This window comes from Bacillus siamensis KCTC 13613 (genome assembly GCF_000262045.1).
GTDB lineage: Bacteria > Bacillota > Bacilli > Bacillales > Bacillaceae > Bacillus > Bacillus siamensis.
This window is the reverse complement of sequence record NZ_AJVF01000015.1, coordinates 113,717-154,570: the sequence shown is the minus strand read 5'-3', so window position 1 is coordinate 154,570 and position 40,854 is coordinate 113,717. Positions and strand designations below refer to the sequence as shown.

Here is a 40,854-nt window from a genome sequence, read left to right as displayed (position 1 = left end):
AGGGGGTAGAGGTCACGTCAGATGGACGGATCGATCTCAATTTATACGTCTATGATCCGAATATGTAAAAACCCTGCCGTATAACGGCAGGTTTTTCAGTTATATGCTCCGAGCCGGTCAGAAAGGTTTTGCCGGATATAAGGCCATTCCTCCCGGAGGATGGAGTAGTAGGCGGTATTTCTGAGGCCGCCGTCGACAGCCCGAATATGCGCGCGGCGGATTCCTTCAAATTGGGCACCGATCCTCAAAATCGCAGTCCGTGAGCGCTGATTGCGAACGTCGGTTTTCAGCGTCACTCTGACAGCCTGCCACACGTCAAACGCATGGGTCAGCATCAAAAGTTTACACTCCGTATTGACACCGGTCCGCTGTACGGAAGAGGCATACCACGTGCTGCCGACCTCACACACTTCCGGAGCTGCCTCCGCCGGCCGCGTAAACACCTCCACATCCATAAATCTCGTGCTTCCGACGATTCGGTCTGTTTCAAGGCTCCGTACTGCAAAAGGCAATGCGATTCCTTTTTCATAATCGGAAAGCGCACGCTCAATATATCGCTTTGTTTCTTCGATGCCGTCAGGAACATGGGTGTAAGCATAAGCCGTCCTATTTTCTGAAGCTGCTTCGCAAAGTGCCTGAGAGTGATCAATCGCCAGCGGCTCTAACTGAACGAGTGACCCTTTAAGAATTACAGGTGTCAGCATCCCAATCACAACCTTTTTTCATGAATGGGTCAAGTATAGTCGAACGGCTTATCATTCAAAAGGGCCAATTTTAAATTAAAATGGCATGTCAGTGAAATCCTCGGTTCAAACTTATGCATACATTCAGGAAAAAAGCGGAAACCTTTATGTGAAGAGGTGATGGGCATGGCATATGTGTTATCAGTCGGAACCAGCATTCCGAAATATCATGTCTCGCAAGAAACGGCGGCGGATTTTGCGAGAGGGATGTTTGCCAATTCATTTAAGGATATTGACCGGCTGTTAAAAGCTTTTCAAAACGGCGAAATTGAATCAAGACAGTTTGTCCGGCCGATTGAATGGTATAAAACGGCACGGGGTTTTTCAGAAAAAAACCGGCTGTATACGGAAGAAACCGTTAAGCACAGTGTGGATGCGGCGGTTGATTGTTTGACAAACCCCCGATGTTTAACAAACCCGATTCCATATGAAAAAGTGGATGCGATCTTTTTTATTTCCAGCACCGGGCTTTCGACACCGAGCATTGAAGCGAAAGTGATGAATCAGCTTCCGTTTTCTTCAAAAACAAAACGGATTCCGATCTGGGGACTAGGATGCGCAGGCGGAGCGGCCGGCCTGTCCAGGGCGTACGAATACTGCCGCGCCTACCCTGAAGCTTACGTGCTTGTCATCGCGGCCGAGCTTTGCAGCTTAACGTTTCAGCCGGAGGACAAGTCAAAAAGCAACTTAATCGGAACCTCCCTGTTTGCGGACGGAATTGCCGCCGTGCTAATCGGAGGGGAGAAGGCGAGCCGAAAAGACGTCAAACAGCCGCTCGTACCTCGGATATTCGCCACTCAATCGGTGATGATGCCAGATGCGGAAGATGTGATGGGCTGGGAATTCACCGACAGCGGGTTTCAAGTCATTTTTTCAAGAGACATTCCCACCCTTGTTTCGCATTGGCTGAAAGACAATGTTGATGTATTTTTACAAGAACAGGGAATCCTGTCTCGCGATATTAAAACTTTTCTTGCCCATCCCGGCGGGAAAAAGGTCATTGACGCCTATTTAACGAGTCTTTCAATGGACACCGGACAGCTTGCTGCATCTCAGAAGGTGCTGCAAAAACACGGGAATATGTCTTCCGCAACTATTTTTCATGTCATAAAAGAGCAGCTGCTGCACGGGATGCAGAAAGAAAACGAAAAAGGGCTGATCGGCGCTCTCGGGCCGGGATTTTCGTCTGAGCTTTTGCTGTTCAGCTGGGAAAAGGGGGCATCTTAATGTTTTGGCTGTTTATCATGCTGCTTGCCGTCCAGCGGATTGCGGAGATGATCGTAGCCCGGCGCAATGAGCGGAAAGTGAAAAAGCAAGGCGCCGTCGAATACGGAGAAGGGCATTATCCCTTTCTCGTCCTGATGCACGTGCTCTTTTTTGTCTCTCTTACAGCCGAGGTGGCGGCATTTCATAAAGCGCCTTCTCCAAGGTGGGCCGCCATTATATGTATCATTTTCTTTGTGCAGGGGATCAGGTATTGGGCGCTTTTATCATTAGGGCAATATTGGAATACGAAAATTCTTGTCGTGCCGGATGCGGAGCTTGTCAAAAAAGGGCCGTACAGGTGGATCAAACACCCGAACTATGCGGTCGTCATTTTAGAATTTATCTTGCTGCCGCTGTTATACGGAGCGTACTGGACATTGTTTCTTTTTTCAATCTTGAATGCATGCATGCTCACTGTAAGAATTCGCGCCGAAGAGAAGGCTTTAGAAGAAAACACCGCAAAATAGGATTGAAAATCATTCTCACTCGTGATAAGATATAAGTATGAAAATGATTCTCATTCAAGGTGGTGCGGAAAATGACCATGTTATTTTTACTGGCAGCCGTTTGTACATACAGTGTTTTAATTGGTTTTGTTTTGAAAAAAGTTTCGAATAAATCAATGTCCTCTTAAGCATCTGCGGTTTTTCCTGCCGCGGGTGTTTTTTCTTTATCAGCTGCCGATATCGGCGGCTTTTTTGCGTTTCCAGAAGAAAAGTAAGCCATTCTTGTGTAAAATGGGGGAGAGGTTTTTTTCAGAGCTTTCTAAAAACGAAAACGTCATTTGATGCGACAGACACAAAGGGGTAAAGACACATGACAGAAGAAGAACGCCGTAACAGGGAGATGTTCAGCAGAACGGGAGCTTTATACGCACAATTTTTGGATCACCATGATGAAAAACGGGCCGATCAGCTCGCGGCCATTATGAAAAAAGCGGCTGATGAAGAGGTTTATATCGCATTTACCGGGCATTATTCGGCCGGAAAATCCTCTTTATTAAACACATTGCTCGGTGAGGACATACTGCCGACAAGTCCGATTCCTACAAGCGCCAACCTCGTTGTCATCCGGCATGGTGCGGATAAAGTCGTGCTTCATACGACTGACGGGGCTTATGCAGAAATAGAAGGAAGTTACGATAAAGAACAAGTGCAGCAATTTTGTAAAGACGGTGAGCAGATTGAGACGGTGGAAGTCTATGCCGGCTTTGAGGAGTCAGAGCCCCATGCGGCCTACATTGACACACCGGGGATTGATTCAACCGACGAAGCGCATTTTTTATCAGCCGCATCAATTCTTCACCAGGCTGATGCTTTATTTTACGTCGTCCATTATAATCATGTTCATTCAGAAGAAAATATGATGTTCCTCAGCTCCGTCAAGGACCGTATTCCGAATCTGTTTTTGATCGTCAACCAAATTGACAGGCATGATGAAACCGAAACGAAGTTTGAAGAGTACCAGAAACAGGTGGAAGAGATGCTCGAAGGCCTCGGAATACCGAAGGAATCGCTTTTCTTTACATCTGTCACCGAGCCTGATCATCCGTTAAACGACATTGAAAAGCTGAAAAAACATCTGCAGCACCTGAAACGGCAGGCAAAAACAAATCTATGGCCCTTAACGGAGAAAAAAGTTGAACATTTGGTCAAGGAGCATACAGACATGCTCGTAAAAGATGCGAAGAGCGGCAGCGGGGAGCGGTTTGAGAAACAGGAAACACTCGTCCGTTCTGTCGAAGCTGAACTTGAAAATGCCGTTCAACAGGCTGAAACATCAGAGAAAGACATCAGAAAAGACGTGCAGAACATCTTGCAAAACGCAAATCTGACACCGTTTGAGATGAGGGAGCTTGCATCTGCTTATATTGAATCACAGCAACCCTCGTTCAAAACAGGATTATTCTTTTCAAAAGCGAAAACGGCAGCGGAAAAAGAGAGAAGGCAGGCTGAATTTTTTGCTGATATTAAAAAAAGAACGGAAGGGGAAGCGGATTGGCATATTGTCGACACATTTACGAAAGCGGCCAAGCGTTATGAAGCGGAATCTGATGAACTGATCAAGAAAATACAGGCGTACCGCACAACGCTTTCTGATGATATCACCGCACAAGCCCTAAAGCAGGGAGCGGCCTTTTCAGCTGAATACGTATTAACCTATTCGAAAGATCTCGCCGACATGATCCGAAGAGAAGCGAAAAGGCAGACAGCAGAGCTCATTGAGGAACTGACCGCTTTTGTGCAGGCAAAAAACGGACCGCTTATAGAGAGCCTGAAAAAACGGCTTGAGAAAGAAAGCGCAATAAGAGATGAACTTGCGCAATCGGCAGAAGAAGAGCGCAATGCCGAAGAAAAAGCTGCCCGCGTCAGCGCTTTGTGGAAAGAAGAATCAGCCTATGATACGGAAAGCAGCGACTGGTATACGCGAAAAAAACGCCTTGCGAAAGCACCCGTCCAAAAAGAGAAACCAATAGAGACTGTAATGCATGAAGTAAACAAGCCCGAGAAAATTGCGGTGAAGGAACTTTCTATAAAAGAGCAAGTGGATCGGTTCTATGAACTGGCGGGGATTCTTGACTCATCAAGCCTATTAGGAAAACAGGCAGAAGCCTTTCGAAGCAGGATTGATCGGCTTGAAAACCGTCAATTTACATTGGCGTTATTCGGAGGTTTCAGCTCGGGAAAGTCATCGTTCGCCAATGCACTGGTCGGGGAATACGTGCTTCCTTCATCACCGACGCCGACAACGGCCACGATCAACAAAATAACGAAACCGCAAGACGGCAAACCGCATAAATCTGCGGAAATCGTTTTTAAAACGGAAGAGGAACTGGACGCTGAAATGCTTCAGCTGACAGAGCTGAAAGATGCTGACATAAAAGGGCGGTCACTGAACGAGAGGTGGAATTATGCCATTAAAAAGGGAAAAGTGCCTGATGATCTTACGCCGGTGATTCAAACGATGCTTCAGGCGTTTAATACGTACGAAGAACAGATCCGTCAGAGGCTGACACTGACGGTTCCGATTGAAGATTTAAAACCGTACGCAGCTGAAGAAAAAACGGCCTGCTGCGTGAAGGAAGTCACCGTATATTATGATTCGCCTCTCACGCAAAAAGGCATTACCATTGTTGATACGCCGGGAGCAAGCAGTATAAACAAGCGCCATACAGAGCTTGCCTTTCAATATATAAAAGATGCTGACGCGTTCTTTTATATGACGTACTATCAGCATTCTTTTTCAAAAGGAGACAGGTCTTTTCTGAAGAAACTCGGCCTCGTCAAAGAATCATTCGGCATGGATAAAATGTTTTTTGTCATTAACGCCGCCGATCTTGCCAAAACGGAAAGCGAGCTGGAAACCGTCAAAGACTATGTCCGCTCTGAACTTTCAAAAGAAGGAATTAACCGGCCAAAATTATATCATGTTTCAAGTAAAGAAGAGCTTGCGGGGAAGAATAAAGCTTTCTATAACGGGTTCGCTGATGTAAGAACCGGACTTGCGCACTTTATTGAGGAAGATGTAATGAGGGCCAGCTGCGCGCAGCTGCAAACAGAGGCAGACAAATTGTGCGATATGGTGGAACAGCTTCATGAATCTCTTCACCAGTCGGCAGAAGAAAAAGAAAAAAAGAAACAGCGTCTGGAATCTTCATATGAAAAAGCACTCGCTGATGTTTCAAAGCGCCGTACGTCTGAGGTCATCATTCGAAAAGTGATGAAAGATACGGAAGAACAGCTCTATCACATTAAACATCGTCTGTCATTTTATGCGAATGATATGCTGAAAACCGCCTTCCATCCGGGTCTTCAAAATGGCGATTGGAAACGAAATATATCAGCGGCGCTGAAGGAGGCGCTTAAGGAATTCCGTTTTGAATACATTCAAGAGCTTAAGACGCTCGATATCCGGATGACCGGGTTTATTGAGCGCCATATGACTGGGGAGTGGATGGAGAACTGCCGGAAGAAGCTCATGGAAGACGGGGATTTTTCCATTTATGTCAGCGCAGAAAACGAATTTGCCGTTCAGCTGAAAGAGATCGCACCGGTCATTGACATCTCGGCATTCACACATCACGTAAAAGAAGTGAAATCGCCGAAACAGTTTTTTGAACAGAACGGAAAAGCGGCATTTGTGGAGGGGCTCAGGCTCAGCCTGCAAAAAGTGACAGAAAGCTGGCTTGAGCAGGAGAAAGAAAGCCTTTCAGCGCGCTATACTGAGCAGGTGCGCCGGCTTCAGGAAAAAATGGCGGTTCAAAGTCTGTCCCAGATCCGCGAGCAGCGTGACACTTATTTACAAGGGCTTTCAGAAAATACCAGTTATGGAGAAATTGAACGTCTTTACGAGGCCGGAAAAGAATGGAAAAAGAAAGATGAAATCCTGAAAATTTAAAAATCGGGTTGGCGGGTATATAACAGTCGTGGTAGACTAAAATGAAAAAAGCGAGATGAAACCTTTTATGTCAGAAGTCCATAAAGCAATTTCAGCACATTCCGCAAAACAGCATCAGCACGTCAAAACATTTGTGCAGCTTGACTATCAGCGTGAACAGGCGATTGAAGAAGCCATCGTAAAATGCAGACGGAATGAACCGTTTACGACAGATGCCATCAACGGCATCACCGCAAAAATGAACCAGCTGGCTGAAAAGGGAATAGTGCCGCAAAGGCGATTCGTAAGTGAAGAAATGGTGAAAGAATTCGTCAGCAGACAGTAATGGTTGAACCTGCCGTGTGTGGCGGCAGCGCTTGCTGCGCATACTATCCGTATCTTCTCTAAGGGGGGATATGACAATGGGCAGAACAAAACTGGGAAACAGAAATGCTCAGCAGAATAACAATGCCAAAAAGAAAAACGGCTTCGGACAGAAATTTGATTCCTATGCCGGCCGTGAAGCTGAAAAGCTGATGGCAAGCAATAAAAGACACGGCGAGTAACGTGACGGCAGCATCTTCCAAACAGGAGGATGCTGTTTTTTTACGGCCTTCCTATGGTAAAATAGGAACATTGAATAAAAAAGGAGTTTCGATATATGAATAACAAATTACTGCTCGTTGACGGCATGGCGCTTTTATTCCGTTCGTTTTTCGCGACGGCCGTGCATCGCAATTTTATGATAAATGAAAACGGAATTCCGACAAACGGAGTCAACGGATTTTTAAAGCATCTCATTACGGCGGTTGATACTTTTCAGCCCACACATGTCGTCTGCTGCTGGGATATGGGAAGCAAAACGTACCGCAATGACTTGTTTCAGGATTATAAGGCCAACCGGAGCGAGCCGCCTCTTGAGCTCATTCCGCAATTTGATTTAGCGAAAGAAGCAGCGCGTGAGCTCGGGTTTTTAAACATTGGCATAAAAGGCTATGAAGCGGATGACTGTATCGGTACGCTGTCTGCCTTATTTTCCGGTGAAGCGGAAATTACGATTGTAACGGGCGATAAGGATCTGCTTCAATTGCTGAATGAACAAGTTCAGGTGGCCCTGCTGCAAAAGGGAATCGGCAATTATAAAGTATATACAGATGAGATATTCAGAGAAGAAACGGGAGTTCCTCCAAAAGCGCTGATTGACATAAAGGCGCTGATGGGAGATACAAGCGACAACTATCCCGGCGTTAAAGGAATCGGAGAAAAAACGGCGTACAAGCTGATCCGTGAATACGAAAACATAGAACGGTTATTAGAAAGTCTCGCTTTACTGCCGAAGGGCCAGCAAACGAAAATTCAGCAAAGCTTAAAAGAATTGGAGCTGTCAAGGCAGCTTGCTGAAATACATTGCGAAGTGCCGTTAGTCTGTACGCTTGAAGAAGCGATTTTTTCATTGAAGATGGAAGAAGCATCCTTAATGCTCAGACGCCATCAGATAAAAGGAATTGAAAGGATGCTCGAAAAGCTGAACGCCAGAGAGATCAGCTGATCCCTCTAGCGTTTTGTATTGCTTTTTTTTGCGTTGTTTTCAAGGGCTGATTTCGGGTCTTTGTGCGCATTTCCCTCCATATTTCCCTGAGGATTCACGCCTCCGGTCAGCCGGCCTTTATTTTCTTTTCTCATAGCTGTTCACCTCAATTTTAGGATGAACAGTGTGACGCAATTTCATTCCGGTTATTTATTCAGCCGAACCGCTTTTTTTGCGAGCTGATCGGCTGTCTGGTTCTGTCTGCCGGGAATCCACTTAATAAAAAACAATGGAAACCCGGCCTTTAATCGGACGATTTCATCCACAAACGGCTGGAAAGCCTTATTTTTAACCGCTTCAAGTTCCGCGGCCCGCTCCACGATATCTGAATCCGTCCGGAATGACACGGAATCATATCCGCGGGCGGCACACAGCTTCATTCCTTCAATTAAAGCGAGAAATTCAGCTTCCTGATTTGAATGGTCGCCGATCGGAATTGAGAAAGATTCTGATTTCCCGTCATGCTTAATAAAAATACCGATACCGGACGGACCCGGGTTTCCGGCGCTTGCACCGTCTACATAAATTTCAGCGGGCATCATCCGTCACTCTCCGTTCGGTGTCATTCGTTTTGCCGCATATGCATATGGGACAGAAATGAGTGATACCGCAAATTTAATCAGATAAGTTGAAATAAAAATGCTGAACCATACTCCCGCAGAATAAACACCGATAAAGGCCACGGCAGTGAAGATTAATGTATCCAGCAATTGGCTGAGCGCCGTGCTTCCGCTGTTTCTGAGCCAGAGAAGCCGATCTGAAGGAAAGATTCGCCGAATGGCGGAATATACATAAACATCTATCGTTTGGCTGAAAATAAAAGCCAAGAGGCTCCCGAGCGCAACACGCGGCAGAAAACCGAAAATCGTCTCAAGGGCAGGCTGCGCGATATCTGACGCAGCCGGTTTATATAAAAGAGCCCCCTGCATGGCGCATGTCAATGCGAGCAAAGTGGAAAAGCCGAGCCAAACGGCTTTGCGCGCTTCCCGGGGACCGTATTTTTCGTTCAGCACATCCGTTGCGAAGAAAACGGTGCCGTACATGATATTTCCGAGTGTCGCCGTAAGACCGAACAGCTCAACTGTTTTGACGACCTGCAAGTTGGCGCACACCGTGGCGAAACCGATCCATACAAATAGGCCCGTTTTGCCAAATCCTTTATAAAACAAAAGAACAATGATAAAATGAATGATCGCAAATAAAATCCATAATACATCATTAAACAAAACCTGCTGACTTCCTTTCAATTTGAGAATGGTTTGATTATAGCACACGCCCGTCAACTAATGAATGGTAAGGTGATTTCAATGAATCTTAAGCCGTATATCGAAATAGAAGCAAAAGGAACAGGCCCAGTCGCGTTTTTTTCTGAAGATTGGCTGACCGTTCCGAAAGCGCGCATGCTTGCAAGAGAAGTCAGCCGCTTTCCATATATAAAAGACATTTATTTTGAGGATGAAAAAGGCGCAAGCTGGACGCTAAAAGAGCTGGAAAAACTTACGGAAGAGCTTGCGCACGAACCTGACGACATTACGGTGTATTTCGATGGCGGCTTTGACAAAAAAAGCAGCTTAGCCGGACTCGGAATTGCCGTGTATTATTCTCTCGGCGGCAAACGCCACCGGATACGGAAAAACAAAAGCTTAACGCTTCAGACGAACAATGAGGCGGAATATGCCGCGTTGTACGAAGCGCTTAAGGAAGTGCAGGAACTTGGCGCAAGCAGAAATTCAATCACGATAAAAGGGGATTCCCTCGTCGTTTTGCATCAGCTTGACGGCAGCTGGCCGTGCTATGATGATACGCAAAACGACTGGCTCGATAAAATTGAAGCGCTGCTCGAATCCTTAAAGCTGACACCGACATATGAAGCCGTAAACCGAAAGGAAAATCAAGAAGCGGATGACCTTGCCAGAAAAATTCTTTCGGACGGCCGGCAGATTGAAAGCCGCATAATACTAGAAGGTAACGGAGATGACTGATATTGGATAAAAAAAGCATTTATAAAGAATTGACAGAGCTTCAGGATGAATATTGCAAAGACTGCTTTGTTAAAAAGCATTTCCGCAAGGAGTTCGGAAAAACGCACGCCCATTCTTTCTGCATTAATCAATGCACGGTGGGGGAGAAACTGAAAGCCTACGGCAAGGTGCTGACAAATCAATAAAAAATAAAACCGCAGCTTTTGCGGTTTTATTTTTTGAATTCATCGAGCTGATGCTGGCAATCGTCCAAAAGCATTCGCTGCTTTTGCAGGAAATCTTGATCGAGTGCCTGCAGTTCACTGGATTGTGACATCGTTCTCGCATCCTGAATCGCCTGGTAAGCAGATTCAACCAAAGTTGAATTTTGACCCCGAGTAGCCGCGCCTGTTGTTTTCTGGGCCGTTTCCACTGCTAATTCAAGCTGGCGTTTATCCGTCAGTCCGTTTGGAAAAAATTCAGAGTCCATAAAAAACACCTCCGCAAATAGTTTGGAGATTTTTTTTAGAAATATGTATGGAAAATAGAAAAAAATATAGAAAATAAGCCGATATAACTATTGAACCTGATAATTAGGGCTTATTTACTATTATTCAGGGTATCTTGGGAGAGAAGGGAAAAACCAGCCGTGAATGATAAAGATTTAAAAACAATCCTTCAGCAGACATTTAAAGAAATATACGGTGATTTGGGAAGTTTAGCGGAAATGGCGAAAAAAGGAATGCCGTCAATGGAGAAACAAATTGAAGAAATCGAGCAGCGGTGCAAGCAGAATCTTGTAGCAATCGAGATTCAGACGGCAATCAAATAGGAGAGGCATGCGCCTCTCCTCTATTTGTCATCTGATCAACATGTATTGAGTTTAGAGTTTTACAACATTAGAAGCTTGAGGTCCACGATTACCTTCGACAATTTCAAAAGAAACTTCTTGTCCTTCTTCTAATGATTTGTATCCTTCTCCTTCGATAGCAGTGAAGTGAACAAATACATCGTCTCCGCCTTCAACTTCGATGAAGCCGAATCCTTTTTCGTTATTGAACCATTTTACTTTACCGTTTTGCATATTGCTTAATTCCTCCTAGTACTGTAGCACCTTCGTGCTAAAAAAAATTTTGTCATCATCCAACCGTACGTATGTAAACGTTGTTAAATGATGGTTCAACTATACACCAAATGGGAGCGGGCGTCAAGCGGCCGCTCTCTATTTTTTATCTTTATTTTTCCAGCGGCAAAACTTATCCGAACAAAAAGCACACGAATGATTCGTGTGCTTTTTGTTATGACATTGCCATATCTGCCTTCCCGGCCATCAGTTCAGATTCTTTTATAATGTCCTGCAAAATGACTTCAGAAGAGTTGGGGAGGTGAAGGCTTTTAATATTGTCCTTCATCCGGTTCAGCTTTTCCTCATCCGCAAGAAGGGAGGTGACAGACTCTAAAATTTCTTCGTGGCGGTTGACCACGACAGCCGCACCGCGATCTTCAAAGAAAATGGCATTTTCCTTTTCCTGTCCTGGCACGGGTTTGTACAAAATAACCGGTACGCCGATCGCTGTCGCTTCCGTCAGCGTGATGCCGCCCGGTTTTGTAATCATGCAGTCCGTAATCCGGAACAGCTCGTCGATTCTTTCTACATAGCCGAGCACTTTCAGCCGGTCGGTGTTGCCGCTTTCCAAGCTGCTGAGTGATTCTTTCAGCGAGCCGTTTTTGCCGCATACCACTACAACCTGGACCTGATCGTCATGAACGAGGTTTTCGCACAGTTCTTTTACGTTTTTCAGCACACCATGCGCTCCCGCCATAATAAGAAGCACTTTTTTGTCGGGAGAAAGATTGTATTTTTTATAAATCGGTTCTTTAGGCATCGTTTCCTCGAATTGAGGCCTGATGGGAATGCCTGTGATCTTTACGTTGTTCGGATGAGTGCCGATTTCAATCAGTTTTTCCTTCACATAATCCGTGGCGACATAGTATTTATCCACATTTTCATGAACCCAGATTTTGTGAAGGCAGAAATCGGTCATAACGTTGAACGTCGGGATCACTTTTCCGGTTCTCCGTCTGTATTCCGGTACGACAATCATCGGAAATGTATTGATTATAATGTCCGGCTTATGCTCTTCGACGAGCTGGCCCAGACGTTTATTTCCCATTTTAAAATAAATATTGAATTTGCGTTTATTATAGATTTTGTCAACTCCGTAATAAAACAAACGATAAAACTGTTTCCCGATTGAGAAGCTTTTTAAATAAAGGTATTGAGTAACCTCTGAAACAATCGGATTTGACTCTTGATACAAATTGGAAACCGTAACATCTAAGCCGAGACGCAGACATTGTTCGTAGAGCGTTTTGGCCACTTGAACATGTCCGTTTCCGTAATTTGCAGTCAAAATTAATACTTTTTTATTGGTATTCAAGTAAATTCACCTCAATGTAATCAACAACAAGCAAGCTTCATGCATCGTAAGGAGTTATTGTCTATAGATAAACATAACACAAGTACATCATTTTATAATAAGCGCGGCAACATATTTAAACTAAATTTAATTGATATGTTCCAGTATTTTAAAGTTCTGTTATACCCATACTGAATCAAGAGTATTTTATCATATTTTTGTCACCGTATCACTCAAAACAAAAATTAATCCCATTCATACGGGGTTTCCTGATATACATAATAATTCAGCCAATTCATAAACAATAACGTCGCATGAGCCTTCCAGCGGTTTACAGGTTCTTTCCCGCCGGGTGCAAAATAGTGCTTAGGAGCTTCTACGTTTGAAAGCTTTCTTTCTATATCCCTCTCATACTCCTGAAGAAGCGTATCAGTATCGTATTCCGGGTGACCCGTTAAGAAAATCTGCTTTTCGTCTTTAGAAACGATTAAACAGACACCGGCTTCTTCTGAAACGCTCAGCACATCCAAATCTGAAGCCGATTTCAGCTGCTCCGTATTAATATCTGTATGCCGTGAGTGGGGCACATAGTATAGCTCGTCAAAGCCTCTTACCAATCTCTCGTGTTTTTTAAGAACGGTATGCTCAAACACTCCGAAGATTTTTTTCGGCAGCTCCGTTTTTTCAATGCCGTAATGGTGGTATAAACCGGCTTGAGCTCCCCAGCAGATATGGAGCGTTGAAGTGACGTTCGTTTTGCTCCACTCCATAATTTCCTTTAATTCTTCCCAGTAAGAAACATCTTCAAACGGCAGGTGCTCAATCGGAGCGCCGGTAATAATCATTCCGTCAAACCGTTTGTGGCGGATGCTGGAAAATTCCGTATAAAATTCATCCAAATGCTGCCTTGCTGTATTTTTTGGAGTATGTGTGCTCGGAATTAGGAACGTAAAGTGAACTTGTAAAGGCGAATTCCCAAGCAGCCTGAGGAGCTGGGTTTCCGTTTGGATTTTTTTCGGCATCAGATTTAAAATCACGATCTTCTGCGGCCGGATATCCTGAGAAAAAGCCCGGCTTTCATCCATTACAAAGATGTGTTCACTTTCAAGCACCTGCTTAGCGGGCAGGTGATTTGGTATATTAATAGGCAACATGCCACCTCCGTTATTCCCCGTTAATTTTCTTCATTATAGAAATTTTTAAGCCATTTTTCAATCCATCCCGGCGTAATAAACCGCAATTAACGCATAAAGACAGGATGAAAGCGGCAAAAGGGCATAAATTCGGGGCGGCTCTTTATTATGACGGGCAAAGAGCCGTTTGGTTCCTCGAAAAAAATGTTTACCGGTAAATGGAAGGGAAAAGCGGTTTCCGTTTGTTTTGCATTGTAAAACAGTTAAAATAAATGAAGAATGAAAGTAGGAGGGGCGCAGATGACAATCTACGACATAAACGTACGGACCATAACTGGTGAAGACATGACGCTATCGGCTTACAGGGGCAAGGTGCTGATCATTGTGAATACAGCGAGCAAATGCGGGTTCACGTCCCAGCTCAAGCAGCTTCAGGAGCTCTATGATACATACCGGGAGGAAGGGCTTGAAATATTAGGATTTCCCTGCAATCAATTTATGAACCAAGAGCCTGGAAACGAGGCGGAAATTCAGGAATTCTGTGTGAAAAATTACGGCGTCACATTCCCGATGTTTGCGAAAGTGGATGTCAATGGAGCAGACGCTCACCCTCTTTTCACATATTTGACGGAGAAGGCGAAGGGGATGCTTGGCACAAAGGCGGTCAAATGGAATTTCACTAAGTTTATTGTGGACCGAAACGGCGAGGTCACCGGGCGTTTTTCTCCAAACGTCAACCCGAAGGAGCTTGAAGATACAGTACAGAGGCTTTTGGCTCTATAAGAGGTGACACGGTGAACGAAAAGAAAAAGAACAGCTTATCAATGAAAGAACGGGCCATGACTGGCTTCATTCCCGGATCGCAACACTTCCTGTTTGTATTGCAAAAGAAGAAGGCGCACCGAGGCGGCCGCGCTGGTTCATGGTCTAATTGATGATAACCCAAAGAAAGCCTGACGGCGGGCGGAGTGACAGAACAGCTGGCTGCTTTCAACATCGCGCATGACTCCATTCAGGAGATTGCGGATATGATCACGGGGATGTCATTTTTGCACAGGGAACCGCTGAAAAAACGGCCGCTTTCATTGGAAGGAAAAGTTATTCAGGATGCAGACATGCTTGATGCGATCGGCGCTGCGGGTATCGGCTTAATGAATACAAAAACAGGAGCCGGATTGGCAGAGGAGCAGCATCAATTTCTATTGCAGTTTGCCGCCCGCATTCCAAAAGAGGCCGGCATGGCAAAAAGCTAAGCGGGGCAATAGAACGCTTGTGCAGGCTGTGTTAGAATAAGTGTCAGATTGTGCATAGGAGGACCAATATGAAGATTAAATCAATAGAACCGACGCCGAGTCCGAACACGATGAAAGTGATCTTGACTGAAGAGCTTCCGGCCGGCAAAAGCAACAATTATAAGCCGGATCAGGCAGAAGATGCTCCGGCCGTCGTACGTGATATTTTAAAGATTGAGGGAGTAAAAGGCGTTTATCATGTTGCTGATTTTTTGGCTGTGGAGAGAAACGCCCGTTTTGACTGGAAGGAAATTCTGCCGCAAGTCCGATCAGCCTTCGGAATGGAACAAACGGAGCAGTCTGAGAGCCGTTCTGAACAGGAATCATTCGGAGAAGTGAAGGTTTTCGTCCAAATGTTCAGCGGAATCCCGATGCAGGTCAAATTGACAGACGGCGAACGTGAAGAACGGTTCGGCCTTCCGGAACGTTTTCAAGAAGCCATATTAAAGCTGCGTTCAGAAGCCTCAAATGTCGTATTTGAGCGCTCCTGGAAAGAACAAGGCGTCCGCTTCGGAGATTTTACCGAAATCGGACACGATGTCACAGAAGAGCTTCAGGCTGCTTACAGTGATGAGCGGCTCAAACGCCTGACCGAAGCGGCCGCACAGCAAAAAGGTGAGGCCAAGCCGGCAGTGCAGCGGAAAGCTTATAAAGTGACACCGGATATGCTCGATGATGAAGACTGGAAACAGCGCTATGCCCATCTTGAGCAAATGGACCCGGATGAAGACGATTTACCTGTATTGGAAAAAGCGCTTCATGATCCGAAGACCTCGATCAGAAGACAAGCCGTCGTCTATTTAGGAATGATCGAAAAGCCGTCTGTGCTTCCGCTGCTATACAAAGCGCTTGAAGACAAAACGGTGACGGTCAGAAGGACGGCGGGTGACTGCCTGTCAGATATCGGCGATGCGAGCGCCATCCCGGCAATGATAAAATCGCTCAGTGACTCAAGCAAGCTCGTGCGCTGGCGCGCGGCCATGTTTTTATATGAAGTCGGCGATGAAACAGCGCTGGAAGCATTAAAAGCGGCGGAAGACGATCCGGAATTTGAAGTCAGCCTGCAAGTCAAAATGGCGATTGAACGGATTGAGCACGGAGAAGAGGCGAAAGGTTCAGTCTGGAAACAAATGACTGAAAGCAGAAAAAAAGAACAGCAGTAATAAAAAGGTGCGCCATGCACCTTTTTTATTTGAATTCACTTTTTATAAAAATTATTTAGAATATTGTTGAAAAATGATTCAAAACTCTATATAGTAAGTACAATATTAATTGTTGGAGGGTTTTTATCGAGATACAAAAAGAATACGAAAGCGGACAGGGCGGAAACGCTGTAACTGGAGATATATACAGAATGCGCCCTTAAATAAACTGAAAATTTTAAAAATATCGCACAGTCTAAAAACAGTAGGGGGATCACCATGGCAGAATTACGCAGCAACATGATCACACAGGGAATTGACAGAGCGCCGCACCGCAGCCTGCTTCGCGCTGCCGGCGTAAAAGAAGAAGACTTCGGCAAGCCGTTTATCGCGGTCTGCAATTCATACATCGATATCGTTCCCGGACATGTTCATCTGCAGGAATTTGGAAAAATCGTAAAAGAAGCAATCAGGGAAGCGGGCGGAGTGCCTTTTGAATTTAACACCATCGGAGTAGATGACGGAATCGCAATGGGGCATATCGGCATGAGATATTCGCTGCCGAGCCGTGAAATCATTGCCGATTCAGTTGAAACGGTCGTCTCGGCGCACTGGTTTGACGGAATGGTCTGCATTCCGAACTGTGACAAAATTACGCCGGGAATGCTGATGGCGGCTATGCGGATTAATATCCCGACCATTTTCGTCAGCGGAGGGCCGATGGCAGCCGGCCGCACAAGCGACGGCCGCAAGATCTCGCTTTCTTCAGTATTTGAAGGCGTCGGCGCCTATCAAGCCGGGAAAATCGGTGAAGGCGAACTGCAGGAGCTGGAACAGTTCGGCTGTCCGACGTGCGGATCTTGTTCAGGCATGTTTACGGCAAACTCGATGAACTGTCTGTCTGAAGCGCTCGGTCTGGCGCTTCCGGGCAACGGAACAATTCTTGCGGCTTCTCCGGAAAGAAGAGAGTTTGTGAGAAAATCAGCGGCTCAATTGATGGAAACCATCAAAAAGGACATTAAGCCGCGCGATATCGTCACCGAAAAAGCGATTGACAACGCGTTTGCGTTAGACATGGCTCTCGGCGGCTCAACCAACACAGTGCTTCATACGCTTGCGCTTGCCAATGAAGCGGGAGTCGAGTACTCATTAGAACGCATTAACGAAGTGGCAGAACGAGTACCTCACTTATCGAAATTGGCGCCGGCCTCAGACGTCTTCATTGAAGACCTGCACGAAGCGGGCGGAGTCTCTGCGGCCCTTAATGAATTGGCGAAAAAAGAAGGCGCGCTTCATCTTGACGCGCTGACTGTGACAGGCCGGACACTCGGAGAAACAATAGCAGGTCATGAAGTAAAGGATTATGACGTGATTCATCCGCTTGACAATCCATTTACCGAAAAAGGCGGTTTGGCCGTGCTGTTTGGGAATCTGGCTCCGGATGGCGCCATTATCAAAACAGGCGGCGTACAAGACGGGATTACAAGACACGAAGGCCCCGCTGTCGTCTTTGATTCCCAAGATGCCGCGCTTGAAGGGATTATAAACCGCAAAGTAAAAGAAGGAGACGTTGTCATTATCCGTTATGAAGGTCCAAAAGGAGGCCCTGGCATGCCGGAGATGCTCGCTCCGACTTCTCAGATTGTCGGAATGGGGCTCGGCCCCAAAGTGGCGCTTATTACAGACGGACGTTTTTCAGGGGCGTCCCGCGGCCTTTCAATCGGCCACGTATCCCCTGAAGCGGCTGAGGGCGGCCCGCTCGCATTCGTCGAAAACGGAGACCATGTTATCGTTGACATAGAAAAACGGATTTTGGATGTGCAAGTGCCTGAAGAAGAATGGGAAAAACGTAAGGCGAATTGGAAAGGCTTTGAGCCGAAAGTCAAAACAGGATATCTTGCCCGGTATTCCAAACTCGTGACAAGCGCCAATACGGGCGGAATCATGAAAATTTAAATCAGCGGCCTGAACAATTGAATTCCGGCTCCCTCTATAGTATCCTTGACATCATATAAGGATTTTAGAGGGGGCTTTTTTATGTCAATGGCTTATGAAGAATATATGCGCCAGCTGGTCGTGCCGATGCGCCGCGAGCTGACGGGCGCGGGTTTTCAGGAATTAACGACGGCGGAAGAAGTGGAAAGCTTTATGGAACAAGCTGAGGGCACGACATTGGTCGTTGTCAACTCCGTGTGCGGCTGTGCCGCGGGTCTTGCCCGTCCGGCTGCGACTCAGGCTGTTTTACAGCATGAAAAAGCGCCTGATCATACGGTTACCGTATTTGCCGGTCAAGATAAAGATGCGACTGCAAAAATGCGTGAATATTTTACGGGGCAGGAACCTTCCTCGCCATCAATGGCGCTGTTAAAAGGGAAAGAGGTCGTTCACTTTATTCCCCGCCACGAAATCGAAGGGCATGACATGGAGGAAATTATGAAAAATCTGACAGATGCCTTCGATGCACACTGCTGAAATGCCCGAATTCCGGGCATTTTCTTTTTGGAGAAATAAATGATCACAACCAGTTACAGACCTAGCGAATATACGATACACATAGCACAGTCTCTCAGTGACAGGCTGGGTGACACCTATTGCAGCCGCAATAAACAGCCCATTGAAAAAATGCTGGAACGAGCGGCAAACGATCTTTTGGTCATTGGAAAGGAACGGTTCGAACTTTACACGAAGCAAGGGGAAAAGTTCTTTTTTCACCCGAATACAGCGATGTTCCGGGCAAAGCGGTTTTTGAGAGGGGAAGCCGAGCCGATGTTAAAAGCAGCCGGTTTACGCGAAGGGGACTCCTTTTTAGATTGTACGCTCGGCCTGGCATCCGATGCGATTTTGGCAAGCATGGCTGTCGGAAAAAGCGGACAAGTAATCGGCCTGGAGAAAAATGAGCTTGTCTCATTGCTTGTTAAAACAGGCCTTCAAACGTGGGAAACCGGTATTGAACCGCTCCAAGCCGCCATGAAACGCATTCAAGTCAAGCGTGCCGACTGCGCCGATTATTTGCGGGAGCTTCCTGATTCATCGGTAGATGTCATCTATTTTGACCCGATGTTTCACGAACCTGTTGAAACGTCAGACGGCATTGCGCCGCTCCGTGCGCTGGCAGAAGAAGGTTTTAACGAAGAGTGCATCACGCAAGCCGTTCGGGCGGCGAAAAAATCTGTAGTGCTTAAAGACCATTGGAAAAGCCCGCGGTTTGAACGATACGGCTTCAAGGTGCTGAAAAGAAAAACGGCGCTTTTCCACTTCGGTGTCATTCATGTAAGCTCATGATATCATGAGCTTTTCTTTCGTTAATCAGTGATTTCCATGACGACAAAATAAAGCAGCGTGAGAAGTGATACAGTCGCAAATAAAGCGTTAATCATCTCATCCCCTCCTTTTTTCTCTTTCTTATTGTAAGCGGTTTAGCCGCTCGGTCACAGTTACCAATTTCCCATATTGTATGATCATGCGCTTCCGGACATGACGCCGCGCTTTGTTCTATGCTAGAATATAGGGACAAGAGGACAATAAAACAGAGGGGAACTATCTATCATGAAATTGTGGATGAAAAAGACCCTTGTGGTTCTGTTTACCATTGTAACGTTCGGGCTCGTGTCTCCTCCGGCTGCTCTGATGACAGACAAGCCTTCAGGACAGTCGAGCAGTCTTGAGCAGAATGATTACACCGCTTTTTATGATGAACACTCCCTGCCGGGGGAAGAGAAGGCAGGGCGGGAGCCTGAATTACCGTTTCAATCGTATCAGCAGCAGCTTCTCGGTGATGCTGAAAATCAAGCATTTTTAAAATTCGGCAGCAAAATCTCTCCGGTCATTGAAGATGATTACAGAAGTGAAATTCTGCCGAAAATCGAAGATGTGATCACAGGGCATTTAGCCAAGTTCCAAGATGATGAAGCGTATCAGGATGTGGTCATATCCAGCAAGCCGTCGGCCGGAAAAACCGAAAAAATTTTTCATGTGTATAACAGGCTGACGGGTGAAGATCTTTTAAGATTCCACGTCCGCCGGGATCATCCTCCGCAAGACGGCTACTGGTTTAATTTTCATTACCATACCGCTGAAGACGGATTTCAATCACACCATGAGCTCGGCAGCATTTATTGGGACCGGAATACGCCGCCTGACTGGATGAGCGTGTAATAACGTGAAGAAATAAAAAAATCATTTCTGAGAAATTTTGCAGAAATGATTTTTTATTGTGTTACACTACTAAAAGACTACGTTAAAAGGATGAAAAAGATGAAACAATATAAAGATTTGTGCCGTCATGTGTTAGAAAACGGAGAAAAAAAAGGAGACCGTACGGGAACGGGGACGATCAGCACGTTCGGCTACCAAATGCGGTTTAATCTTCAGGAAGGTTTCCCGATGCTTACGACGAAAAAGCTCCATTTTAAATCAATCGCGCACGAGTTGCTTTGGTTTTTAAAAGGAGACACGAATGTCCGCTACCTTCAGGAAAACGGAGTCCGCATCTGGAATGAATGGGCCGATGAAAACGGAGAGCTTGGACCGGTTTACGGCTCTCAATGGCGCTCATGGCGCGGAGCGGACGGCGAGACGATTGATCAAATCTCCCGGCTGGTTCATGACATCAAGACCAATCCGAATTCCCGGCGTTTAATCGTCAGTGCGTGGAATGTCGGCGAAATTGATCATATGGCGCTTCCTCCTTGCCACTGCCTGTTTCAGTTTTATGTCGCTGACGGAAAACTGTCGTGCCAGCTTTACCAGCGGTCGGCGGATGTCTTTCTCGGCGTGCCGTTTAATATCGCGTCTTATGCGCTTTTAACAATGATGATCGCGCATGTGACGGGTCTTGAACCGGGTGAGTTTGTTCACACGTTCGGAGACGTCCACATTTATCAAAACCATGTGGAACAGGTGAATTTGCAGCTGACAAGAGATGTCCGCCCGCTGCCGAAACTGCGGTTTGCGCGCAACGTTGATTCTATTTTTGATTTTACGTTTGAAGACTTTATCATTGAGGATTATGACCCGCATCCGCATATAAAAGGAGCTGTCAGCGTATGATTTCGTTTATTTTTGCGATGGATGAAAACCGGCTGATCGGAAAAGATAACGATCTGCCTTGGCACCTTCCGGACGATCTCGCATATTTCAAAAAAGTGACGACGGGGCATACCATTGTGATGGGGCGGAAAACGTTTGAATCAATCGGACGTCCGCTTCCGAATCGGCGTAACATCGTTGTAACTTCACGGGACGAATCCTTATTTCAAGGCTGTACGGTCGCTTCCTCGGCTGAGGAAGTGCTCAAATTGATCCCGGGGAATGAAGAATGCTTTGTAATCGGCGGCGCTCAGCTGTACAGTGCGCTCTTTCCATATGCGGACAGACTCTACATGACTAAAATTCATCATGTCTTTGAAGGTGACCGTTTTTTTCCGGAGTTTAATGAAGCTGAATGGGAATTGACATCCCGCAGACAGGGAGTAAAAGATGAAAAAAACCCTTACGATTATGAGTACCTTGTATACGAGAAAAAGAATTGAGATCGAGCAGGGGGACAAGAATTGATTCGTTACGGCTGCCTTGTGATGTACGTTGTATTTATGTTCATGAAAAATATTCAGGAATATATCAATCTAAAAGAGCTTGACCCGCGGCTTTCTTTTCAAAAACAGATGAAACGGGTGTACGAACAGCCCAAAGCGTTTATGAGAGGCTGCATTGACTTGTCGGGATCGGTAATCAGCATTCATCATGATCGGCCGATACCGGACGGACCTGTATTGTATGTGCATCCGAGATTAGGTGTGGGTGATCTTGTACTGCTTGCGGGACATCTTGAAGATCCGGCTGGTTTTATCGCCGGCAAGAAAGCTTTCCGGATGCCGTTTCTGGGGAATTGGCTGAGACTGATGGGTGTCATTTGTGACGGAGAAAGCCGGGACGTGCGTCAGGAGGCGGAAGTCAGCCTGCAAAAAGGACAAAGCCTGATTCTTTCTGAAGACGGCAAAATCAATCCGGAGGAACTGGCCCTGCGTTTTGATCTTCCGATTGTTCCGGTCAGCACAACGGGAACAGACCGGCTGCTTCGGGGCAGATTATTGAAACGGCTGAAACCGGCTGACATTGAATTGCATGTCAAACCCGCTTATTATCCGGCCGTTCAAAAACGGCTCCGTGCATAAAAAAAGCACAGTCTCTTTACGAGAGGCTGTGCTTTTTTATTTCAGATAAAGGGAACTTTGACACAATAAAATAAAATACAGAAAAACATTGAGGCGCTGCCGCCTAAAACAAAGCTGTGCCAAATGGCGTGATGAAACGGGATCTTTCTCCAAATATAAAAAACGGTGCCGGCGGAATATAATAAGCCGCCGAGAAGAAGAAGGCCGAATCCCGGGCCTGACAGCGAAGCGTACAGCGGTTTAATGGCGACGATAATCAGCCAGCCCATCATTAAATAGACAAGCGTTGAAAAAATGATAAACCGCTTCACGAAAAAGATTTTAAACACGATGCCTCCGAGGGCAAGCGACCAAACGATAATTAAAAGAGTCAGGCCGAGTGCGCCTTTAAGCGGCCCTAATAAAAATGGCGTATATGTCCCCGCTATCAAGACGTAAATCGCGGAGTGATCCACAATCTCAAGAATGTCTTTCGTTTTTTTATGCTGAATGCTGTGCAGGAGAGTCGAGCTGAGATACAGAAGCAGCATTGAGGCGCCGAAAATCGAGAAGCTGGCGATGTCTGTCGGCGATCCGTATTTTACCGCGAAGATAATGAGAAAAATCAGCGCCGGAATCGACAGCAATACACCGATTCCGTGTGTGATGGCATTTGCGATTTCTTCTTTAATCGTGAACAATCAAATGTCCTCCTTTTAAAGGATTTGTTTTTGCAGTGACTGCAAAAAGCCTAACCCTTCTATTGTGATTTTTGTTCCTGCGCGTCCCCGGCCTTTTGTGACATAGTTCATCTTTTCTAAGTAATCAAGCCTGTTTCTGACCTGCTGAGGCGTCAATGTCATTGTGCCGTTCTCACTTAATTCGGATATGCTCCGTCTGCTGGCGGGTTCGCCTTTGGCATTTAAGCCTTTGATTGATTCCAAAATAAACAAAAATTCTTCTTTCTCCATCAATGTCAGGCGCTTTTCTTTTTTCTTGGCGGTTTTCGCTTTCTGGCTGTTTTTGATATACGGCGGGACATCCTCGGGATAAATCGTACCGCCGGAGGCTGCCGCAGCCATATAATGCGCCGCGTTTTGAAGCTCTCTGATGTTGCCGTTAAAGGTGTGCCGCTCAAACAGCGGATAAACGGACGGATCGAGATGCAATTGCTGCCCAGAGGCTGCCAGCATATGCTGAAGAAGGAGCGGTATGTCGCCTTTTCGTTCAGATAGAGCAGGGAGCTGAAGGCATAACACGTGAAGCCTGTAAAATAAATCTTTGCTGAACGTGTTTTCCGTATCGGCAAGATCAGCCGTGCTGCTTGCAATGATGCGGGCGGAAAGCCCGGCATCAAGCTCCGAAAGAAGGCTGGCCTGTACCGACAGCGGCATGTCTCCGATTTCATATAAGAATAATGTTCCGCGGCGGGCCCTATTTAATGCACCTTCAGCACAGAACAGTTCATGATTGAGCCGCTCTTCGCTTTGGCTGCAGTGAACGGTAATAAATAGTTCGCTGTTTCTGCGGGATTTATGGTGGATCGCTGCGGCCATTTGTTTTTTTCCGGTTCCGACTTCACCCGTGATGAAGACCGGCAGATCCGATAAGGCGAATTTGGCGGCCAATCGTTTCGTTTCTAAAAAGGATTTATGTTCGCCGGCTAGCTGATGAAAGGGATCAGATTGTTCAATTACAGTCATGAATTGGCTCCTTTTGGTTCTAATTGGTTTAAGTATAACATGTTTTCACCTTTGAAAATATCTTTTTCTTATGAATCGGTTTATTTAATTTTATTTACGAAATTCAAATAATTATCTTATTATTTGAATATTCATGTTATAATGGCATATTAAATAGGGATTTAAATAAGAAAGGACTCTGTAAATGAAACCGTTACTTAAAGAAGACTCTCTCATCCAGGTAAAAGACATTTTAAAAGCGCACCAAAACGTAAAGGACGTTGTGATACATACGCCTTTGCAGAGGAATGACAGACTTTCTGAGAGATATGACTGCAATATCTATTTGAAAAGAGAAGACCTTCAGGTGGTCAGATCATTTAAGCTCAGAGGGGCTTATAATAAAATGAGACAGCTCTCAAAAGAGCAGACTGAAAACGGAATTGTCTGCGCCAGTGCGGGAAACCACGCGCAGGGGGTTGCGTTCTCATGCAAACATCTCGGCATTCACGGCAAGATTTTTATGCCGTCAACCACACCGAGACAAAAGGTATCTCAAGTGGAGCTGTTCGGAAAAGAATTTGTTGAAATCATATTGACGGGTGACACTTTCGATGATGCATATAAGAGTTCTGCGGAATGCTGTGAAAAGGAAAACCGCACGTTTATTCATCCGTTTGACGATCCGGACGTCATGGCGGGGCAGGGAACGGCTGCCATTGAAATTTTAAATGACATTGACGTTGAGCCGCATTTCCTCTTTGCGAGTGTAGGGGGAGGAGGACTCCTTTCCGGTCTCGGCACGTACATGAAAAACATTTCGCCGGAAACAAAAATCATAGCGGTGGAGCCGAAGGGCGCAGCTACATATTTTGAATCGAAAAAAGCCGGACAAGTCATTGAACTTGAGAAAATCGATAAATTTGTTGACGGGGCGGCTGTAAAAAAAATCGGCGCGGAAACTTTTCAGACGCTTGAAACCGTAGTTGATGACATTCTTCTTGTCCCGGAAGGAAAAGTGTGCAGCACAATTCTCGAATTATACAATCAATGCGCCATCGTAGCTGAGCCGGCGGGAGCATTGTCCGTGTCGGCACTTGATCTGTACAAGGAAGAGATTAAAGGAAAAAACGTCATCTGTGTGGTCAGCGGAGGGAATAACGACATCGGCAGAATGCAGGAGATGAAGGAACGCTCCATGATTTATGAGGGGCTGCAGCACTATTTTATCGTTAATTTCCCGCAAAGGGCGGGAGCGCTTCGCGAATACCTTGATGAAGTGCTCGGGCCTGATGATGACATCACCCGATTTGAATATACGAAAAAAAATAATAAAAGCAGCGGACCTGCATTGGTCGGTATTGAGCTGAAACATCGGGAAGATTACGGCGCGCTCATTGCCCGGATGGACCAAAAAGGATTTCATTACGTAGAAGTGAATAAAGATCAGGACCTGTTCCACCTGTTAATCTGACTTTTTTTAGAACGGCCGCGCAAAATGACAGACACGCTTTCTCAGATTGTATATAATAAAAAGAAAACAATCGAAAAAGAAGGATTGATATCTTGTTACTCAAAAGCCTAGAGTTCAAACGACAGGACGGGATTCAGGTGAAAGTGACAGAAATACCGGTTGTCACGAAAGGTGAACATTATTTTTTTCAAATTCATCGGCACCTTGAGCTTTATTTGAGAGAAGTTTTTGCTTCACGAAGTGTGAGAACAGTGTATTCATTCCGACAATATGTTAAGCGCCGTATGAAGTGGAAAGATTACGAGGCCGTTTTCAACCAAGAGATATTAAAACATAACGCATGACGGCGCGCATTCCTTAGCGCCCTCCTTTTGATAAGGGAGGGTGCGGGGATTTTTTTATGATGAATGCTGTAAGCGTTTTATCCATGGGGGGAATGGAAATGAAAAAAATGAAAAGCTTCGCTGCCGTCATCTGTTTGCTGCTCTTGTGCGCCTGCGGGGGGAAGACGATAAAAGACCCGCTGAACTATCAGATTGAGCCGTTTTCATATCAGAACCAAGACGGAAAAACAGTGTCACTGAAAAGCCTGAAGGGGCATGTCTGGATTGCGGATTTTATGTTTACAAATTGTAATTCCGTCTGTCCGCCGATGACAGCCCATATGACTGAACTGCAAAAAAGACTGAAGGCTGAGAACCCGGATGTGCGGATTGTGTCGTTCAGTGTAGATCCTGAAAATGATACGCCTAAACAGCTGAAAGCATTTGCTTCCAAATATCCGCTCTCACTTCGCAACTGGGATTTTCTGACCGGTTACAGCCAAAAGGACATTGAAGATTTTGCGCTGAACAGCTTTAAAGCAATCGTCAACAAGCCGAAGGGGGAAGATCAGGTCATACATAAAACTTCTTTTTATTTAGTCGGACCTGACGGCAAGGTGCTTAAAGATTATGACGGCGTGCAGAAAGTTCCGTATGATGACATCCTCTCAGATGTCAAAGCGGCTGAGAAGCTCAAGTAAACTGGCAGATTAGACATTTTCAAATCTGAAAAAACATGTTACACTTTCCACTAGTAGACGGGGAAGGAGCAACCAGATTGAAGCTGCGAATGTTCTCATTGATCGCCGGACTGGCCTTGCTTTTATCAGCTTGTTCTGTCCAGCGCACCGGTTCTGATGCTGAAGAACCGAAAACGAAAGATCATATTGTCATAGCTGCGGTCGGAGATTCATTGACTGAAGGAGTAGGAGATTCTGACGGTTCAGGATACGTCGGCAAGGTGGCGGATTCCCTTAAGAAAAAGGGACATGTGAAAACGGTAGATATTAAAAATTATGCGGTGCAGGGCGACAAGACGTCTGACCTGCTTAAAAAGCTTGATGATAAAAAAGTGCAGAAATCATTGAAGGGCGCCGATTATATCTTTTTTACCATCGGCGGTAATGATTTAATGAAGGTGCTCCGCCAGAACGTTATGCAGCTGACGGTTCAGCCGTTCCAAAAGGAAGAGAAACCTTTTGAAAAACGGTTCAAGGCGATCATTTCAAAAATACGCAAATACAATCAAAACGCTGAGCTGGTGTATGTCAGCATGTACAATCCGTTCACATTTACGCTGCCTGAGTTAAAAGAGATTAACGGGGTTGTGACTGATTGGAACCAGATCGCCGCAAAAGAGCTGAAAAAAGATCCTCACGCCGCCGCGGTGAATGTTGAAGACTTGTTCAGTCAAAAAAGCGGCAGCAGCCGCATTTCAAAGGATGATGATTTTCATCCGAATGCAAAAGGGTATGCACTCATCGCCGATCGATTGTACGGCACTATTGAAAAACAAGGGTTACCAGCAGAATAGGGTGAAATGATGAAGAAATGGAAATCGCTGTTTTTTATTCTTCTTGCACTCAATGTGATTGCCGCCGCGGTAATCGTGACATTGATGGTTATGCCGGGAGAACAGGCGAAAATACAAGATGAGACAAAAAGCGAGTACGGCTTTCATATCACCAGCTCCAAAGAATCACTTGCCAGGTTTGTGAATTCGTACTTAAAAGAGAAGGCATCGAATCAGCTTGACTACAAAGTGGACATCAATAACGACGTGCACGTAGCCGGTAAAATCAAGGCGTTCTCAACATCCATTAATGCGGTTGTCACATTTGAACCGTCCGTACAAAAGAACGGAGATGTGGTTCTGAAAGTGACGAAGTTTTCATTAGGTGAATTAAGTCTTCCGATCAGCTTTGTGCTGAATTATATGGACAGCTTTTACGAACTGCCGTCATTTGTGCACGTTCATCCAAGTGATAAAAGCATTGAGGTCCGTCTGTCGGAAATGCCATTAGACAACGGTATGTATGTTAAGGCTGATAAAATCAATCTCGACACGGATGAAATTGAATTTTCCTATTATCATCCGAAGCAATAAGTTTTCATAAAAAAAACACAGATCCTTTCTGGGATTTGTGTTTTTTACGTTTCAGCGTTTTTTATCCAGCTTGCTGAACAGTTTGATTAACGTTGCGAGCTCTTCATCAGAGTAGCAGTCAAACCGTTTAAAAAAGTATTCAGTTTTTTTCTGGTTGAAATGATCGACAATTTTCTCCCCGTCTTCCGTAATATGGATTCTGATAATTCGTCTGTCCTCTTTAGAACGGATGCGGGTGATCCATTCCTTTTCTACTAAAGCGTCGGTCACTGCGGTAATGTGGCTTGCGGAGACCTCAAGAATGGGAGCGAATTCCGTAACTTTTTTAGGGCCTTGTTCACTGAGAATCCGTAAAATGGTGAATTCGTTCCTGGACAGCTCTTTATCTAGAATTTCATTAACTTCATTTCTGATTTGTTTAAACACTTTTCGAAGCAAAGCTTCCATATCATACATCATTTGTGTTCTTACTTTCAAATCATGAACCTCCAATATGTAGTCAGCGCGGTATTCGGCTTATGCTTCCCCTGAAGAAAGCAGAATTATTTTTATTCTGTTTATACATGCTATAATATAATAATACCACGTATGAACAAAGGAGGGCACCCGTATGTCAGAAAAAAAAGAAATCGCCACATTTGCAGGCGGCTGTTTTTGGTGCATGGTGAAGCCGTTTGACGAACAGCCTGGAATTGAAAGAGTGGTGTCCGGCTATACAGGAGGCCATACTGAGAATCCGACTTACGAAGAAGTGTGCAGTGAAACGACCGGCCACAGGGAAGCCGTTCAAATCACATTTCAACCAGACATTTTCCCGTATGAAAAGCTTGTCGAGCTGTTTTGGCAGCAGATCGACCCGACTGACGCAGGCGGCCAGTTTGCGGACCGCGGCAGTTCATATCGGGCGGCGATTTATTACCATAATGATGAACAAAAAGAGATAGCTGAAGCCTCAAAAAAACGGCTTGAAGACAGCGGCATCTTTAAAAAGCCGATCGTGACAGACATTTTAAAGGCTGAGCCTTTTTATGAAGCGGAAGGCTATCATCAGCATTTTTATAAGAAAAATCCTGATCACTACGGGCGCTACCGTGTAGGCTCCGGACGTCAAGGATTTCTGGATGAACATTGGAGGGACAGATAGGATGGCTCTAAATAAAGAAGAAAAAATCAAATCATTAAACCGCATGCAATACGAAGTCACGCAAAACAACGGAACAGAGCCGCCATTTCAAAATGAATTTTGGGATCACAAAGAAGAGGGGCTTTATGTTGATATCATTTCAGGAAAACCCCTGTTTACTTCTCTGGATAAATTCGATTCTCATTGCGGATGGCCGAGTTTTACCAAACCGATTGAGGAAGAAGAGGTTGACGAAAAACTGGACACGAGCCACGGGATGGTCCGGACGGAAGTGAGAAGCAAAACAGCGGACTCCCACTTGGGCCACGTTTTTAATGACGGCCCTGGGCCGACCGGTCTCCGTTATTGCATTAACTCTGCGGCACTCCGTTTTATTCCGAAGGATAAGCTGAAGGAAGAAGGCTATGAAACCTATCAGCATTTATTTGAGAAATAGAGCTCAGCAATGAGGCCTGCCGATTTAGACAGGCCTTTTTTCTATGCTTTTTTTTCTTCATGTAATCGTTCAATTATCTTTACGACTGTGTCTGTTGTGATGAGCGGCGCTTGATCGGATTGATATCTGGGGAGATTGACCTTCCTGAATTCAGGGTGTTTGGCGGGGTCCGGCAATATCGCGTAAAGATTGCCCCATTCATATAAAGATTCCGTTTCATGAGGAGAGGTCAGTTCTTCGTGAAGTTTCTCCCCGGGGCGTTTTCCTACTTCAACAGCGGCGGGGCGCGGCAGTCCGTGCCGGATCGCATATTCCTCAAACCCGTGAAGCAGTTCTTCAAGCCTCAGGGACTCCATTTTAAAAATAAACGTTTCTCCGCCCTTTGTAATCGCCGCAGATTGCAGGGTAAGCATTGCTGCGTCATCAATCGACATAAAAAACCTCGTCATATTTTTATCCGTAATGGTGAGCGGGCCGCCATCCATCAGCTGTTCAAATAATATAGGAATAACAGAACCGCGTGAACCGAGGACATTGCCGAAGCGGACCGAACAAAACACCGTACCGCGGTTTTGAACATGATGATTAGCCTGATGAAACAGCTTCTCGGACAACAGCTTCGTAGCTCCCATTGTGTTTACCGGAGAAACGGCTTTATCGGTTTTTTAAGATATTTACTGCATTTTGAGGGACTATCAGTGACGGTGAGATCGAAAACGAAAAATTAAACCTTAGGATGGGGGTGATTTCAAACTGAGCTGGAATTGGCCCTTTTCTTTTTTGTGTCATATTAACGATAACATCTTTGAAGACCATTCTTAATAGCGCGTTCTTTTTCTCTGTGCTTGATTCAATGTGATATTGATCAATTATCTTATTGATGTTGTTTCTGACTGTATTACTGTCTATTTCTGTTTGCGCTTCCTGAGTTCCATTGACCTCATTCTTGGCAATCTGGAGTTCTGCAAATTCTTCATCTAAAACAGCTTTTCTTTTCAAAAAAAGTTCATCAGTGTAAATGCCGCTTTCATATTTCTCGAAGATAAAATTCTCTTTGTTTTTTAATTCTTGTTCTTTTTGTGAAAGATGTTCACATATTTGCTTCTTTGTTTTCACATTATTATTTCCGTCTTCGTATTTAGAAATCATTGAAATGATATGTTTTGTTAAAGTCTTATTATCTAAGTTGTTTAAAGAAGAGAGGTAATCCAGAATGGCATTTTCAACATCGTTATATCTCACATACGTACATTTATTCTTTTTGCAAGTGAGTGATTTAACGTGATAGACACTTTTGGTGCCGTTTTTATTTTCACGCGTTCGCTTAGTTTCGTATTTAGATAATGGTTCACCGCACTTGGAACAAGTGCATACGCCTGCCAATTCACTTAATTCCAATGTATTTTTATTAGGCAGCAGGGGGACTTTGTTTGCAATTTTCTCTTGTGATTGTTGAAATTGTTCTTGATCTATTATGGGGGCATGTGCATCCGGTACTACAATTTGTTCCTTTTCAGGTCTAATTGTTCGTTTACCGTCTTTTGTTTTTTCTCTAACCTTATATTTAACAGTTCCGATATACGCTTCGTTTTGCAGAATTGCTTTAATTGTGTATTGATTCCAGCGCTTTTTTCCTGATGGAGTAGGTATTTGTAATTTTGTTAAGTGAGAAGCAATCGCTGTATAACTATAATCTTTTCCATTCAATCCATTTAAAAAGATGTTAAAGATGAATTGAACGACTTTTGCTTCTTCCTCGACGGGGACTAGTTTGGATGTTTTTTTGTTTAACCTGTATCCAAAAGGCGCTAGTCCGGAAATCCACTTCCCTTGTGCCGCATATGTGTATTTAGCCCCTGTCATACGCTCTCTGGTCATTTCAAATTCTTCTCTGGCCATAAATAATTCAAAACGAATCTGACGCATGTCTGCAGGATTTCGAGGGTCATAGACTTTATATGGTGTAATGATAATCAATCGCTTGCTTTGAAGAAGGTTAACTATTTGTCCAGCATCACTGTAGCTACCGCGGCTGAGTCTTGTTAATTCTTTAACAGCAATTGCCTGGTACTTGCCTTCCTCGAGGTCTTTAAGACATTCTTTAAAAACAGGGCGACCCTCAATGCTTTCTCCTGACCCGATTTCCATTTTTAATTCATAGGGGATTTCAATCGACTTCAGTATTTTATTCATGAGTTCTTTTTGTTCAGTTAGCGTATCTTCGCCTGTTCTTTTTTCTCGCTCCATATCCTGACGAGAGCGTCTAAGATAACCCAAAATATTTGTAATGTTGTAAGAATTAACGATGTTTTTTAACTCCAAAAAATCAGCACCTCCTCTTTATTGTATTTACTGTAAAAACAGAAGTATTCGTACAATATTCTGTCTGACATTGAATACGAAAATAGCCTAATAAATTGTAAGGGCTGTATTCTTTGAGATCCATTCTAATCGTATTCATTTTTTAATTAAACGCCGACTGTCATTAACAGGGTTTTTATTTTGTTCATTTAATCCTTATATGGAAGCGCTTAAGAGAAACTATAACTTGAACACTAAATAAAATAAGCAAAGAACTTAAAACGGTGGGGGACATATCAAAGGAACTTAATATCCCAGACTGGAGTATTCTGAATCTATTTAAGGCAAAAAAAGTGGACAAGCTTTCTTACCCTGAATTGTCAAAGAGGTGAGAGCAAAGGACTTTGATCTGCTATACGATTTGCATTTCAATAAAAAAATGAGTCTAAAAAAAGTTGACCGGAAATATGCCTATTCGCCTCCCTATATCCGTCAAGTTTTTAAGGATCAAGGAATTGAGCACTTGGCGTTTAAAAATCAGAATAAGAATTAGATATATTAACGGATGCATTAATTCTAAAAGCATCTAAGACTGTTTTTGAGAACAGTCTTTTTTGTGTAGTAAATATATCTTAAATTGTGAATAAATATTTGTTCACCGTAGTGATTTCTGAACGGTTTCAAACGTAGGACTGCCTTACCTTTTTTAAACGAATATAATAATAACAGGAAAAAATATAAATGTTTTATGGTATGGTGTTCAATGTGTTAAACAATAAAATTAGGGATAAAGGAGAGTTCAAATTGAAAAGCCTATTTGCTAAAATTCTTTTTATGTTGCTAGCAGCGGTTATAGCCATCCCGACTGTTGGAGCTTCGGCCTCAGAAGTGAAAAAAGCGAGTACTTCTAAACAGGACATGCAATTTACTTATAATCCAACCGAGCTTCAAAAACTTGCTAAAGAATACTCAGTCCCGGCAGTTAAAGAAAAAGGTATTTTAAATGCGGCCGAAGAATTAAAAGGTCTCGAAAATGGTAGTTCACAAGATCAAATGAGTACTATGGGAGCTAAAAGCGCTGCCGCTAAAGAAGCGATTAAGGTTATTAGAGGACTGGCAAATAATGCTTGGGCAAAAGACATATTAGGCACAATGTTCGGAAAATCTACGGTAAATAAGATTATTAAAAATACAAACAAAATTTGTAAAGTTCTCGAAGATATAACCGGAGCTCCTAAAGAGGTTGCTGCTATGGCAAGAAAACAAATCCCACCAGCAATTAAAGGTGCTGTTGGGGCAGGAGTTGCTGAAACAATTGGCATGGCAGTAGAATATATCATCCTTGCTGCAGATTATCTTGTTCTTTAAATTTTAAAATTAAAGGTGATAACATGACTGGAAATCGTTTTGTAGACTGGTGTAACGAGAATAACCTAAATTCTGAAGATGAAACTTTTCTCGTCCAGTTGTCAGCTGCATTTTGTAATTATGAAAATGATAAAGCGAAAGAAATGAGTAAGCAATTATTCATTAACCGATATGGTGAAGAGCTTGGAATTAGCTCTCTTAAAGGAGAGCATCGATCAGAATATGAAGAGATTATTCGTACTTATGAAAAGCATAATCACAGGCAGGGGGAAATTAATATAGATGAACTGCTGCAGGCATTATTTGAGACGGAGATGATGTTATCTTTAAAAGAAAAATTTTGATAAAATCCTAATTGATGTATCATAGGGGTTTAATCAGCCACTATAGACCACAGAGTCCCTCACACGCTCTGTGGTTTTTGAATGTATCCAAATAAAAAAAGAAGCCCCAGAGGACTTCAAAATAATTAATTCTTCTCACATGCAAAGTTGTCATTATCCCGATCCATTTTAGATGTATAAGCAGGGTGAGTGCTTAGTACACCATGCGGATATTTCTTCCTCAGCTCTGTGCAGTTTGCAAAGTGTTCAGTTCCCCCGGCAGAAGGGGAAGCTTGTGCAGAGTTAGAAGAGCTGCTTGATGCTGAACTGCTTGAGTTCGATTGATGTGTCTCGGATTGGTGTGTTGTAACTGACTTTTGAGCCGGCTTAGATACACTTACTGATTGCTTCGGTTTCGTTACGCAGCCATTAAATCCTTTATCAGTTGCATAGCCATTTTTACTCCAAATCTTCAAGTCCTTATCTTTCGCAGCCTGCTCATCTTTCTTATATGTGTCTAAATACTTCGTGTTTGGCTCATACACATAAGCTACTCGTGCTAATCCTTCTTTAAGCAGTGTTTCTTGTACTGATTTGCCATCTGCATAAACGTAAGCCAGCATTCTTCCATACTTATCAGTACGGTCACCTTTATCAAATTCTAATTGTAGCTTACCATTGTTCACCAGCTGTTTGTTTCTTGCTGAAGCATCCTCACCATATGGTTGTACGCAAGAGTTTGGCTTCTTAATTTTAGGCGTGTCAATAAGTAAATAACGAACAGTTTTGACTTCGCCTTTATAGTTAACTTTAATCGTGTCTCCGTCAACCGTTCTGTTTAGTGTTACATCGACCAGCTTTTTCTTATTGTCAGATGTCTTTTTATCCGACGAATCCTTCTTTGAAGCATTTTCGACTTTTTCATTCTTGTCATTAGTACTTTTGTCGTTTGATTGAGTGTCGGTCTTTGTCTCTTTTGCATTCTTTTCTTCTTGCTGCGTTGTTTTAGCTTTGTCTGAATCTGTTTTATCTGTAGAAGCAGAATCAGACCCACATGCCGCCAAAGAAAAGCTTAGAGATAATGCGCTAATACCTAACAACCATTTCTTCAATGTAATTCCCCCAAATTTGTTTTTTCTGTCTCTATATCGGACAAACCTTCCTGATTATGAATATAAAACCGAATATTGTAAATTTGATTTTAGGTAAACATCTGATTTTGAAAATCGAAGAATCTAAAACTATGGTAAAAATCAGATAAGATTAAGTGGAAAGGAGACGTAAATGAAGGTATTTGAAGCAGACTCGTTTATTTCAGCGGCAAAAAATCGGGCAAAAGAATACGATCAGATTAGAGAACAATTTATCAATCTCAGAAAAGCATTTCAGGGAATGGCTGATCTAGATGACAGTGAGTTTTCGGGCAAAGGTGCTGATAACATCAAAGCATTCTTTCAAGATCACGCTAGTGTCACAGACAGCTGGCTTGATCTGATCGATATGAAGATTGTTTTTCTTAACAGTCTTTCTGGAAAAGTAACTGATGCGGGATTTGCCGATTCGTTTGTGGAAGAGTCATTTTTAGAACATGAGCTGATTTATGCGAAGAATAAATCAAAAGCCATCATGCAAGAGCAGCTGAATGAAATGAGGGATATTCTTAATGAGATAAGCGATATTGTTCATCTTGATGTTTTCTCGACAGAGGATGTCGATCAAAAGCTGGATTCAGCAGATAAGAAACGGGACAATACCATACACAAGCTTGGAAAGCTCGATCATGATCTAACGAAGGAATACGCAGAAACCGAAGCGAACGACAGTTCATCCAGGCCGATTTTCAACAGCTTCAACACGGAACAGAGAAAGCGAAAAAGCGTAACCCCTGCACAGCGAGGTCGGTATTTTATGCCGGAAATTCTTTAAAAGAGAGGAGGAGAGGTTATGGTTTCGTACCAAATAAAGAAATTAAAACCCGAAGACTACAATAAGTGTAATAATATTTGGGACATGGAAAAGAAAATGGCTAAGGTGTTTTATGACGAATTAGTAAGCGGCAACAGAATTACTTTTATTTACTTAGTGAATGACGAGTTTATAGGAGAAGGATCGTTAGTTTTTCGAAACGATGACCCAGATTATACCATTCTGAATAAACGCGTTTATCTTTCTCGTATGATTGTTAAAGAAGGATATCGAAATCGGGGGATAGGTGGCATTATTGTTGATTATTTGATTGATTATGCTCAACAACTTGGATATGAGGAAATAACACTCGGTGTAGATACAGATAACTTAAACGCAAGGCATCTATATGAAAAGAAGGGTTTTACAACCGTATTATTTCTTGGTGAAGATGAATATGGTGAATATGTAAAACTCCTAAAAGAATTAAAATAAAATTCACGAGAATTATGGTGAATGTATGGGAGGTTACTTTCACAAACGGTGACAGACCGTATCTTATGCTAATCTAATTAGAGTCGTTATTTAAGAGGCGTATTAGCATTTATCCTCTCAAAACCAGTCTGTAATGAAATAAGATACTGTTAGTTTATAGAAAATAATTTCTATTTTGTGTTTTTGTGGTATTATCGAAATAAAAAGGATGAGACAATGAAAAAGAAATTAATTGGAGTCTTGATTATTGTTTGTTCTGTGCTCATGTATAGCATAGGTTCACATCCTCTTAAAAATCAAAGATCCACTGAGGAAGTATTACAAAGTGCATGGGATGAATTTGGCTTATTTAGCTATGGGATTGGAGAAACAGACCCAGTCATATCAATTGGTATGGATAAAACAAAAAGTGAAGAAGAATTACGGCGCTATTTAAACGACAATTTATCTGAGGAAGCCAAAGAAGAATATAAAGTTGAGATCCTTAAAAAGGATATTAATATTTTAGAAAGACAGCATGAAAAGTATTTGGGAAGTAATAAAGCATATTAATACATTGAAGATGCTTATCGAAACCAAATAAAAATAATGGTTTTATTCATAAACAAAGTTTTGCAAATCATTTCAATGGTTTCATTTCCAAAGGGGATGAGCAAGACTCCCTTGAGTGAGCATGCTTTAATGTACAGGAAACTTTATACACTAGTCCCATTTATATGTCGTTAAAAACCTCATACAGTTACCTAAACGAAAAGAACCATGTTAGAAATAGGTTCTTTTTTTGTATTTAAGTTAAATATCTCGCTGTAATTACCGATAAATAACATGTGAAATAATACCAAGTAGGTTAAGGAATTGAAAAAAGTTCTTAGTTTAGTAACAGTTACACTTCTTGCTGTTACAGCGATGTTTTCCATTCACACATCGAAAGCAAAAGCAGTTGAAGCAACACCGCTTTACAGTCTTCAGATTCTTTCTGTCACATCGGATGGAAACGACTTTATATGGGAGCCTATTACAAGCAGCAAGCCAAATGCAACAAATGTTTTGAAAGGTGACAAGCTGCATATTAAAGTTCGTTTTATGGGCTATACAAATTCGACCGTCATTAAAGCAAAGGATGGGAGAAATTTGTTATACAAAGGTGAAGCGAACATATACAAATATGACCCTATACTTGGACAAAACAAAATTGTGATAGGATGGGACAAATACATTGAAATTCCAATGAACGAACTTCCTTCAAATGAGATTCAAGTTGAAGGTCTTGGGAAAAACATGAAAATCATTTATAGCAACGTTGTAAAATTCGAGAGAGGGTGAATGTTATGGAAGGTCTAAATAACTCTTACAATAACACGAAAGATCCGAAGTTTTTAGCGTTTTGCAGTTTAGCGACAGAAGGTGCAGGAATTAGTTCGAATCAGCAATGTTCAATTGGTTTTACTGAATTCAAAGAAGCGCTGGAGAATGGCAAAGTAGTTGATAATAAAAATCTTAAAAGCAGTTCAGAGTTAAATTACCAGTTTGATTACTGGAAGTCCAGAATAACGGGTGGACGAGCTGTAACTGAAACTGATAATCAAGTGTTGGATATCATCAAACAAGCATACAATCTTGGAATGGTTACGAAAGATAATATGCTTTTGAGAAATCAGGCAATTAACGCATATAAAACATCTATTTAATTTAAAATTAAAGCCCCTCCCTGCTTATTCTTTATGTTTAATCTAAAACCATAAAGTCTTGCACTTTTGTTTCTTCTTCAGGCAAATCAAATTCATTAAGCTTCTTTTTATTTTAGTACGGATATCAAAAATCCCCATATAGCCACCAATGCCTTTTTTGTTTTCCTCTTGTGAAATCACATAAAGTTTTTGATCTTTAAACTTTGCATTCATATACGGAAATTTTAAATCGAATTTTTCAAAAGAAAAATCTTTACCGTACTCAAGTAAGCAGGCGTATCCGGATTTATTAATATATGTAACGTAAAATTTACCGCTTTTTTTGTCGTAATACACAGTGTCCGCTTGTTTGAGATCATCAGGATATTTTATGAATTTTGATTTCCATGATCCTTTTTCGATTACAGTTAGTTCATGTTCTGAGCTAGCTACAACATATTTTTCAGAGTGATCAAATAAATCTCCATAGGAAGCTAATCCAATCGTTTTAATAATCTCTTCTGTTTTTCTATCAATGACGTACATAGACATTCCTTGAATGACGTAAATATACTTATCATCGCTTTCTCCCATGGTTACTAGGGAGGGCAAAGTCAGGCTATATTTTTTATTGAACTTTTTATCATTTACTTTCAGTTCATTTCCATTGGTGTCGACATTATAGGCTTTTACAGAAATATCCTCTCCTTGATACCAAAAAGCAAATGGATTGGATAATTTATGTTCTTTAATGGTGTTGTTTTTTAATGTGTAATAATATGGTTCATGTTCAGCTAACAAGACGATATCGTCTGAAGAGGGGTTTTTTTTCTGGATATATGGTATATCCGGTACCTTAAAGTATCGTTTATTGAATTTTTCTCCTTGTGATGTGGATATGAGTACGCTTTTCTTGATGAGTGGATTTGAATAGATAAAAAAGATTTTATCCTCGGTTGGATTAATTTTAGAAGTACTTACAGAGTGTTCACCTTTATTTATAAAGAATGCATTGATTAACAATATAACTAATGCACCAATTAGAACTCCTGAAATCCCATATAAAACATAAGACTTTTTCATATAACGCTCCTTATCTTTTATATAAAATAAAAAGCCCACTCATATGAGTAGGGCTAAATTAATTAATTTTTCAACCTCCGACTGGCCTTTCAGCTACCTGGATGTTAGATGGTGAATCTGTACTCAATTGCGTTAAAGCTACCCCACTTAAAATTACAGTTAAAATAGATACGCAAAGCACAATTTTTTTCATAAGATTCCCTCCACCTGATTCATTTTCTGTTCAGCCCAAATTTTTTCATTGAAAAAGCTGGTTGCTTCTTCAAAAGCACCTATTGATTCAAACCTTTTTGCAGCTATGTAGGACAATTCATCTACACTTTCAAGGTCATTTTGTTGTTTTAAAAACTCAATATAACGGATGCAATTATTGAAGTTGTTTTTTAATTCACCGCAATAAAGGTTATATAGAATGCTAATTTTGGCTTCGTATATCTTATTCTCCATTAATATGAGTCTTTCCTGTGCTTTATTGTAGAAATTAATGGCTTTCATTTTTTCGTCAATTTTAAATAGTTCCTTAATCATCATGAATAAAGAATTTATATAATAATTTGAATTCATCCAAGATTCATTTCCAATAGCTTTTTCGAGAGAATTAATACACTTATCAGGTTTGTCCCAATCAGAATACACGATACTAAGGTTGTGATATAACTGAGCTTCCAAATATTCATCCTTTGTTTCTTGTGCAATTTCTATTGCTTCTAAATAATATGCTTCTGACTCCTCAAACCGTTTCATATCGGAATAGTTTGCAGCCGCAATCATTGTTGAAGTTGCCAGTTTGCATTTATAATCAGGGTGTCGCTTATATATTGTAATTGCATTCTTGATATAGTGTTGTGCCACAATACTTTGTTTAACAAGAGTGTATAAGTAGGAGACCTTGGAGTAGAATTCAGCTGCTTCAATTTCATCCGGAATTTCTGCAAGCTTTTTCTCAGCTAATCCATATAAGTTAATTGCGCGATCATAATTTTTGTTGTATGCTTCGTACATTGCTTCGAATAAATAAAAGTTATATTCCAATTTATCATTCGTTCTTTTTATGAAATTTTCATTCTCTTCAGTGAAATAAGTGTGCTTTTGTAATGGCTCTCCGCGTGAAGAATGCAGCAACATTTTGTGTCTTTCTTCTAGTAAACTGTAATATGCAAGAACTTCTTGATCCTCTTCCATGTCATCGAACAGACTCTTTATCTCTGAGTAATATTTTATTGACTCAATTACCTTTTGTTTTTTTATAGCAATGTACCAATCATTCAGTGTAGTAGCAACAACTTCAGAAGCGATCTTGCTCATCCAAACCCCTCTTTCTGAAAATTTCAAAAATCCCTTGAAAATAATCATAACATAGTCATTGAAAAAATTGTAAAAGGATGTAGAGCTTTTGGGTTTTTCTAATTTGAAAAACGAAAAAATCCCCTCCTCGTTAGAGAAGGGATGTGATCAGTTTGCTGTTTTTTTCAGAGAAGCAAGCCACTTATCTAATGTTCCAGTGAATCCTTGTTGAACAGCTAATTCATATGCTGATTTCCATCTTTACCGGCAGCGCCAGTAGCTCCACTAACAATGATGAACATTCAAGGCGGGAGTAAGGGAAATTAACAAAAAAATGTGAGGGAATTTAATTGAAACGATTTATCTTGGTTATACCCTTACTGGCTGCTGTTATTGCCTCTCCAACTCAAATGAAAGCCAGTCCAATGCCTTGTAGTGCACAGTATTCGGAACCGGTGAATCAAAAACAAAAAACGCCCAGGGTGTGGCACTAATCTATAAAGTGCAGTTATACCCGCCAAGTGCTGCGAGAACGAACAGGGGAAATCAGTTGGCGATTTAAACTATATCCAACCCCCAAGGAAGAGAAACTCCTGATTTCTGGAGGGTTGATTCCATATCGGCTGAAATGACAAATATTATAGTGCAAGTACGCCTTTCAAATTCTAAGACACAAGTAGGGGCCAAGTGTATTAACAAACAATATTCAATCTTGTATTAGAAATGTAGAGCTCTTATCAAAGAGAGCAATGCGATTGGATCTTTTGTAAAGTGTCAAAAAGGTAATGGATCGAGTTTTGGTAAAAAATGAAGAAGAGTTCATTAAGATGGAGTGCAAAACACAGCGGTATAAATGATGAGGAATTAAGAATCGTTCTGAATCAATTCATCATTGACAGAAGAGAGTCTGCAAAAGTCGATATTGCGTTTGATTATGTACATAGAAGACGGCATAAAAAGAAATGGTTAGCTAAAAAAAGGCAAAGAGTCAATGCTCTTTACCATCAGGTGTTTTCCTTAAGCGGTCTGCCATATGCTTAATTAAACTAAGCGCAGCAGTCACTAATCCAATAACTAAAACAATTTCAAGTAAAAGGATAAATCCAAAATTTAAACCGCGACTTTCAAAGTAATCACCAGTAAAAAAGAGCAATTGATAAATTCCAAGCATTAGTACAATAAAGGAAG

47 protein-coding genes and 7 pseudogenes (1 of these 54 running past the window's edge) are annotated in these 40,854 nt (G+C 42.7%); 35 read left to right on the top strand and 19 right to left on the bottom strand.

The features are described from left to right. Nucleotides 1-95: 95 nt before the first annotated feature. A complete protein-coding gene (locus tag Y79_RS0104995) occupies nucleotides 96-704 on the bottom strand; it encodes a GNAT family N-acetyltransferase (protein ID WP_016936702.1) in 609 nt (202 codons plus the stop codon). 165 nt (nucleotides 705-869) lie between these two features. Here Y79_RS0104995 and Y79_RS0104990 point away from each other — a divergent pair, with 165 nt between their 5' ends. The 7 genes from Y79_RS0104990 to Y79_RS0104965 all read left to right on the top strand — a co-directional run bounded on the left by Y79_RS0104990 (nucleotide 870) and on the right by Y79_RS0104965 (nucleotide 7,935). Then, a complete protein-coding gene (locus tag Y79_RS0104990) occupies nucleotides 870-1,970 on the top strand; it encodes a type III polyketide synthase (RefSeq protein ID WP_016936701.1) in 1,101 nt (366 codons plus the stop codon). After that, the gene (locus tag Y79_RS0104985) at nucleotides 1,970-2,476 is read left to right on the top strand and encodes an isoprenylcysteine carboxyl methyltransferase family protein (protein ID WP_016936700.1); all 507 of its coding nucleotides are present in this window, start codon (nucleotides 1,970-1,972) and stop codon (nucleotides 2,474-2,476) included. The genes Y79_RS0104990 and Y79_RS0104985 overlap by 1 nt, the downstream gene beginning before the upstream one ends. 71 nt (nucleotides 2,477-2,547) lie before the next feature. Continuing rightward, complete coding sequence (gene fbpC / locus Y79_RS1000000121190; protein WP_095241696.1) at nucleotides 2,548-2,643, top strand: Fur-regulated basic protein FbpC; 96 nt, start codon at nucleotides 2,548-2,550, stop codon at nucleotides 2,641-2,643. Nucleotides 2,644-2,825: 182 nt separating this feature from the next. Next, nucleotides 2,826-6,407: a dynamin GTPase gene (dynA, locus tag Y79_RS0104980; protein ID WP_016936699.1), complete on the top strand. Its 3,582-nt coding sequence runs from the start codon at nucleotides 2,826-2,828 to the stop codon at nucleotides 6,405-6,407. Nucleotides 6,408-6,474: 67 nt separating this feature from the next. Further along, nucleotides 6,475-6,732, top strand: coding sequence for a YpbS family protein (locus tag Y79_RS0104975; RefSeq protein ID WP_016936698.1), 258 nt, complete (start codon nucleotides 6,475-6,477; stop codon nucleotides 6,730-6,732). Nucleotides 6,733-6,808: 76 nt separating this feature from the next. Next, a complete protein-coding gene (locus Y79_RS1000000121185; protein ID WP_003153570.1) occupies nucleotides 6,809-6,952 on the top strand; it encodes a hypothetical protein in 144 nt (47 codons plus the stop codon). Nucleotides 6,953-7,047: 95 nt separating this feature from the next. Then, on the top strand, nucleotides 7,048-7,935 hold the full coding sequence (locus tag Y79_RS0104965) for a 5'-3' exonuclease (RefSeq protein WP_016936697.1): 888 nt from the start codon (nucleotides 7,048-7,050) through the stop codon (nucleotides 7,933-7,935). Nucleotides 7,936-7,940: 5 nt separating this feature from the next. Here the strand turns inward: Y79_RS0104965 and sspL are convergent, their stop codons facing one another. Genes sspL through Y79_RS0104950 form a run of 3 tightly spaced genes read right to left on the bottom strand, consistent with a single transcriptional unit; the run spans nucleotide 7,941 to nucleotide 9,200 of the window. Beyond that, nucleotides 7,941-8,069, bottom strand: a complete 129-nt coding sequence (gene sspL, locus Y79_RS0104960; RefSeq protein WP_003153575.1) for a small, acid-soluble spore protein L — start codon at nucleotides 8,067-8,069, stop codon at nucleotides 7,941-7,943. 51 nt (nucleotides 8,070-8,120) lie between these two features. Further along, nucleotides 8,121-8,513 (bottom strand): reverse transcriptase-like protein, encoded by a 393-nt coding sequence (locus Y79_RS0104955; RefSeq protein ID WP_029575232.1) that lies wholly within the window; start codon nucleotides 8,511-8,513, stop codon nucleotides 8,121-8,123. A gap of 6 nt (nucleotides 8,514-8,519) precedes the next feature. Continuing rightward, complete coding sequence (locus Y79_RS0104950; RefSeq protein ID WP_016936695.1) at nucleotides 8,520-9,200, bottom strand: queuosine precursor transporter; 681 nt, start codon at nucleotides 9,198-9,200, stop codon at nucleotides 8,520-8,522. Between the two features lie 81 nt (nucleotides 9,201-9,281). Here Y79_RS0104950 and Y79_RS0104945 point away from each other — a divergent pair, with 81 nt between their 5' ends. Both Y79_RS0104945 and Y79_RS0104940 read left to right on the top strand, forming a co-directional pair. Continuing rightward, a complete protein-coding gene (locus Y79_RS0104945) occupies nucleotides 9,282-9,956 on the top strand; it encodes a ribonuclease H family protein (RefSeq protein ID WP_016936694.1) in 675 nt (224 codons plus the stop codon). Between the two features lie 2 nt (nucleotides 9,957-9,958). Beyond that, complete coding sequence (locus Y79_RS0104940; protein ID WP_003153581.1) at nucleotides 9,959-10,141, top strand: zinc-finger domain-containing protein; 183 nt, start codon at nucleotides 9,959-9,961, stop codon at nucleotides 10,139-10,141. A gap of 26 nt (nucleotides 10,142-10,167) precedes the next feature. Here Y79_RS0104940 and Y79_RS0104935 read toward each other — a convergent pair whose 3' ends face one another. After that, nucleotides 10,168-10,425: a DUF2564 family protein gene (locus Y79_RS0104935; RefSeq protein WP_016936693.1), complete on the bottom strand. Its 258-nt coding sequence runs from the start codon at nucleotides 10,423-10,425 to the stop codon at nucleotides 10,168-10,170. A 159-nt stretch (nucleotides 10,426-10,584) separates the two neighbouring features. On the opposite strand from Y79_RS0104935, the gene Y79_RS0104930 reads away from it, so the two are divergent. Next, complete coding sequence (locus tag Y79_RS0104930; protein ID WP_012117812.1) at nucleotides 10,585-10,767, top strand: hypothetical protein; 183 nt, start codon at nucleotides 10,585-10,587, stop codon at nucleotides 10,765-10,767. A gap of 51 nt (nucleotides 10,768-10,818) precedes the next feature. Here the strand turns inward: Y79_RS0104930 and cspD are convergent, their stop codons facing one another. The 4 genes and pseudogenes from cspD to metA all read right to left on the bottom strand — a co-directional run bounded on the left by cspD (nucleotide 10,819) and on the right by metA (nucleotide 13,506). Next, entirely contained in the window at nucleotides 10,819-11,019 is a 201-nt protein-coding gene (gene cspD / locus Y79_RS0104925) for a cold-shock protein CspD (RefSeq protein ID WP_003153604.1), read from the bottom strand. Between the two features lie 15 nt (nucleotides 11,020-11,034). After that, nucleotides 11,035-11,146: pseudogene (locus Y79_RS1000000121180) on the bottom strand (hypothetical protein); the annotation flags it as partial. Between the two features lie 87 nt (nucleotides 11,147-11,233). Further along, on the bottom strand, nucleotides 11,234-12,376 hold the full coding sequence (locus Y79_RS0104920; protein ID WP_016936692.1) for a diglucosyl diacylglycerol synthase: 1,143 nt from the start codon (nucleotides 12,374-12,376) through the stop codon (nucleotides 11,234-11,236). Nucleotides 12,377-12,600: 224 nt separating this feature from the next. After that, nucleotides 12,601-13,506, bottom strand: coding sequence for a homoserine O-acetyltransferase MetA (gene metA / locus Y79_RS0104915; protein ID WP_016936691.1), 906 nt, complete (start codon nucleotides 13,504-13,506; stop codon nucleotides 12,601-12,603). Between the two features lie 282 nt (nucleotides 13,507-13,788). Here metA and Y79_RS0104910 point away from each other — a divergent pair, with 282 nt between their 5' ends. The 10 genes and pseudogenes from Y79_RS0104910 (at nucleotide 13,789) to Y79_RS0104865 (ending at nucleotide 22,095) form a co-directional block, all read left to right on the top strand. Next, nucleotides 13,789-14,271, top strand: coding sequence for a glutathione peroxidase (locus Y79_RS0104910; protein WP_016936690.1), 483 nt, complete (start codon nucleotides 13,789-13,791; stop codon nucleotides 14,269-14,271). Between the two features lie 37 nt (nucleotides 14,272-14,308). Continuing rightward, a pseudogene (locus tag Y79_RS1000000120355) lies at nucleotides 14,309-14,741 on the top strand (HD domain-containing protein). Nucleotides 14,742-14,809: 68 nt separating this feature from the next. Further along, a complete protein-coding gene (locus Y79_RS0104900; RefSeq protein WP_016936689.1) occupies nucleotides 14,810-15,943 on the top strand; it encodes a conserved virulence factor C family protein in 1,134 nt (377 codons plus the stop codon). A 258-nt stretch (nucleotides 15,944-16,201) separates the two neighbouring features. Further along, nucleotides 16,202-17,878: a dihydroxy-acid dehydratase gene (ilvD, locus tag Y79_RS0104895; protein WP_016936688.1), complete on the top strand. Its 1,677-nt coding sequence runs from the start codon at nucleotides 16,202-16,204 to the stop codon at nucleotides 17,876-17,878. Nucleotides 17,879-17,959: 81 nt separating this feature from the next. Beyond that, the gene (locus tag Y79_RS0104890; protein ID WP_003153619.1) at nucleotides 17,960-18,394 is read left to right on the top strand and encodes a BrxA/BrxB family bacilliredoxin; all 435 of its coding nucleotides are present in this window, start codon (nucleotides 17,960-17,962) and stop codon (nucleotides 18,392-18,394) included. Nucleotides 18,395-18,433: 39 nt separating this feature from the next. Beyond that, the gene (locus Y79_RS0104885; RefSeq protein ID WP_016936687.1) at nucleotides 18,434-19,204 is read left to right on the top strand and encodes a class I SAM-dependent methyltransferase; all 771 of its coding nucleotides are present in this window, start codon (nucleotides 18,434-18,436) and stop codon (nucleotides 19,202-19,204) included. Between the two features lie 264 nt (nucleotides 19,205-19,468). Further along, complete coding sequence (locus Y79_RS0104880; RefSeq protein WP_016936686.1) at nucleotides 19,469-20,077, top strand: YpjP family protein; 609 nt, start codon at nucleotides 19,469-19,471, stop codon at nucleotides 20,075-20,077. Between the two features lie 99 nt (nucleotides 20,078-20,176). After that, a complete protein-coding gene (locus tag Y79_RS0104875) occupies nucleotides 20,177-20,971 on the top strand; it encodes a thymidylate synthase (RefSeq protein ID WP_016936685.1) in 795 nt (264 codons plus the stop codon). Beyond that, nucleotides 20,968-21,453 (top strand): dihydrofolate reductase, encoded by a 486-nt coding sequence (locus tag Y79_RS0104870; RefSeq protein ID WP_016936684.1) that lies wholly within the window; start codon nucleotides 20,968-20,970, stop codon nucleotides 21,451-21,453. The genes Y79_RS0104875 and Y79_RS0104870 overlap by 4 nt, the downstream gene beginning before the upstream one ends. Before the next feature lie 21 nt (nucleotides 21,454-21,474). After that, nucleotides 21,475-22,095 (top strand): lysophospholipid acyltransferase family protein, encoded by a 621-nt coding sequence (locus Y79_RS0104865; RefSeq protein ID WP_016936683.1) that lies wholly within the window; start codon nucleotides 21,475-21,477, stop codon nucleotides 22,093-22,095. 41 nt (nucleotides 22,096-22,136) lie between these two features. Here the strand turns inward: Y79_RS0104865 and trhA are convergent, their stop codons facing one another. Further along, nucleotides 22,137-22,775, bottom strand: a complete 639-nt coding sequence (gene trhA / locus Y79_RS0104860; RefSeq protein WP_016936682.1) for a PAQR family membrane homeostasis protein TrhA — start codon at nucleotides 22,773-22,775, stop codon at nucleotides 22,137-22,139. Between the two features lie 15 nt (nucleotides 22,776-22,790). Then, nucleotides 22,791-23,777: a sigma 54-interacting transcriptional regulator gene (locus Y79_RS0104855; RefSeq protein WP_016936681.1), complete on the bottom strand. Its 987-nt coding sequence runs from the start codon at nucleotides 23,775-23,777 to the stop codon at nucleotides 22,791-22,793. Between the two features lie 184 nt (nucleotides 23,778-23,961). On the opposite strand from Y79_RS0104855, the gene ilvA reads away from it, so the two are divergent. The 5 genes from ilvA to Y79_RS0104830 all read left to right on the top strand — a co-directional run bounded on the left by ilvA (nucleotide 23,962) and on the right by Y79_RS0104830 (nucleotide 27,660). Beyond that, nucleotides 23,962-25,230 carry a threonine ammonia-lyase IlvA gene (gene ilvA, locus Y79_RS0104850; RefSeq protein WP_016936680.1) on the top strand — a complete coding sequence of 423 codons (1,269 nt, stop codon included), beginning with the start codon at nucleotides 23,962-23,964 and terminating at the stop codon, nucleotides 25,228-25,230. A 92-nt stretch (nucleotides 25,231-25,322) separates the two neighbouring features. Beyond that, entirely contained in the window at nucleotides 25,323-25,574 is a 252-nt protein-coding gene (locus Y79_RS0104845; RefSeq protein WP_016936679.1) for a DUF2535 family protein, read from the top strand. A gap of 98 nt (nucleotides 25,575-25,672) precedes the next feature. Continuing rightward, the gene (locus tag Y79_RS0104840; protein WP_029575231.1) at nucleotides 25,673-26,254 is read left to right on the top strand and encodes an SCO family protein; all 582 of its coding nucleotides are present in this window, start codon (nucleotides 25,673-25,675) and stop codon (nucleotides 26,252-26,254) included. Between the two features lie 77 nt (nucleotides 26,255-26,331). Further along, on the top strand, nucleotides 26,332-27,087 hold the full coding sequence (locus Y79_RS0104835) for an SGNH/GDSL hydrolase family protein (protein ID WP_016936677.1): 756 nt from the start codon (nucleotides 26,332-26,334) through the stop codon (nucleotides 27,085-27,087). Nucleotides 27,088-27,096: 9 nt separating this feature from the next. Next, nucleotides 27,097-27,660: a YpmS family protein gene (locus Y79_RS0104830; protein WP_016936676.1), complete on the top strand. Its 564-nt coding sequence runs from the start codon at nucleotides 27,097-27,099 to the stop codon at nucleotides 27,658-27,660. A 51-nt stretch (nucleotides 27,661-27,711) separates the two neighbouring features. Here Y79_RS0104830 and Y79_RS0104825 read toward each other — a convergent pair whose 3' ends face one another. Then, a complete protein-coding gene (locus tag Y79_RS0104825; RefSeq protein ID WP_013352592.1) occupies nucleotides 27,712-28,137 on the bottom strand; it encodes a MarR family transcriptional regulator in 426 nt (141 codons plus the stop codon). 133 nt (nucleotides 28,138-28,270) lie between these two features. Between Y79_RS0104825 and msrA the strand changes: the two genes are divergently transcribed. Continuing rightward, nucleotides 28,271-28,804 carry a peptide-methionine (S)-S-oxide reductase MsrA gene (gene msrA, locus Y79_RS0104820; RefSeq protein WP_016936675.1) on the top strand — a complete coding sequence of 178 codons (534 nt, stop codon included), beginning with the start codon at nucleotides 28,271-28,273 and terminating at the stop codon, nucleotides 28,802-28,804. Nucleotide 28,805: 1 nt separating this feature from the next. Further along, on the top strand, nucleotides 28,806-29,240 hold the full coding sequence (msrB, locus tag Y79_RS0104815) for a peptide-methionine (R)-S-oxide reductase MsrB (protein ID WP_016936674.1): 435 nt from the start codon (nucleotides 28,806-28,808) through the stop codon (nucleotides 29,238-29,240). A 41-nt stretch (nucleotides 29,241-29,281) separates the two neighbouring features. On the opposite strand, the pseudogene Y79_RS0104810 reads toward msrB, so the two are convergent. Both Y79_RS0104810 and Y79_RS0104805 read right to left on the bottom strand, forming a co-directional pair. Next, nucleotides 29,282-29,902 (bottom strand): annotated as a pseudogene (locus Y79_RS0104810) (polysaccharide biosynthesis protein); the annotation flags it as partial. Continuing rightward, nucleotides 29,878-31,562, bottom strand: a pseudogene (locus Y79_RS0104805) (recombinase family protein). The pseudogenes Y79_RS0104805 and Y79_RS0104810, both read right to left, overlap by 25 nt. Nucleotides 31,563-32,282: 720 nt before the next feature. On the opposite strand from Y79_RS0104805, the gene Y79_RS0104800 reads away from it, so the two are divergent. Then, nucleotides 32,283-32,909 carry a hypothetical protein gene (locus tag Y79_RS0104800; protein ID WP_016936671.1) on the top strand — a complete coding sequence of 209 codons (627 nt, stop codon included), beginning with the start codon at nucleotides 32,283-32,285 and terminating at the stop codon, nucleotides 32,907-32,909. 23 nt (nucleotides 32,910-32,932) lie between these two features. Then, the gene (locus Y79_RS0104795) at nucleotides 32,933-33,253 is read left to right on the top strand and encodes a hypothetical protein (protein ID WP_016936670.1); all 321 of its coding nucleotides are present in this window, start codon (nucleotides 32,933-32,935) and stop codon (nucleotides 33,251-33,253) included. Between the two features lie 125 nt (nucleotides 33,254-33,378). Here Y79_RS0104795 and Y79_RS0104790 read toward each other — a convergent pair whose 3' ends face one another. Then, on the bottom strand, nucleotides 33,379-34,344 hold the full coding sequence (locus tag Y79_RS0104790) for a thermonuclease family protein (protein WP_016936669.1): 966 nt from the start codon (nucleotides 34,342-34,344) through the stop codon (nucleotides 33,379-33,381). A gap of 172 nt (nucleotides 34,345-34,516) precedes the next feature. Between Y79_RS0104790 and Y79_RS1000000120350 the strand changes: the two are divergent. The 5 genes and pseudogenes from Y79_RS1000000120350 to Y79_RS0104765 form a co-directional block, all read left to right on the top strand. After that, nucleotides 34,517-35,107, top strand: a pseudogene (locus Y79_RS1000000120350) (T7SS effector LXG polymorphic toxin); the annotation flags it as partial. 69 nt (nucleotides 35,108-35,176) lie between these two features. After that, nucleotides 35,177-35,632: a GNAT family N-acetyltransferase gene (locus tag Y79_RS0104780; RefSeq protein WP_016936668.1), complete on the top strand. Its 456-nt coding sequence runs from the start codon at nucleotides 35,177-35,179 to the stop codon at nucleotides 35,630-35,632. Between the two features lie 216 nt (nucleotides 35,633-35,848). Next, nucleotides 35,849-36,184 (top strand): YolC/YozM family protein, encoded by a 336-nt coding sequence (locus Y79_RS0104775; RefSeq protein ID WP_016936667.1) that lies wholly within the window; start codon nucleotides 35,849-35,851, stop codon nucleotides 36,182-36,184. A gap of 303 nt (nucleotides 36,185-36,487) precedes the next feature. Continuing rightward, the gene (locus tag Y79_RS0104770; protein WP_016936666.1) at nucleotides 36,488-36,955 is read left to right on the top strand and encodes a DUF4879 domain-containing protein; all 468 of its coding nucleotides are present in this window, start codon (nucleotides 36,488-36,490) and stop codon (nucleotides 36,953-36,955) included. A gap of 5 nt (nucleotides 36,956-36,960) precedes the next feature. Beyond that, on the top strand, nucleotides 36,961-37,320 hold the full coding sequence (locus Y79_RS0104765; RefSeq protein WP_016936665.1) for a hypothetical protein: 360 nt from the start codon (nucleotides 36,961-36,963) through the stop codon (nucleotides 37,318-37,320). Nucleotides 37,321-37,357: 37 nt separating this feature from the next. On the opposite strand, the pseudogene Y79_RS1000000120345 reads toward Y79_RS0104765, so the two are convergent. The 3 genes and pseudogenes from Y79_RS1000000120345 to Y79_RS0104750 form a co-directional block, all read right to left on the bottom strand. Then, a pseudogene (locus Y79_RS1000000120345) lies at nucleotides 37,358-38,382 on the bottom strand (hypothetical protein). A gap of 70 nt (nucleotides 38,383-38,452) precedes the next feature. Then, nucleotides 38,453-38,575: a phosphatase RapK inhibitor PhrK gene (gene phrK / locus Y79_RS0104755; protein ID WP_016936664.1), complete on the bottom strand. Its 123-nt coding sequence runs from the start codon at nucleotides 38,573-38,575 to the stop codon at nucleotides 38,453-38,455. Next, on the bottom strand, nucleotides 38,572-39,687 hold the full coding sequence (locus Y79_RS0104750; protein ID WP_016936663.1) for a Rap family tetratricopeptide repeat protein: 1,116 nt from the start codon (nucleotides 39,685-39,687) through the stop codon (nucleotides 38,572-38,574). The genes phrK and Y79_RS0104750 overlap by 4 nt, the downstream gene beginning before the upstream one ends. Before the next feature lie 329 nt (nucleotides 39,688-40,016). On the opposite strand from Y79_RS0104750, the pseudogene Y79_RS1000000121885 reads away from it, so the two are divergent. Continuing rightward, nucleotides 40,017-40,436, top strand: a pseudogene (locus tag Y79_RS1000000121885) (YoqH family protein). A 218-nt stretch (nucleotides 40,437-40,654) separates the two neighbouring features. Here the strand turns inward: Y79_RS1000000121885 and Y79_RS0104745 are convergent. Beyond that, nucleotides 40,655-40,854, bottom strand: partial view of a YoqO family protein gene (locus Y79_RS0104745; RefSeq protein ID WP_016936662.1) — the 3' portion only. The gene runs 175 nt beyond the window's last position; only the last 200 of its 375 coding nucleotides appear in the window; its start codon lies off the right edge, out of view; it ends in the stop codon at nucleotides 40,655-40,657.

Excerpts from the sequence above, each read along its gene's own strand:
- Y79_RS0104995 (WP_016936702.1), bottom strand. The coding sequence starts at position 704 with ATGCTGACACCTGTAATTCTTAAAGGGTCACTCGTTCAGTTAGAGCCG.
- Y79_RS0104990 (WP_016936701.1), top strand. The coding sequence starts at position 870 with ATGGCATATGTGTTATCAGTCGGAACCAGCATTCCGAAATATCATGTC.
- Y79_RS0104985 (WP_016936700.1), top strand. The coding sequence starts at position 1,970 with ATGTTTTGGCTGTTTATCATGCTGCTTGCCGTCCAGCGGATTGCGGAG.
- fbpC (WP_095241696.1), top strand. The coding sequence starts at position 2,548 with ATGACCATGTTATTTTTACTGGCAGCCGTTTGTACATACAGTGTTTTA.
- dynA (WP_016936699.1), top strand. The coding sequence starts at position 2,826 with ATGACAGAAGAAGAACGCCGTAACAGGGAGATGTTCAGCAGAACGGGA.
- Y79_RS0104975 (WP_016936698.1), top strand. The coding sequence starts at position 6,475 with ATGTCAGAAGTCCATAAAGCAATTTCAGCACATTCCGCAAAACAGCAT.
- Y79_RS1000000121185 (WP_003153570.1), top strand. The coding sequence starts at position 6,809 with ATGGGCAGAACAAAACTGGGAAACAGAAATGCTCAGCAGAATAACAAT.
- Y79_RS0104965 (WP_016936697.1), top strand. The coding sequence starts at position 7,048 with ATGAATAACAAATTACTGCTCGTTGACGGCATGGCGCTTTTATTCCGT.
- sspL (WP_003153575.1), bottom strand. The coding sequence starts at position 8,069 with ATGAGAAAAGAAAATAAAGGCCGGCTGACCGGAGGCGTGAATCCTCAG.
- Y79_RS0104955 (WP_029575232.1), bottom strand. The coding sequence starts at position 8,513 with ATGCCCGCTGAAATTTATGTAGACGGTGCAAGCGCCGGAAACCCGGGT.
- Y79_RS0104945 (WP_016936694.1), top strand. The coding sequence starts at position 9,282 with ATGAATCTTAAGCCGTATATCGAAATAGAAGCAAAAGGAACAGGCCCA.
- Y79_RS0104935 (WP_016936693.1), bottom strand. The coding sequence starts at position 10,425 with ATGGACTCTGAATTTTTTCCAAACGGACTGACGGATAAACGCCAGCTT.
- cspD (WP_003153604.1), bottom strand. The coding sequence starts at position 11,019 with ATGCAAAACGGTAAAGTAAAATGGTTCAATAACGAAAAAGGATTCGGC.
- Y79_RS0104910 (WP_016936690.1), top strand. The coding sequence starts at position 13,789 with ATGACAATCTACGACATAAACGTACGGACCATAACTGGTGAAGACATG.
- Y79_RS0104900 (WP_016936689.1), top strand. The coding sequence starts at position 14,810 with ATGAAGATTAAATCAATAGAACCGACGCCGAGTCCGAACACGATGAAA.
- ilvD (WP_016936688.1), top strand. The coding sequence starts at position 16,202 with ATGGCAGAATTACGCAGCAACATGATCACACAGGGAATTGACAGAGCG.
- Y79_RS0104890 (WP_003153619.1), top strand. The coding sequence starts at position 17,960 with ATGTCAATGGCTTATGAAGAATATATGCGCCAGCTGGTCGTGCCGATG.
- Y79_RS0104885 (WP_016936687.1), top strand. The coding sequence starts at position 18,434 with ATGATCACAACCAGTTACAGACCTAGCGAATATACGATACACATAGCA.
- Y79_RS0104880 (WP_016936686.1), top strand. The coding sequence starts at position 19,469 with ATGAAATTGTGGATGAAAAAGACCCTTGTGGTTCTGTTTACCATTGTA.
- Y79_RS0104875 (WP_016936685.1), top strand. The coding sequence starts at position 20,177 with ATGAAACAATATAAAGATTTGTGCCGTCATGTGTTAGAAAACGGAGAA.
- Y79_RS0104870 (WP_016936684.1), top strand. The coding sequence starts at position 20,968 with ATGATTTCGTTTATTTTTGCGATGGATGAAAACCGGCTGATCGGAAAA.
- Y79_RS0104855 (WP_016936681.1), bottom strand. The coding sequence starts at position 23,777 with ATGACTGTAATTGAACAATCTGATCCCTTTCATCAGCTAGCCGGCGAA.
- ilvA (WP_016936680.1), top strand. The coding sequence starts at position 23,962 with ATGAAACCGTTACTTAAAGAAGACTCTCTCATCCAGGTAAAAGACATT.
- Y79_RS0104840 (WP_029575231.1), top strand. The coding sequence starts at position 25,673 with ATGAAAAAAATGAAAAGCTTCGCTGCCGTCATCTGTTTGCTGCTCTTG.
- Y79_RS0104830 (WP_016936676.1), top strand. The coding sequence starts at position 27,097 with ATGAAGAAATGGAAATCGCTGTTTTTTATTCTTCTTGCACTCAATGTG.
- msrA (WP_016936675.1), top strand. The coding sequence starts at position 28,271 with ATGTCAGAAAAAAAAGAAATCGCCACATTTGCAGGCGGCTGTTTTTGG.
- msrB (WP_016936674.1), top strand. The coding sequence starts at position 28,806 with ATGGCTCTAAATAAAGAAGAAAAAATCAAATCATTAAACCGCATGCAA.
- Y79_RS0104800 (WP_016936671.1), top strand. The coding sequence starts at position 32,283 with ATGTTTTATGGTATGGTGTTCAATGTGTTAAACAATAAAATTAGGGAT.
- Y79_RS0104795 (WP_016936670.1), top strand. The coding sequence starts at position 32,933 with ATGACTGGAAATCGTTTTGTAGACTGGTGTAACGAGAATAACCTAAAT.
- Y79_RS0104780 (WP_016936668.1), top strand. The coding sequence starts at position 35,177 with ATGGTTTCGTACCAAATAAAGAAATTAAAACCCGAAGACTACAATAAG.
- Y79_RS0104775 (WP_016936667.1), top strand. The coding sequence starts at position 35,849 with ATGAAAAAGAAATTAATTGGAGTCTTGATTATTGTTTGTTCTGTGCTC.
- Y79_RS0104765 (WP_016936665.1), top strand. The coding sequence starts at position 36,961 with ATGGAAGGTCTAAATAACTCTTACAATAACACGAAAGATCCGAAGTTT.
- phrK (WP_016936664.1), bottom strand. The coding sequence starts at position 38,575 with ATGAAAAAAATTGTGCTTTGCGTATCTATTTTAACTGTAATTTTAAGT.
- Y79_RS0104750 (WP_016936663.1), bottom strand. The coding sequence starts at position 39,687 with ATGAGCAAGATCGCTTCTGAAGTTGTTGCTACTACACTGAATGATTGG.